Source organism: Psychrobacter sp. GW64-MNA-CIBAN-0177, assembly GCF_040309585.1.
GTDB lineage: Bacteria > Pseudomonadota > Gammaproteobacteria > Pseudomonadales > Moraxellaceae > Psychrobacter > Psychrobacter okhotskensis.
The window spans coordinates 1-57,671 of the sequence record NZ_JBEOOY010000018.1 but is presented as its reverse complement, the minus strand read 5'-3'; the positions used below and the strand labels follow the sequence as shown (position 1 = coordinate 57,671).

General features: G+C 43.6%; 52 protein-coding genes (1 of these 52 running past the window's edge). 26 read left to right on the top strand and 26 right to left on the bottom strand.

Annotated features, from left to right (window positions below; genetic code table 11):
• Positions 1 to 598: the 3' end of a sodium:alanine symporter family protein gene (locus tag AAEY79_RS11050; RefSeq protein WP_025651604.1), read on the top strand. The gene continues 899 nt to the left of window position 1, outside the view; only the last 598 of its 1,497 coding nucleotides appear in the window; its start codon lies off the left edge, out of view; the stop codon is at positions 596 to 598.
• 104 nt (positions 599 to 702) lie between these two features.
• Here AAEY79_RS11050 and AAEY79_RS11045 read toward each other — a convergent pair whose 3' ends face one another.
• Positions 703 to 2,340 (bottom strand): electron transfer flavoprotein-ubiquinone oxidoreductase, encoded by a 1,638-nt coding sequence (locus tag AAEY79_RS11045; protein WP_037026260.1) that lies wholly within the window; start codon positions 2,338 to 2,340, stop codon positions 703 to 705.
• A gap of 740 nt (positions 2,341 to 3,080) precedes the next feature.
• Between AAEY79_RS11045 and AAEY79_RS11040 the strand changes: the two genes are divergently transcribed.
• From AAEY79_RS11040 to AAEY79_RS11025, 4 genes are all read left to right on the top strand, one after another.
• Positions 3,081 to 3,764, top strand: coding sequence for a DUF1285 domain-containing protein (locus AAEY79_RS11040; protein ID WP_352288364.1), 684 nt, complete (start codon positions 3,081 to 3,083; stop codon positions 3,762 to 3,764).
• 210 nt (positions 3,765 to 3,974) lie between these two features.
• A complete protein-coding gene (murI, locus tag AAEY79_RS11035; RefSeq protein WP_173239825.1) occupies positions 3,975 to 4,964 on the top strand; it encodes a glutamate racemase in 990 nt (329 codons plus the stop codon).
• A 144-nt stretch (positions 4,965 to 5,108) separates the two neighbouring features.
• Positions 5,109 to 6,173, top strand: coding sequence for a DUF4062 domain-containing protein (locus tag AAEY79_RS11030; RefSeq protein ID WP_025651600.1), 1,065 nt, complete (start codon positions 5,109 to 5,111; stop codon positions 6,171 to 6,173).
• Positions 6,174 to 6,479: 306 nt separating this feature from the next.
• A complete protein-coding gene (locus AAEY79_RS11025) occupies positions 6,480 to 6,779 on the top strand; it encodes a hypothetical protein (RefSeq protein ID WP_025651599.1) in 300 nt (99 codons plus the stop codon).
• Positions 6,780 to 6,929: 150 nt separating this feature from the next.
• Here the strand turns inward: AAEY79_RS11025 and AAEY79_RS11020 are convergent, their stop codons facing one another.
• The 4 genes from AAEY79_RS11020 to msrA form a co-directional block, all read right to left on the bottom strand.
• Positions 6,930 to 8,411: a lytic murein transglycosylase gene (locus tag AAEY79_RS11020; protein ID WP_352288361.1), complete on the bottom strand. Its 1,482-nt coding sequence runs from the start codon at positions 8,409 to 8,411 to the stop codon at positions 6,930 to 6,932.
• A 224-nt stretch (positions 8,412 to 8,635) separates the two neighbouring features.
• Positions 8,636 to 9,349: a DUF1499 domain-containing protein gene (locus AAEY79_RS11015; protein WP_025650889.1), complete on the bottom strand. Its 714-nt coding sequence runs from the start codon at positions 9,347 to 9,349 to the stop codon at positions 8,636 to 8,638.
• A gap of 69 nt (positions 9,350 to 9,418) precedes the next feature.
• Entirely contained in the window at positions 9,419 to 10,087 is a 669-nt protein-coding gene (gene tmpT, locus AAEY79_RS11010) for a thiopurine S-methyltransferase (RefSeq protein ID WP_101211113.1), read from the bottom strand.
• 174 nt (positions 10,088 to 10,261) lie between these two features.
• The gene (msrA, locus tag AAEY79_RS11005) at positions 10,262 to 10,783 is read right to left on the bottom strand and encodes a peptide-methionine (S)-S-oxide reductase MsrA (RefSeq protein WP_025650891.1); all 522 of its coding nucleotides are present in this window, start codon (positions 10,781 to 10,783) and stop codon (positions 10,262 to 10,264) included.
• Between the two features lie 343 nt (positions 10,784 to 11,126).
• On the opposite strand from msrA, the gene cmoA reads away from it, so the two are divergent.
• The 4 genes from cmoA (at position 11,127) to AAEY79_RS10985 (ending at position 15,002) form a co-directional block, all read left to right on the top strand.
• Positions 11,127 to 11,900 (top strand): carboxy-S-adenosyl-L-methionine synthase CmoA, encoded by a 774-nt coding sequence (gene cmoA / locus AAEY79_RS11000; protein WP_352288358.1) that lies wholly within the window; start codon positions 11,127 to 11,129, stop codon positions 11,898 to 11,900.
• 31 nt (positions 11,901 to 11,931) lie between these two features.
• Positions 11,932 to 12,492, top strand: coding sequence for a hypothetical protein (locus AAEY79_RS10995; protein ID WP_201577241.1), 561 nt, complete (start codon positions 11,932 to 11,934; stop codon positions 12,490 to 12,492).
• A 276-nt stretch (positions 12,493 to 12,768) separates the two neighbouring features.
• Positions 12,769 to 13,845: a tRNA 5-methoxyuridine(34)/uridine 5-oxyacetic acid(34) synthase CmoB gene (gene cmoB, locus AAEY79_RS10990; protein ID WP_201582886.1), complete on the top strand. Its 1,077-nt coding sequence runs from the start codon at positions 12,769 to 12,771 to the stop codon at positions 13,843 to 13,845.
• Positions 13,846 to 13,877: 32 nt separating this feature from the next.
• Positions 13,878 to 15,002 (top strand): DUF1176 domain-containing protein, encoded by a 1,125-nt coding sequence (locus tag AAEY79_RS10985; protein ID WP_025650896.1) that lies wholly within the window; start codon positions 13,878 to 13,880, stop codon positions 15,000 to 15,002.
• Positions 15,003 to 15,162: 160 nt separating this feature from the next.
• Here AAEY79_RS10985 and AAEY79_RS10980 read toward each other — a convergent pair whose 3' ends face one another.
• Positions 15,163 to 15,381, bottom strand: a complete 219-nt coding sequence (locus AAEY79_RS10980) for a DUF2788 domain-containing protein (protein WP_025668532.1) — start codon at positions 15,379 to 15,381, stop codon at positions 15,163 to 15,165.
• A gap of 611 nt (positions 15,382 to 15,992) precedes the next feature.
• On the opposite strand from AAEY79_RS10980, the gene argS reads away from it, so the two are divergent.
• From argS to AAEY79_RS10965, 3 genes are all read left to right on the top strand, one after another.
• The gene (gene argS / locus AAEY79_RS10975; protein ID WP_352288354.1) at positions 15,993 to 17,822 is read left to right on the top strand and encodes an arginine--tRNA ligase; all 1,830 of its coding nucleotides are present in this window, start codon (positions 15,993 to 15,995) and stop codon (positions 17,820 to 17,822) included.
• An 80-nt stretch (positions 17,823 to 17,902) separates the two neighbouring features.
• Positions 17,903 to 18,727 (top strand): SPOR domain-containing protein, encoded by an 825-nt coding sequence (locus AAEY79_RS10970; RefSeq protein WP_173239817.1) that lies wholly within the window; start codon positions 17,903 to 17,905, stop codon positions 18,725 to 18,727.
• A gap of 145 nt (positions 18,728 to 18,872) precedes the next feature.
• Entirely contained in the window at positions 18,873 to 19,967 is a 1,095-nt protein-coding gene (locus tag AAEY79_RS10965) for a PTS transporter subunit IIC (RefSeq protein WP_244952006.1), read from the top strand.
• Positions 19,968 to 20,097: 130 nt separating this feature from the next.
• Here the strand turns inward: AAEY79_RS10965 and AAEY79_RS10960 are convergent, their stop codons facing one another.
• The 5 genes from AAEY79_RS10960 to rdgB all read right to left on the bottom strand — a co-directional run bounded on the left by AAEY79_RS10960 (position 20,098) and on the right by rdgB (position 26,458).
• On the bottom strand, positions 20,098 to 21,114 hold the full coding sequence (locus AAEY79_RS10960; protein ID WP_084212319.1) for an SDR family oxidoreductase: 1,017 nt from the start codon (positions 21,112 to 21,114) through the stop codon (positions 20,098 to 20,100).
• 357 nt (positions 21,115 to 21,471) lie between these two features.
• Positions 21,472 to 22,749, bottom strand: a complete 1,278-nt coding sequence (gene clpX / locus AAEY79_RS10955) for an ATP-dependent protease ATP-binding subunit ClpX (RefSeq protein ID WP_025652534.1) — start codon at positions 22,747 to 22,749, stop codon at positions 21,472 to 21,474.
• A 215-nt stretch (positions 22,750 to 22,964) separates the two neighbouring features.
• Positions 22,965 to 23,642, bottom strand: coding sequence for an ATP-dependent Clp endopeptidase proteolytic subunit ClpP (gene clpP, locus AAEY79_RS10950; RefSeq protein WP_025652533.1), 678 nt, complete (start codon positions 23,640 to 23,642; stop codon positions 22,965 to 22,967).
• Between the two features lie 351 nt (positions 23,643 to 23,993).
• Positions 23,994 to 25,337, bottom strand: a complete 1,344-nt coding sequence (gene tig, locus AAEY79_RS10945) for a trigger factor (RefSeq protein WP_025652532.1) — start codon at positions 25,335 to 25,337, stop codon at positions 23,994 to 23,996.
• Between the two features lie 470 nt (positions 25,338 to 25,807).
• Positions 25,808 to 26,458, bottom strand: coding sequence for an RdgB/HAM1 family non-canonical purine NTP pyrophosphatase (gene rdgB, locus AAEY79_RS10940; RefSeq protein ID WP_352288350.1), 651 nt, complete (start codon positions 26,456 to 26,458; stop codon positions 25,808 to 25,810).
• 75 nt (positions 26,459 to 26,533) lie between these two features.
• Here rdgB and AAEY79_RS10935 point away from each other — a divergent pair, with 75 nt between their 5' ends.
• Positions 26,534 to 26,857 (top strand): hypothetical protein, encoded by a 324-nt coding sequence (locus tag AAEY79_RS10935; RefSeq protein ID WP_352288347.1) that lies wholly within the window; start codon positions 26,534 to 26,536, stop codon positions 26,855 to 26,857.
• A 388-nt stretch (positions 26,858 to 27,245) separates the two neighbouring features.
• Complete coding sequence (locus AAEY79_RS10930; RefSeq protein WP_025652529.1) at positions 27,246 to 27,875, top strand: superoxide dismutase; 630 nt, start codon at positions 27,246 to 27,248, stop codon at positions 27,873 to 27,875.
• Between the two features lie 109 nt (positions 27,876 to 27,984).
• Here AAEY79_RS10930 and AAEY79_RS10925 read toward each other — a convergent pair whose 3' ends face one another.
• The 3 genes from AAEY79_RS10925 to AAEY79_RS10915 form a co-directional block, all read right to left on the bottom strand.
• Positions 27,985 to 28,881: a hypothetical protein gene (locus AAEY79_RS10925; protein ID WP_352288344.1), complete on the bottom strand. Its 897-nt coding sequence runs from the start codon at positions 28,879 to 28,881 to the stop codon at positions 27,985 to 27,987.
• Positions 28,882 to 28,922: 41 nt separating this feature from the next.
• Positions 28,923 to 29,741: a DUF72 domain-containing protein gene (locus tag AAEY79_RS10920; protein ID WP_352288341.1), complete on the bottom strand. Its 819-nt coding sequence runs from the start codon at positions 29,739 to 29,741 to the stop codon at positions 28,923 to 28,925.
• Between the two features lie 83 nt (positions 29,742 to 29,824).
• Entirely contained in the window at positions 29,825 to 30,934 is a 1,110-nt protein-coding gene (locus tag AAEY79_RS10915) for a polyprenyl synthetase family protein (protein ID WP_352288338.1), read from the bottom strand.
• Positions 30,935 to 31,713: 779 nt separating this feature from the next.
• Between AAEY79_RS10915 and fadB the strand changes: the two genes are divergently transcribed.
• The 3 genes from fadB to AAEY79_RS10900 all read left to right on the top strand — a co-directional run bounded on the left by fadB (position 31,714) and on the right by AAEY79_RS10900 (position 36,092).
• Positions 31,714 to 33,873, top strand: coding sequence for a fatty acid oxidation complex subunit alpha FadB (fadB, locus tag AAEY79_RS10910; RefSeq protein WP_352288335.1), 2,160 nt, complete (start codon positions 31,714 to 31,716; stop codon positions 33,871 to 33,873).
• Between the two features lie 150 nt (positions 33,874 to 34,023).
• Positions 34,024 to 35,196, top strand: coding sequence for an acetyl-CoA C-acyltransferase FadA (gene fadA / locus AAEY79_RS10905; protein ID WP_101211126.1), 1,173 nt, complete (start codon positions 34,024 to 34,026; stop codon positions 35,194 to 35,196).
• Between the two features lie 320 nt (positions 35,197 to 35,516).
• Positions 35,517 to 36,092 carry an isochorismatase family protein gene (locus AAEY79_RS10900; RefSeq protein WP_201617091.1) on the top strand — a complete coding sequence of 192 codons (576 nt, stop codon included), beginning with the start codon at positions 35,517 to 35,519 and terminating at the stop codon, positions 36,090 to 36,092.
• Between the two features lie 143 nt (positions 36,093 to 36,235).
• Here the strand turns inward: AAEY79_RS10900 and AAEY79_RS10895 are convergent, their stop codons facing one another.
• On the bottom strand, positions 36,236 to 36,607 hold the full coding sequence (locus tag AAEY79_RS10895) for a hypothetical protein (protein ID WP_173239807.1): 372 nt from the start codon (positions 36,605 to 36,607) through the stop codon (positions 36,236 to 36,238).
• The gene (locus AAEY79_RS10890; protein ID WP_350588428.1) at positions 36,585 to 37,505 is read right to left on the bottom strand and encodes an MFS transporter; all 921 of its coding nucleotides are present in this window, start codon (positions 37,503 to 37,505) and stop codon (positions 36,585 to 36,587) included. Before AAEY79_RS10890 ends, AAEY79_RS10895 begins: the two co-directional genes overlap by 23 nt.
• 238 nt (positions 37,506 to 37,743) lie before the next feature.
• On the opposite strand from AAEY79_RS10890, the gene AAEY79_RS10885 reads away from it, so the two are divergent.
• On the top strand, positions 37,744 to 38,388 hold the full coding sequence (locus AAEY79_RS10885) for an HD family hydrolase (RefSeq protein ID WP_051395104.1): 645 nt from the start codon (positions 37,744 to 37,746) through the stop codon (positions 38,386 to 38,388).
• Positions 38,389 to 38,575: 187 nt separating this feature from the next.
• Complete coding sequence (locus AAEY79_RS10880; RefSeq protein WP_025652520.1) at positions 38,576 to 39,181, top strand: DUF1287 domain-containing protein; 606 nt, start codon at positions 38,576 to 38,578, stop codon at positions 39,179 to 39,181.
• A 147-nt stretch (positions 39,182 to 39,328) separates the two neighbouring features.
• Here the strand turns inward: AAEY79_RS10880 and asd are convergent, their stop codons facing one another.
• Positions 39,329 to 40,171, bottom strand: coding sequence for an archaetidylserine decarboxylase (gene asd, locus AAEY79_RS10875; RefSeq protein ID WP_201582914.1), 843 nt, complete (start codon positions 40,169 to 40,171; stop codon positions 39,329 to 39,331).
• Between the two features lie 128 nt (positions 40,172 to 40,299).
• On the opposite strand from asd, the gene dtd reads away from it, so the two are divergent.
• The 3 genes from dtd (at position 40,300) to phoR (ending at position 42,794) form a co-directional block, all read left to right on the top strand.
• Positions 40,300 to 40,752, top strand: a complete 453-nt coding sequence (gene dtd, locus AAEY79_RS10870) for a D-aminoacyl-tRNA deacylase (RefSeq protein WP_201565617.1) — start codon at positions 40,300 to 40,302, stop codon at positions 40,750 to 40,752.
• A 164-nt stretch (positions 40,753 to 40,916) separates the two neighbouring features.
• Positions 40,917 to 41,621, top strand: a complete 705-nt coding sequence (gene phoB, locus AAEY79_RS10865) for a phosphate regulon transcriptional regulator PhoB (protein ID WP_173239802.1) — start codon at positions 40,917 to 40,919, stop codon at positions 41,619 to 41,621.
• 63 nt (positions 41,622 to 41,684) lie between these two features.
• The gene (gene phoR, locus AAEY79_RS10860) at positions 41,685 to 42,794 is read left to right on the top strand and encodes a phosphate regulon sensor histidine kinase PhoR (protein WP_227692951.1); all 1,110 of its coding nucleotides are present in this window, start codon (positions 41,685 to 41,687) and stop codon (positions 42,792 to 42,794) included.
• Here phoR and AAEY79_RS10855 read toward each other — a convergent pair.
• Positions 42,791 to 43,381: a M23 family metallopeptidase gene (locus AAEY79_RS10855; RefSeq protein WP_173239801.1), complete on the bottom strand. Its 591-nt coding sequence runs from the start codon at positions 43,379 to 43,381 to the stop codon at positions 42,791 to 42,793. The genes phoR and AAEY79_RS10855 overlap by 4 nt on opposite strands.
• A 220-nt stretch (positions 43,382 to 43,601) precedes the next feature.
• Here AAEY79_RS10855 and AAEY79_RS10850 point away from each other — a divergent pair, with 220 nt between their 5' ends.
• Positions 43,602 to 44,324, top strand: a complete 723-nt coding sequence (locus AAEY79_RS10850; protein WP_025652513.1) for a putative quorum-sensing-regulated virulence factor — start codon at positions 43,602 to 43,604, stop codon at positions 44,322 to 44,324.
• 70 nt (positions 44,325 to 44,394) lie between these two features.
• Here AAEY79_RS10850 and AAEY79_RS10845 read toward each other — a convergent pair whose 3' ends face one another.
• Positions 44,395 to 45,348 (bottom strand): alpha/beta fold hydrolase, encoded by a 954-nt coding sequence (locus AAEY79_RS10845; RefSeq protein WP_265088511.1) that lies wholly within the window; start codon positions 45,346 to 45,348, stop codon positions 44,395 to 44,397.
• A gap of 501 nt (positions 45,349 to 45,849) precedes the next feature.
• Here AAEY79_RS10845 and AAEY79_RS10840 point away from each other — a divergent pair.
• Positions 45,850 to 46,527 (top strand): TIGR00730 family Rossman fold protein, encoded by a 678-nt coding sequence (locus AAEY79_RS10840; protein ID WP_025652510.1) that lies wholly within the window; start codon positions 45,850 to 45,852, stop codon positions 46,525 to 46,527.
• 231 nt (positions 46,528 to 46,758) lie between these two features.
• Here the strand turns inward: AAEY79_RS10840 and AAEY79_RS10835 are convergent, their stop codons facing one another.
• Positions 46,759 to 48,399: an FAD-dependent oxidoreductase gene (locus AAEY79_RS10835; protein ID WP_227687607.1), complete on the bottom strand. Its 1,641-nt coding sequence runs from the start codon at positions 48,397 to 48,399 to the stop codon at positions 46,759 to 46,761.
• 709 nt (positions 48,400 to 49,108) lie between these two features.
• On the opposite strand from AAEY79_RS10835, the gene AAEY79_RS10830 reads away from it, so the two are divergent.
• Positions 49,109 to 49,543 carry a hypothetical protein gene (locus tag AAEY79_RS10830; protein WP_201565613.1) on the top strand — a complete coding sequence of 145 codons (435 nt, stop codon included), beginning with the start codon at positions 49,109 to 49,111 and terminating at the stop codon, positions 49,541 to 49,543.
• Between the two features lie 235 nt (positions 49,544 to 49,778).
• Here the strand turns inward: AAEY79_RS10830 and AAEY79_RS10825 are convergent, their stop codons facing one another.
• Positions 49,779 to 50,930, bottom strand: a complete 1,152-nt coding sequence (locus tag AAEY79_RS10825; protein WP_201577098.1) for a GNAT family N-acetyltransferase — start codon at positions 50,928 to 50,930, stop codon at positions 49,779 to 49,781.
• A gap of 212 nt (positions 50,931 to 51,142) precedes the next feature.
• Positions 51,143 to 51,748 (bottom strand): YceI family protein, encoded by a 606-nt coding sequence (locus AAEY79_RS10820; protein WP_201565604.1) that lies wholly within the window; start codon positions 51,746 to 51,748, stop codon positions 51,143 to 51,145.
• Positions 51,749 to 52,234: 486 nt separating this feature from the next.
• Here AAEY79_RS10820 and AAEY79_RS10815 point away from each other — a divergent pair, with 486 nt between their 5' ends.
• Positions 52,235 to 52,525 carry a type B 50S ribosomal protein L31 gene (locus tag AAEY79_RS10815; RefSeq protein WP_201577101.1) on the top strand — a complete coding sequence of 97 codons (291 nt, stop codon included), beginning with the start codon at positions 52,235 to 52,237 and terminating at the stop codon, positions 52,523 to 52,525.
• A gap of 260 nt (positions 52,526 to 52,785) precedes the next feature.
• On the opposite strand, the gene AAEY79_RS10810 is transcribed toward AAEY79_RS10815, so the two are convergent.
• The 4 genes from AAEY79_RS10810 to AAEY79_RS10795 form a co-directional block, all read right to left on the bottom strand.
• Positions 52,786 to 53,646, bottom strand: coding sequence for an SGNH/GDSL hydrolase family protein (locus tag AAEY79_RS10810; RefSeq protein WP_201617097.1), 861 nt, complete (start codon positions 53,644 to 53,646; stop codon positions 52,786 to 52,788).
• On the bottom strand, positions 53,640 to 55,037 hold the full coding sequence (locus AAEY79_RS10805; RefSeq protein WP_101211139.1) for a nicotinate phosphoribosyltransferase: 1,398 nt from the start codon (positions 55,035 to 55,037) through the stop codon (positions 53,640 to 53,642). The genes AAEY79_RS10810 and AAEY79_RS10805 overlap by 7 nt, the downstream gene beginning before the upstream one ends.
• A gap of 298 nt (positions 55,038 to 55,335) precedes the next feature.
• Positions 55,336 to 56,403, bottom strand: coding sequence for a bifunctional nicotinamide-nucleotide adenylyltransferase/Nudix hydroxylase (locus AAEY79_RS10800; protein WP_352288325.1), 1,068 nt, complete (start codon positions 56,401 to 56,403; stop codon positions 55,336 to 55,338).
• A gap of 112 nt (positions 56,404 to 56,515) precedes the next feature.
• The gene (locus AAEY79_RS10795) at positions 56,516 to 57,538 is read right to left on the bottom strand and encodes an alpha/beta fold hydrolase (protein ID WP_352288322.1); all 1,023 of its coding nucleotides are present in this window, start codon (positions 57,536 to 57,538) and stop codon (positions 56,516 to 56,518) included.
• Between the last annotated feature and the right edge of the window lie 133 nt (positions 57,539 to 57,671).

Genomic DNA, 57,671 nt, shown 5'->3' with positions numbered 1-57,671 from the left:
CAATGCGGCGGCAACGGCCAAAAGTCATCCCGATCATCCAGCAGTGCAAGGATTTATGCAGATGCTCGGGGTCTTTATGGATACCTTGGTTATTTGTACCGCTACTGCCTCTATTATTATCTTGTCTGGAGTGGTTGACCCCAACGTCGAACAAGAAGGTATCCAGCTTACTCAGTTGGCACTATCGCAATATGTTGGCGATATGGGGGTAATATTCGTCGCGATTGCTATTTTCTTTTTCTCATTTACGTCTATCATTGCTAACTATAGTTATGGCGAGTCTAATCTTGAATTTATCTCTGGTGCCAAAAATGCCAAAGTGATGATTATGATTTTCCGCTTTATGGTTTTAGGTATGGTGTTCGTCGGCGCGATTGCTAGTTTGCCAGCAATATGGAACTTTGCTGATTTGTCGATGGGTCTTATGGCCTTGACCAACTTAGTCGCTATTTTAATCCTATCGCCAGTGGCCTTAAGAATATTGCGTGACTATGAGCGACAAGTAAAAGAGGGCAAAACTGGCGATCAAATTAAATTTAATCCTGATGACTTTGTGAAGCTAAAAGACGAAGCCAATCGTGATGCCTGGACGGATTAAGCTGACAGATTGGTTGTGATTATTAAATAAAGTGTATAAGTACAAAAAAACCGCCCTTATGATTAAGAGCGGTTTTTTATTGATTTCTTTATCTCAAATATGATTTACATATTTGGATAGTTAGGACCGCCGCCACCTTCTGGCGTCACCCAAGTAATGTTCTGCGAAGGATCTTTGATATCACAGGTCTTACAATGCACACAGTTTTGCGCATTGATAACGAACTTAGCGCCTTCTGCATCTTTGACCACTTCGTAAACACCCGCTGGGCAGTACAAACGTGCTGGCTCAGCATATAAAGGTAAGTTAATTGAAATAGGCACCGTTTGATCGGTAAGTTTTAAGTGCGTTGGTTGATCTTCAGCATGGTTGGTATTAGAGATAAATACCGACGATAACTTATCAAAGATCAGTTTACCATCAGGCTTGAGGTAAGTAGGCTGATAAGCGTGGTTGGCACGCTCTAGCTGATCGTAATCTGGCAGGTTATCGTGTAAGGTAAATGGCATTTTACCTTTCAATAAGTTGTGCTCGATAAAGGTGAAAGTACCACCCATGAATAGACCCATACGGTGTATTGCAGGCGAGAAGTTGCGCGACTCGTAATTATCTTGGTACAACCACGACTCTTTATACATAGTCGTATAAGCAATCACTTCGTCATGCTGACGATCAGCTTGTACCGCTTCGAAAATCGCTTCGGCGGCGAGCATGCCTGACTTCATTGACGTGTGCGTACCTTTGATTTTAGCTGGGTTTAAGAATCCAGCGTCATCACCGACCAATACACCTCCAGGGAAGGTGAATTTTGGTAAGGAGTTGAGACCGCCCTTAGTCAAAGCACGAGCGCCGTAAGAGATACGCTTGCCGCCTTCGAGTACATTCTTAATGACAGGGTGCGTCTTTAGGCGCTGCATCTCGTCAAATGGCGACATGTACGGGTTATGATAGGACAAATCAGCGACAAGACCAAAGCTTACTTGGTTGTTTTCATCGAAGTATAACCACCAACCACCAGTAGAGCCCGTTTCGGTCAATGGCCAGCCAAGTCCGTGCATGACCACGCCTTGCTCGTGCTTCTCTGGCACAACTTCCCACAATTCTTTTAGACCAATACCATAATGCTGAGGATCTGAGTCTTTATCAAGATCAAAACGGCTGATTAAGCGTTTGCCTAGATGACCACGGCTGCCTTCGGCAAAAATAGTATATTTGGCAAGCAGCTCATAACCCGGCTCAAAGCTTGGCTTGGCTTCGCCATTGGCCGCCACACCCATATCACCAGTCAGGATACCGCGTACCGAACCATCGTCATTATATAAGATGTCATCAGCTGGGAAGCCTGGGAACATCATGACTTCTAACTCTTCGGCTTGTACGGCCAACCAACGAACCACATTTCCCAATGAGACAATATAGTTGCCGTCATTGTGCATCGGTGCTGGGATTAAAGGATCTGGTACTTTGGTAGAGCGTGTGGCTGAATTTAAGTAGTAGAAGCGATCTTCGGTCGCTGGCACGTTTAGCGGTGCGCCTTTTTCTTTCCAGTCTGGTATCAGCTCATTTAAAGCACGCGGCTCGATAACAGCGCCAGATAAAGTATGAGCACCGAATTCAGAGCCTTTTTCAACCACACAAACCATAAATTCATCATTGCCAGCTTTGATAGCGAGCTGACGCAGACGAATCGCAGCAGATAGACCCGCAGGTCCGCCGCCGACGATGATGACGTCGAATTCCATTGATTCGCGCTCAATCTCAGGCTCTGCCGCGACAGGTTCTACTACTGGTTCAGGCGTTTTTTCGACCGCTACTTTCTCAGCAGGCTCTTTATCCACGGCGACAGGTTCGACTGCTGCTTCTGTCGCAGTTTCAATGGTCTCAGTTTCAATGGTCTCAGCTTTTTTGAGGTCTGCGGTTTCGACAGCAATCTCTTCAGCTGGCGCTTCTTTGGTCAGCGTCGTTGACTCTGGCTTTGTGGTGTCTAGCTTGGCCGTATCTGTCGCGACTGGTGCATCAGTGTGAACGCTATCACCGTCGACGACTGGCTTTTGATTGTCTTGCTCTTGCATACCTACTCCTAAACTTTTAGTGGCTTATCTCAGGGCATCATTAGCTTAACAATTGCATAATAAGGCTTGCGGCGCTAATTTCACTCAGACATATGGCTGCTCGACAGAAACTGTCTTTGCGGCATCAATTGACAACGTTGCTGTTAAACCTAGTGAATAAAAAGCGATCAACATATCCGCTAATAAAATGTGTCACTAAGACAACGCGCACTTGACTGTTTCAATAAAAAATCGTTACTCATTATAAAAGAAAAGTCCTACAAACACGATACGCATTTATGAGTATCGGTGTTAAGGTAAGATTTGGGTAGTAAAGGTATAATGACGATATGGTCCCATCATACCCGAAACTAAAATTTATAGTAATAGTAGATTTTCCAAACTTTAATTACTAGGTAAAGGATTAGATGATGAGCGATAATAATATTAAGACGGATAATAATTCGCAAAACAGTGCTAACAGACCGCAGGACGTGGCATCCAACCCAAATGCTATAGAAGCACTGAATCAATATTTAAAGTCTGCTGCAGGGACACGTGAAGGTCGGTCGATACCGCCACTGGAAAAGTGGCATCCTGAACAAGTCGCCGATATGGATTTGGTCATCAAAGCCAACGGTGAGTGGTGGCATGAGGGCGGGCAAATGACCAGAGAGTCATTGGTGAGCTTATTTGCCACTATCTTATGGAAAGAAGAAAATAATGGGGTAGTAGAGTACTTTTTAAAGACGCCTGTACAAAAACTTCGCATCCAAGTGGAAGATGCACCGTTACTTATCAATGATGTTGGTATCGTTAAAGAAGCTAATCATAGCTGGCTAGAGTTTACCACGACGACTGGCGATGTGGTACGTTTAGACGATGAGCATCCGATTACTTTGCAGACTTATACAGCTGATGACTCTGCTGATAATCAAGCTGACACGCAAGTAAAACCTTATATGCCAGTCAGAAATGGCTTGACTGCGTTGATCGCTCGTAATGCCTTTTATCATCTAACTGAAATCGGCGAATTAACAGAGCGAGCAGGTGAGATAATACTGACCTTGCAAAGTGGTGGCCAGTCTTATGAGCTGTCGATGCCAGCTGGCTAATTAGCATCAAGCCTCAATAAAAACTGTCTATCCATACGATAGACTGTTTTTTATTTATCATAAAAATACCGTTTTAAACGCGCTATTGAGAAGCTAAGTTTCAAGGGTTGCGTCTAAAAGATTGCGTCTAAAGAATTATGTTTAAAAATTAACATTTGAAAACTGCTATTGAAATGAAGGTATCGATATGAAAACAGCGGTAGCGTACCGATGAATATTGCTGCAGCCAACCTGTTAAACGTAGTTGAGACACCGTCGACTGCCGTTGAAAAGCAGGATTTTAAACAAGCGGTTATTCATAGCGCTGAAAATACCACTTCGGTTAGCCAAACTATGGCTAATAAAGAGCGCAATGCGCCGATTGGCTTATTTGATTCTGGGGTTGGTGGTCTGTCTGTGTATCTGCATTTAGCCCAGCAACTCCCTGCCGAGCGTTATGTTTATTATGCAGATACCTTGCATGTACCGTATGGCAATCGTGATAGCAAAGACATCGAAGCATTGACCTTGACAGCCGTAGAGTGGCTGTATCAGCAGGGCTGCAAGCTCATTGTGATTGCTTGCAACAGTGCATCTGCTTATGCTTTAGAGACAGCTAGACGTTGTTATCCGCAGTTGCCTATTGTCGGCTTGGTACCAGCGCTCAAGCCCGCCGTGTTAGCAAGTAAAAGCAATCATGTCGCGGTATTGGCCACCAAAGCAACTTTGAACGGTACGCTACTTAATGAAGTCATCACGGCTATTGCTAGTCCTAACCGTACCCTAGTGACCAAGTATTTTGATCCAGAGCTGGTGCCTTGGGTCGAGGCAGGCATGCCAGAAGAGTGTGAGACCGCACAACGGCTACGCCAGCAGCTACAGATATTTGCACAAAACGGAGTCGATCAATTGGTGCTGGGCTGTACTCATTATCCATTTTTTAAAGCATTCTTATTGGATGAGATTGCACAGCAACAGCTATCGATACAAGTGGTGGACTCAGGACAGGCAATTGCTGAACGGGTCAAGCAACTATTAGTGGCAAACCAAATTTCTGCTTTGCTTAATGATGGTGCTCAGGATGATCATAAAGAGAGTAGGGATGTGGGCATAATTAACCGACCACCGTTGACTTTTTATGCAACCAAATATGATGAAAAATTGGCTATACTGATACAGCGTTTGCTTGGCAAAGAGACACACCTACAGTACTATGCTTAGTAAGCTCCATCATTGATAGGTAATGGCAAGCCCTTTTATATCCACAATTTTGCATTTATATCAGTTACTATCCCTCTAATGAGAAAATAAACTGAGCGTATCTGCCTAGGATTATGCTAGGCTAGTCTGTGCAAGACAAGATATTTGTGCTTTTATTCCACCCATACTTATTTGTGTCATTATCCAAGCGCAGAGGTTATTTTGCCAAACCGTCGTTATCATATTCATGTCATTTGCGCTGACAACGATCAGTTGTTGGTTTTGAACAGTGTGGCGATTTTTTTTCAGGCGCGGGCATTTTTAACCTACGATGTCTCTAGTAAGTTACCGAAAGCTTCATTATACGGTCGCCAATGTATCGATGCCTGTGATTATGCGCTAATGATCATTGGCGATAGCTATGGCACCATGCAAAACACTGGTGTCAGTCAAATGCATCTGAGCTATCTGAATGCCAAAGCCAAGCTCAAGCCTTTACTCATCTTGGTCAAAAACCATCCTCAGGGTGCAGATGTCAGTCGGCAGTTGCAAGAGTTTATTAATACGGTTACTCAGCAAGCTAAGCATTTGCATCATTATGATGAGGATACGGATATTGAGAAACTGCTCATTCAAGCCTACCCTAACATGGTGATTCAACATAGCGTAAAAGACGTGTGGGTAAGGGTTAGTGAAGAATCAGTCCGGCTAAGCAAACAAGCCGCCTTGTCTGAATCCATAATCTCCCCATCCCCTACGAGCACGCTGCTAAAACAAAATAACCGTGTCGTCCACCAAGGTACTGCCACGGATAGTGTCAGTAAACCTATCGTCTTAACAGACACTTTCGTGATTCAATATAGTGCGCAAGCCTATGCTGGCGGCAACTTGACAGATGTCACCAGATCGATGACCTTAACGTGGCAAGAGATATTGAGCACCTTGATGAAAATACCGGCGACATTCTCAAGCTACGGTTTACAAAGTGCCATTAATCGTCTCATTGCCTCCAAGGCTGAGCACGATATTAAGCAAGAGATGCCCAACGTCCACGCCGTAGCACGCTGCCAAATTGCCCAAAATGACTTAAACCATTTGCAACGCCAGCTGGTCGCAGCGAACTGGATACAGTTAACGACTTATGGTACGCGAGTCTCACAAGAATTGTGGAAATTGACTTTCTATGCCCAAAACCTACTAAAAAATAAACAATCAACCGTTCAGACTTAGTAATGGTAATCAGAAACCCTAATCAATGGCACGGTAAGGATTGTCAACGGATTTCCTGTGCTTGCTACTACGTTTTGTAATACAAAGCATACGCGGCAACGGTTGTGAATTTAGCCAAGACTCGTGATAATAAAGGTCAATAGCGTAAAATGGTTTTACGATATTGGTTAGTAGAATAATAGTTATTAAAATAATAATTGAGATAAAAACGATTCAAATGGTGTACTAGCCTATATAAACTTATCTACCGTAAAAACGACAAACATAAAAGCGTATAATAATATTGACTGATTAAGGAGCACTATCATGAGTAATGATAAACATGACGAGTTAAGAAAAGAGATTGATGGCCTAGAGAAAACCATGCATGATGCCGAACAATATCACACGCTAGAAGAGCAAGTGGCGGATATGAAGCGCCGTGGCATCGACCCTAGTAAAGCCTATAAAGATTGGGACAAAAAACAGGAAGACGAAGATTGGGGCGACGACACCTGGAAAGAAAATGGTAAATGGGAGCCGAAGACGCCTGCGGATTTGGATGATAAAGCCCGTGAAAATTGGGATGGTAATAATGGCAAACCCAATCCACCACCGATCGTATAAATGATCTCAATAGGTAATCGATTGATCAAAAAAAGCCACGCTAATCATATTAGCGTGGCTTTTTTTAATCTAAAACAATTAGGTTTATCACAAACTTAGCGCATGCCCTCATTTTAAAAATAGTAATAAAAATGAGGACATGCTGTAGTGCTATGAACCTTCGTCAACACGCACGAGCTTCACGCTACCATCGGCACTTGTCACGCGGCGATAACGCGTATTGCCAGAACTTGATGGTTGGACTGACGACTGAGGGGAGTAAGTGATGGGACTGCTCGTTTGTTGTTGAATCAACTGTCCCATGCGATCAGCAGAGGCAGGCTGTAAAGGCTGACTGTTCGCTGGTTGCCCATATTGGTTGCCATATTGTGTGCTGCTTGGAGCTATGTTTCCTGCATTTCCAATGACTGCGCGGTAGAACTTCTGTCCTGCGCGTCCATCAGCGGGGAAGATGCCCTTACTGGTTTGGTACTGCTGAATCGCAGTGCGAGTATTGTCTCCAATAATGCCGTCGACTTCACCAATATCATAACCAGCGTTCAACAGCGCTTGTTGAATGTCTTTGGCTTGCTGGCGACTGATACCCGGATCATCGGTAGGCCAAGCAGTGACGAAGTCAGTTTTGCTGCTGTCTTCTTTGGTAATTAGGTCTGACAAATGCGCGATGGCTAAGGCGTAGTTCTCTGACGCGTTGTACGAATAAAACGTATCGAAGTTTTTACCCACTAAGAAAGCAGGGCCTTCAGCGCCTGCAGGTAATAGTAATCCTGCACTATTCAAGTCGTAAGGCAGTGGACTGCCATTAGCGAGCGTTAGCCCTTGATCGCGCCAGTGGCTGATAGACTTTTTGTTCTTTCGGTCAGAGGCGGCCCAATAACCACTGGGCAACTTGACTTCGTAACCCCACGGCTCGCCAGTACGATAACCACGATTGTCCAAGAAGTTAGCGGTAGAGGCTAGCGCATCAGGGACGCTATTGACCAAGTCGCGACGACCATCGCCATCAAAATCAACGGCCAATTCTAAAAAGGTGCTCGGCATAAACTGCGTTTGCCCAAAAGCACCTGCCCATGAGCCAGTCATATCACTTGGCGCAATATCGCCATTTTGAACGATTTTTAGCGCATTGGCATATTCACCTTGAAAGTAGCTCTGACGACGGTCAAAACAAGACAGCGTCGCTAGGGATTCAAACAACGGCTTTTTGCCCAATGTCTGACCGAAGTTTGACTCAACACCCCAGACGCCTAGTACGTGCTCGGCTTTGACCCCATAGCGTGATTCGATTTTACGTAGCGTATCACTCCATTGACGCTTGGCGCGGATACCATCTTCGACACGCTCTTTATCGACTAGCGATGAGAGATAATCCCAAACGTCTTTTTGAAACTCTGGTTGATAGTTCAACGATTGAATGACGCTAGGATCAGGCTGGCTTGGGCGATAGTTGTTAAAGGTATAACCATCAACTCCGCTAAATTTGCTAGAGTTTTTTAATCCATCTAAACATTGTTGCAGCTCGGCATTAGATAAGTCTGGGGCTGGAGGTTTGGCCGCTTGGGCAGTGCTAGCAAAACTCAAACCAACAGCAAGGCTAAGTAGCGATAAAGTAGAAACTGGAGTCAAACGCATGAAAATGTCCTATAAACGTCAAAGTGGTCATTAAAAGAGGATGCAGAACTGGTTAAGGCAGTATGGACTTAGAGTAACCAATCTAAATAGTAAAGAAAAGGTATCGAAGCACTCAGTTACTATAAATGGACGCTGGCGTGAGGTTAGGAGAGGGTTTTGGATGGAAAAGTCTAGTGTCAAAATGCCTAGCATCTTAGTAGATCCTTATTTTCACTAAAACCCAACTACTTCTCCAAAACCTTATCCAACTCATTAATAAAGTTATGAATGCGCTCTGCATTTTTGCCCAAATCGCTACCGCCAACCCGTGACTTACTGCGAATATCGAGCAGACGCTCACTGCCGTTATCCGTCACACGTACGACAACGTCGTCTTTAAAGCCGAACCACATCGTACTATCTGTCGCTTCGACAATGCCTTTATCCACATCACTATTTACCAAATCCCAGCCTAAATTATTGATGGCTTGTTCGGTCGCCTTGACCAATTCAGACTTTGATTGCGTATAGGTTAAGGTTTGCAGATCCGGATAGGCGTCACGTTGTTGTTTTGCAGCTTCCGCACCTGCGTACTCAACGGGATTTGGCGCGTCAGCGCGTAGTGGGGCAATGGCCACAAACTTAGGTGGATTAATCAAGTCGGTCGATATATCGTGAATAGGCGGTACACTTTTGCCTTTATTCATCATACTTAGCGGCATAGCTATGGCAATAGCAGACAGTAGCAGCGCTATTACCGTGCTACCAAGTGTCACTGTTTTGCGTTTAAATATCATTTGTAAAACGAGTAAGATAAGGGCAGCGATGCCAGCAAACACGCCGAATTTAAATCCCGTAAAGGCGGTACCCAAATCGACGATGCCATATTTATAAAGCGGACCGGGTAACGCCACCAGCAAAAAGGCGATTAAGCTGACGAGACTAACTAGAGCTTTCATTAGGTTTCTCCGTTATGATTTAATCGTCGCTTAATCACTATTGAATCATTGCGATAATTAAGCTTATATTTAATTCAACAGCCAAACATGCTCAGTGACTTTTAGCTCAGGTGCGGAGCCAATAGTAGCAGGTTCATTTATCAGCTCGTTAATTTGATAGTGCTCGCCATAGTATTGCTGTATCTGTTCGCTACTAATCGAGAAGGGTGGTCCATTCTTTTTACTTTGGTCATAATTCAATGTGAGTAACAGTTGCGGCGCTATTTTATTACTCACATTAACACCAAGTTTGTGTACGTGCTCGCTATATTTCATACGCATATTGGCTGGCAGGGCAATCAATGCCGCTTTATCATATACTGCATCGACAAAGCCAATATCCTCAGCTGTTAGCGCAAAAATATCAGCGACCCATAACGTTATTGTTCGTCCTGTTAGCTGACCTTGATAATATTTGATCGCTGGATTACGCACATGCTGATGTACAGTAGGTATGATATTTTGTTCAGCAAAGAATTCTTGTACGGCTGTCTCAACCAGTTCAACGCCAACCACGTCATAGCCTTGCGCTGCTAGCCATGCCATATCTATTGACTTACCACATAAAGGCACAAATACTCGACCACCAGTGGGCACGTTTAAATGGCTAAAGTATTTCGTTAATAACGGATTAACTTCAGACTGATTAAAACCAATGCGTTTCTCTTGCCAGCGCGCTTGCCAAAATTCAGGGTTCATAAGTTCGCCTTTATTCATTGAAGTTTATATTATTAGTTATTTTTATAATAGCTTTTTGGTTAATAATACTAAGGGTATTAAAAAGCCAAACGCCTATGGAATAAGCGTTTGGGTATGATTAAAAGTCGCTCTAAGAACTATGCTTTTTCAGCAGTTTCTTATTTAACGTTTTGTTTAGCTCACCATGTACTTACTGAACTCTTTACGCAATTTGGCAAGCTTTGGCGGTATGGCGAAGTTGCAATAAGCCTGTCCCGGATTTCTATTGAAGAAGTCTTGATGGGTCTCTTCTGCTTGATAAAATTCAACGGCAGGGTGTACTTCTGTGACGACGTTGAGACCCATGTCGCGTAGTTTGTTGATTGTGCGATCGACGGTTGGTTTTTGATCTTCGTCTGTGTAAAACACCACGCTGCGATATTGGCTACCAACATCATTGCCTTGACGATCCATCGTGGTGGGATCGTGAGTGGCAAAGAAAACATCGAGTATGACTTCTAACGGGACGATAGACTCATCAAACTTAACCTTGATGACTTCAACGTGTCCGGTGTCGCCGCCGCAGACGGCTTCATAGTTAGCAGAGACAGCATCGCCGCCCATATAGCCTGAAACTACAGACTGTACGCCTTTGACGGATAAAAATACAGATTCGGTGCACCAGAAACAGCCACCGCCTAATATAATGGTTTGCATAATTTTTCCTATTATTATAGATGTTGTTATAGAGATAGGCTAAGGTCTTTATTTGGATGCAATGATGTCATTTTTCAATGACTTGTTACTTTGAAGAGTTTATTACCCTTAGCGCGACCTAATCAGCTTAGCAGGGCAGTTGGCTGCGATAAGTAACAAACAGTAATGTTATAATGGGCTTTTGCTACGTTAGTCCGCTCTGGGCTAACGCTATCAGTTGAATAGCATCGATTAAATAGTATCGATCAGAACCACTGAGCATTTCCCAATCAAAGTTTCAATGTCGAAAACCAAAAACCAAAAACCAAAAACCAAAAACCAAAAACCAAAAACGAGTCGCACCATGAACCAAGCCAAGCCTGCTATCAAACATGACACCTTATTCACAACGCCACTCGATAAAGCGGCGCGCTTTTCCTTTGATGAGCAAGTGGTGGCTTGTTTCCCTGATATGATTCGTCGCAGTGTGCCTGGTTATGGTCAGGTATTAGCCATGCTACCCATATTTGCCCGTCGTCATTGTAAATATCGCCAGCAGGATGATAATGGTCAGCGTGTCAGTCGCATTTATGATTTGGGCTGCTCACTTGGTGCCGCAAGTATGGCACTCGCTGGCGAGTTTGAGCCACAAGACCTACAAATTAAAGCGATTGATATCTCACCGGCGATGACGACTGAAGCGACCACCTTACTGAGTGATAATTATCCTGAGCACGATATAGAAGTCATCACTGCTGACATTCGCGACGTCAAGCTTGAGCCATGCGATATGGTAATTCTGAATTTAACGCTACAGTTTTTACCAGCCGCCGATAGAGTAGCAGTGCTAGAGAAGATTTATGCCGCATTAAGTGAAGGTGGCATACTAGTACTAACTGAGAAAACCCATGCGTTTGATGAGCAGTATGATGCATGGTTGGTTGAGCGTTATTACGACTTTAAGCGCGCCAATGGCTATACGGAGATGGAAATCAGCGGCAAACGCAATGCACTAGAAAATGTGCTTATTACCGATACCTTAGATGAGCATCATGCACGGTTGAGTGATGTTGGTTTTAAGCGTCATCTGACATGGTTTCAGTTTTTGAATTTCGTTTCTGTGGTGGCGTTTAAATAGAATTTATTTTGGGGGCAAACAAGGCACTAATATGATTCCATCTATAGCTGAACAACATATTCATCAAGTGTTAACAAAAAAAATGAGCATACAATCGTTTGAACAATGGTTGTATGAAGACAACGTATTAGAGTCTAGCAACCCTGATTTGTATCTTGAGCTGATTTCCTTTGATTATAGTTCTGAAGATAGTTTTAAGGATTACTATGATAGTTTTGCAAGATACGTCCATTTTTACAAGTTTGAAGCAGACCGAATAACAGAATATCTAAACTCAATTATCAATAGAGATGAAGGTTGTGGTGATGCGATTCATGAAATGTATCATTTGTATCACGATAATTACAAGTTTCTTGAAAGGCTAGGGATGGCATACGGAGTTCGCTTAACAGATTACGATACTTCGATACCAAATGATGAATTAAACGATATTTTAGATGACTTTTATCCCGATATTATTAGCAACGCTAAAAATGTATTAGGTTGGCTAGAAGAAGGCAAAATTGTTTTTAAAGGTCAGGGTGACAGTTACGACGCTTTTGAGTACGACGACCTTCGTAGTGAAGCGGAGATTCTACAAGGAAATGCGTAGCGTATACTTAATTTAATGGCACAAGTAAATACTCGCGTTATGAGCTATTAGAAAATTCTATTTAAAGAAATTTCAGGTGCGCTGGGCACACCCTACGAAGTATATGCTTTTGCCGAGGGACGAGGCGCGAATAAAGTTTTAAAGAGCGACGACCTATGCCTCGCATATTTGCCCACTTTTAAAGCACTCCAATCTCGAGGCTTATCTTTTTTTCTTTACTTTGACTTTTTTCATTATTATCCATTTAAATAACAATCAATACGGTAATCTGCTTTTATGCTTAACGACACTATCATCCACGCCGAACGCGAACTGTATTTAACCTTATTAGAGCTGGCACAGCAGCAGCCGAGCGCCTATGAGTGGCTGTCAAAATTACCCACGTGGTTAAATGATATCAAGGATAAAGCCAACTATGCGCATGCGCCGGCTTATCAAGCGTCGGTAGCACGTTTGCCAACATTAGCCGTTGATAATGTGGATTTGGACAGTGACATATTGACGCTGAATGCGCCGTTGAGTGACTCTGAGCGCAAACAAACCATGGCGCTACTAAAGCAATTGATGCCATGGCGCAAAGGGCCTTTTCAGATTGGTGGTCAAGTCGATAGTGGTCAGAATGAAGATCAACAAGCCGCGCCAATTTTTATAGATACCGAGTGGCACAGTGATTGGAAGTGGCAGCGGGTCGCACCGCATTTAGGAAATTTAAAAGGTCGGCGTGTTTTAGATGTCGGTGGCGGCTCCGGTTATCACGGTTGGCGTATGGCAGGGGCTGGCGCGGATACAGTAATTATCATTGATCCGTCTTGCCTGTTTTATCATCAGTTTATGGCGATTCGTCATTTTGTGGGTAACGCTGATGCTCATACTCATGTTCATGGTACAGGTCGTTATCGTACCCATTATATTCCCGTACCATTAGAAGCATTGCCAGAGCACAGTCAGCTGTTTGATACCGTGTTTAGTATGGGCGTGCTGTATCATCGTCAGTCACCCTTTGAGCACCTGCAACAACTCAAAGGACAGTTGGTAAAAGGTGGTGAGTTGGTGCTTGAGACTTTGGTCATTGAAGGCGATGCCAATACGGTACTGGTGCCGCATGATCGCTATGCGCAAATGAATAACGTGTATTTTTTGCCGTCAGTCGCCGCATTAATTGGCTGGCTAGAAAAGGCTGGATTCTCAGACGTGCGCTGCGTAGATGTAGCCGTAACCTCGATTGAGGAACAACGTAAAACGGAATGGATGACCTATCATTCGTTAGCCGATTTTTTAGACCCCAATGATTCTAGCAAAACCCTCGAAGGCTATCCTGCACCGATGCGCGCGACCTTGATTGCCAAAAAGTAGCGCGTACTTACCTACCATAAGGAAAATGGGCAGTGAAAAAATTAACGATTTTACTCAGTGCTATGATGGGTTTGCTGCCATTGACGTCCATATCTGCTCATGCTGCCTATGGTACGCCATTTGAAGGGTGGGGCTTTGTACAGGATGATTGGCAACTGGTCTGTGATAATACCTTGACTTGCCGAGCAGCGGGTTATGCGGATGAGAGTATGTTGGATACGCCTGCCTCGATTTTGTTGACAGCCTTACCGCAAAAGTCGATACCAGATGTACAGGTGGCTTTTGAATACCAAGAAGACAAGGTGGATAGTAGCGACAATGAATTGAGGGCAACAGAGCTTTGGCTAAACAATAAAAATTATGGTGCCATTGAGAAGGGTGAGCTTAATACTAAGCAAACTCAGCAGCTTCTAAGTCATTCGCGTCAAAATACTAAGATAGAGATAAGAGCGGGTGATGATCGTTGGATAATCAGCGATAAAGGCATGAGTGCCGTGCTGCTCAAGCTTGACGAGGTGCAAGGGCGAGTGGGCACATCGATAGCACTAGTGAGCAAAAACAATCCCAATCGGCAAACGCCTAAAGCAGCCAAAGCAAAACCTGTGATTAAAAAAGCATATTCATATTCGGATGATGATAAACAGCAGCTCGACCCTGCAAAGCTAGTGTATTTTCAAAAAAATATAAATAAGTGGATTGATATTGATGCTAAGGAGCTTATCGGCTCTGAAGACGATATGGGAGACTGTGAGCTGGTCAATCCAAAGACCGAAGCGTACCAACGAATGCAAGAATATGGCGCTGATAGGCTAGACTGGGAATTTACACCCGTAGATGCTACCCATACATTAGCCAGTCATATTTGTTGGCAGGGCGCATACAACGAAGGCTATGGTTATTGGCTGATTGACAAGGCAAAACCCCGTCGTTCGCAGCTAATTACTACCATGGGCAATGATTATTCTAATGGCGAGATTTGGGCAACACACAAAGACCGCGGGGTTGGCGATTGCTGGAATCGGGCGATATGGGTTTGGGATGGAAAAGACTTTGTTCAAGCAGAAGATTCCAGCACAGGAATGTGCCGGGGTTTCGCCGGTGGCGCGTGGGATCTGCCGACTTACGTGAGTGACGTTATCCCGCAGTCAGATAAGTGAATGATTTGCTTTAATACACTCACATAAACAACATGAATAATGACTTTGGCAGCGACGGCTCTTTATTGGTGACTTTGTCTATTAGCGACAGGGTCAGTCATATTATCATTGACGAATAGCGCTATCCGTTTTTCTTATGGTTTATAAATAAGAGATCTGTTTAAATGAACCATTTGTTAAACGCCACTTCTATTAGCACCTTGAGTATAAATCCTATAAAGCCCGCACCAAGCGCTAAAAACATCCAAAAAGTACCGGCGCGACCGGCTTCAGAGCGTTTTGATAAGTCCCAAATGATAAAGAATAAAAACGCAATAAATATGGGTAATAGTACGTACAGCCCCCAACTGGTGACGGTACTGGCAGCAATAGCAAACATGGCTTAATCCTATAGAGTAGTAACATGCCATCTATTTAACGCTATTATCTTATAGTCAATTCACTATAAATTGGATAGGGTGTTAGCCTTGCTTGGTCTACTATTGGTAGTACTTTCGCTCAGCTTCCTTATATCCAAATTATAGTGAACCAACTTTATCGCTTTTTAAAAATCACCCTAAAAAAGCGCATCACTCCTCAAATAATGAGCAGCAATAAAATAATAAATGAAAATTAAATAGAGGGGCAAAATACAAAGCGTCATTATAACGCGGAAGTAAGCAGGTATAAACTGCTGCTATCAGTGAGACAACAGTAACGCTACAATTGCATTTTTTATTAAGGCGTGTTCTCAATCTGAACCAGAAATGCTAAATAACTGCCAATTAATCTCAAATATGAGTACCAACCTTCATAACCGTAAGATTTTGGTGCTAATTTTGGCGCAAATAGTGCAATGAAGCGCAAAGATTGTTATATTTACAGGTTACTTATCTTTTTATATTAATTTGTCACCTGCCATGTCAGTCGCTATTATAATAAGCCGTTACCGACTGCGCGCATTCGCCCCATTTTTTGTACCATTTTTTATTTATCTGAGTTTATAGTCCTATGTCACAAGCCCAAATTGATACGCTAGCATCCTTATTTAATGATGCGGTTCAAACCTTACAAGCCGATGGCGCGTTGCCAGCTGATTGGCAAAATAACAGTCAAATCACCCGTACAAAAGATTTAAGCCACGGTGATTTTGCCAGTAATATCGCGCTGACGGCTGCCAAAGCGGCTAAGAGCAATCCACGCCAGCTTGCCGAAAAAATCGTCAATGCGCTGCCTGACAACCAAGACATTCGCCAAATAGAAATCGCGGGTCCAGGCTTTATCAATGTCTTTTTAAATGCCGACGCTAAGTTTTCGGTGTTAGACGATATTTTTAAACAACAGGATCGCTTTGGTTTGAGCGACCAGTTCGAAGGGCAAAAGGTACAGGTTGAGTTCGTATCCGCCAATCCAACCTCTAGTTTACATGTCGGTCATGGACGCGGTGCTGCGTTTGGCATGAGCGTGGCAAACTTGCTCGAAGCCATTGGTTATGACGTCACTCGTGAGTATTATGTCAACGATGCCGGTCGGCAGATGGACATCTTAGCGACCAGTACGTATCTGCGTTATCTAGAAGCCAACGGTGAACAAATAACTTTTCCCGTGAATGGCTATCAAGGCGACTATGTCAGTGATATTGCCCAAACACTAAAAGCACAACATGGCACTAGCTACGTGCACAGCTTTATAGACGTTGCTAAAAATGCGCCAGAAGATGCCCAGTTTGAAATCAATGATGATGGTGAAAAAACACTGCTATCAGGCGACAAAGAAGCGCATATTGATGGTCTAATTGCTAATAGCAAAGCATTGCTTGGTGATGGCTATGAGCTGTTTTTAAATGCAGCATTGAGCAGTATTTTGGCTGATATCAAAGATGACTTAAATGACTTTGGTGTGCGTTATGAATGCTGGTTTAGCGAAAGATCCATTGATAGTGAGATTGCGCCGGTTTTACAGATTTTAGAGGATAAAGGCTATCTGTACGAAAAAGACGGCAATATTTGGTTTAAATCGACTGATTTTGGTGATGAAAAAGATCGTGTGGTACGCCGTGCCAATGGACAATCGACTTACTTTGCCTCTGATATCGCTTATCATAAAAATAAGTTCGATCGTGGCTTTGATAAAGTCGTCAACGTTTGGGGCGCGGATCACCATGGTTATGTGCCACGGGTAAAAGCGGCGTTGTTGGCTTTGGGGATTGATGCAGAACGCCTTGATGTGGTGCTGGTTCAATTCGTAGCATTATGGCGCGGCAGTGAAAAAGTGCAAATGTCGTCGCGTTCAGGCAAGTTTGTCACCTTGCGCGAGCTGCGTCATGAAGTCGGTAACGATGCAGCGCGCTTCTATTATGTCGCGCGTAAGCCTGAAGTGCACGTCGACTTCGATTTAGAGCTGGCCAAATCACAAAGCAAAGACAACTTGGTCTATTACATTCAATACGCGCATGCACGGGTTTGCCGCGTATTAGAAAAGCTAGAATCCAGTGGTCTGATTGTAGACGATTTGATTGGTGCCCAGCACCAAAACTTGCTGACAGCGCCTAGTGAAGATGAGCTAATCAAACTCTTAGCGGCCTATCCAGCGACACTGTTACGAGCTGCTACAGGCTATGAGCCGCATGTACTGACCAACTATCTAAAAGATTTGGCAGCACTCTTCCACGGCTGGTACGATAGCAATCGTATTCTGCCAGTGAGCTTGACCTCAGGTGAGACGCCAAGCCAAGAAGAGCTCGATATGATGCAAGCCCGTCTGCGCTTGTCAAAAGCGGTACGTCAAGTAGTGTCCAATGGGCTTAGTTTATTAGGGTTATCTGCACCGTCTAGCATGTAGAACATATACAGACGAGCGATAGCAATAATTCGACGATAATTCGATAACGACAGATAGATTCAGTAGGGAGAAAGAGATCCATGCTAGCCAAAAAACCTAAAGGTGCGACCGAAAAGCGCAAATCAAGTAGCGTATCAGGTTTATTATGGATGTTTGTCGGGGCAGTATTGACCCTAATGATCGGGGTGTTTTTGTACCTCTCACCATTATTTGATTTTAGTCCCGCTGATAGCACTGCCGGTAATGATCCTGATCGGCAGGTAGAGCCCCGCGTCGATACCGATACCGATAATAGCGATTACGAATTCTACGATATCTTGCCTAATCAAGAGATGGCGACCATCCCTGATGAAAATATCGGTGAAACAGGTAATGATGGCTTGGGCAGTATCGGTGCTTTTGAGCCGGACGTCGTCGTTACTCAACCGGAGAGCAATTCAGCCAGTCGCAATGATGATACGGGTAACTTTGGTATTTCTGAAAGCACCGTGATCGAGCCAAGCCGTGGTAACAATGCTGGTACGGCCAATAATAGCGATGATATCGTTGTCGTTGAAGAAGACGCTACCTATGATGGCGCGCCGGCGACTAGTAATAGTGGCAATACGGCAAACCGAGCCAATAATTCAGGGACGAATGCGGCTAGCGTCCAACCTGCCAAACCTGCGGCGACCTATATCTTACAGATTAACAGCTTTGGTGATGCCGATGAAGCTGACCGTCGCCGTGCGCAAGTGCTCATGGCTGGCGTGGATGCCAGAGTGGTCAAAAACACCACGGGTAATGGTTTGCCAATTTATCAGGTCATCTCGCGTCCGATGAATAACCGTCAAGCGGTTGCTAGTGCGCAGCAGCGTCTACAAAACAACGGCATTGACTCCATCATCGTTGAGCAGCGCCGTTAGATTGAATACTTTGTGCTCGTTTTAATCATGTGTTAATAATAAGAAAGCGTCGCAATGACGCTTTTTTTATCTCTGATTTTTAACAAGAGTGTTTTATGTTTTTGGTTTATTCTATCTTATTAAAACCTTCACAAAGAGTATGGCTATGACAATATCTGACTCAGCAACACCGCCTACTGGTTTGGTAAAAGCCTTTTTTCAAAAATATTTTATCGATGCTTTTACGGGTATGGCTTTAGGGCTATTTGTCACATTGATTGCTGGTTTGATTATCTCACAAATCGGTGGTTGGTTAGACTTGCCCGCACTTATCGCAGTCGGCAAGCTGGCCTCTGTATTAATGGGTGCTGGTATCGGTGTGGGCATTGCTTACTACCTCAAAGCGCCGACCTTGGTTATGCTCAGCTGCTTGGTAGCAGGGATGCTTGGTGCGCACTCTGAAGCGTTGATGGCAGGCACGCTTTTTACCCCGCAAGTGGGCGGACCTGCGACGTTCGTGGCTTTACCCGGTAATCCCATTGGTGCGTACCTGACCTCGGTATTTGCTTATCGCGCTGGTACTTGGGTCGCTGGCAAGACCAAGCTTGATATTCTGCTAGTACCATTATTGGTATGCGCGGTAGCATTAGCAGTTTGCGCACTATTGAATCCACCTATCGTCGCTGCTGTCGCTGCTATTGGTCAAGGTATTCAAGCGGCTACTGAGTTACAGCCATTATTGATGGGTATTGTCATTGCAGTGGTGGTGGGTATTTTATTGACCTTACCAACCTCTAGCGCTGCTATTTGTATCGCTATTGGGCTTGGCGGTGTAGCAGGTGGTGCAGCAGTTGTTGGTTGTGCGGCACACATGATTGGCTTTGCCGTTGCCAGTTTTAAAGACAATGGGATCAGCGGTGTCGTCTCTCAGGGTTTAGGCACGAGCATGCTACAAATTCCAAACGTGCTAAAAAAACCTGTGGTCTTATTGCCCGCTGTTGTCGCTAGCGCCATCGTTGGCCCTATCGCCACGGTCGGCTTTGGCTTGGCGTGTACGGCGACCGGCGCGGGTATGGGCACTGCTGGACTGGTAGGAGTATTTGGCGTTATTGAAGCGTCACAAGAGATTATGAGTAGCGCTCAACTATGGACAGCGATTATTTTATTGATGTTCGTATTGCCTGCGCTGATTGCTGGCGTCGTCGCTTATATGATGCGCCGTCTGGGCTGGTTAGTCGATGGCGATATGAAACTGCCTTAACATTAAGCTTTATATTTACTTTTATATTTAAAGTTACTTAAGATTTTTAGACTGTGAACAACCAAAAAAGCCCTGCTAGTGTAGCGGGGCTTTTTTGACCGTCTTTATCTTTATCTAAATCTTATAGCGACTAGGCCGATTTACGAACACCCGTTCTAGCAGGTTTCTTGCCTTTCAATTTGCGTGACAGCTTATTGACGTCATTCAGTATTTTGCTATAGCTTGCTGGAAACACGCGCTGTACGGCGTCGATCATTTTGGCATCGTTACCAATCAAGCAGCGCGGCTGGTTGCTTGCGGCCGCTTGCAGAATAATCCAAGCGGCATCGCTGGCATCGAACTTTAAGAATTTATTAAAACTGCTGATCGCTTTGCTGCCACCACGCATGCCAAGGTCACTGATGCTGTCATTACCACGCGCACTATTGGCAATATTGGTTTTGATGCCACCTGGGTGAATGCAAGTCGCTGAGACGCCGCAGCGCTGAATGTCGAGCTCTTGACGTAGGCTCTCGGTAAAGCCACGTACCGCAAACTTACTGGAATTATAGGCAGACTGCGAAGGCTGAGCGGTCAAACCAAACAGACTTGAGATATTAATGATATGACCATGTTCGTCAAATTGGCGTGCTTTGCTGTCTTTACCACTTTTAGTCGATTCGCTTTCTTTGACGCTATTTTTGATCAAAGGTAAAAAGGCTTTGGTGCCATAGACCACACCCCAAAAATTGATATCCATGACCCATTCAAGCTCATCGATACTGCTGCCTTCTACGGTCGAATATAGCGCCACGCCTGCATTGTTAAAGATGAAGTTCACTTTGCCGTGATCGCTCATGACGTCGTCTGCCCACGCTTGCACCGCTTTATTGTCTGAGACGTCGAGTACGGTCATAGTGACTTTGACATCATAACCGACGAGCAGTGCTTTGGTTTGGGCTAACTGCTCAGGATTGATATCGGATAGCGCGACATGACAGCCCATTTTTGCTAAATGAATGGCAAGCTCGCGACCCATACCAGAGCCGGCACCAGTGATAGCAGCGACATGATTGCGGTAATAGGGGGTAATGTCATGGTTTTCATTAGCAGAAAAAGGGAGGTGCTGACGTAGGGAGGTTGCTATAGAAGTAACATTGTTAAACATGATGAACAATCCTTTGTATCATTGATTCGGGAGGTTTGGTCGTAACTTTGGTCATCACTTTAGTCATGATTAAGGAGACCGCATAAGAAGTCGCTTTACCTTAGCATGATTTATGAATTTACCTGCCCACGATTGATAAACGCAGCTGTCATTTTTTGAGCCACCTATAGTCAGTGAAAAGTAATATCGAACCATCACGCACTGCTGATATCCATTTTTCTTGCTTGCTGCGTCTGTGCAGACAGACCCTATATCATTAAAAATGACCAGACATAAAAAAAGCGTCTTAGCATAATGCCAGACGCTTTTTTTGATGACAGTCAATTAAATAATTAGTTGTTATCATTGAACTATATATTAAGCGATTTCAGGGGTCTTGCCGTCGTTGATCACTTGCTCATCGACGAGCACAGTCTTTGCATCTTTCATAGACGGCAGCTCATACATAGTATCAAGCAACGCATTTTCTACGATAGAGCGTAAACCGCGAGCACCGGTTTTGCGTGCCATTGCTTTTTTGGCAATCGCATCAAGCGCTTCTTTGGTAAAGCTAATATCAGCGCCTTCCATATCGAACAAGTACTTATATTGCTTAACCAAAGCGTTCTTTGGTTCCGTCAATATTTGTACTAGCGCTTCTTCATCAAGCTCTTGCAGCGCGGCCAACACGGGCAGACGACCAATCAGCTCAGGAATCAGACCGAACTTGATTAAATCTTCTGGCTCGACTTGCTGGAGCAAATCTGAGCTACGTTTACTGTCATCTTTTGAGCTGACATCAGCATTGAAACCAATACCAGTTTTTTCTGTACGCTGCTGGATGACTTTATCAAGACCGGCAAACGCGCCACCAACGATGATAAGGATGTTGCTGGTATCGACTTGGATCAGCTCTTGCTGTGGATGCTTACGCCCACCGTGTGGCGGGATAGCAGCAACCGTGCCTTCGATAAGCTTTAGCAAGGCTTGCTGTACACCTTCGCCCGACACGTCACGCGTGATAGAAGGGTTGTCGCCTTTCTTACTGATTTTATCAATCTCATCGATATAGATGATGCCCTGCTCAGCTTTGCTCACATCGTAATCCGAGGCTTGCAAGAGCTTTTGCACAATGTTCTCAACGTCTTCACCAACATAACCCGCTTCGGTCAAGGTGGTGGCATCGGCCATTGCAAACGGCACATCAAGCAGACGTGCTAAAGTTTGCGCTAGTAAGGTCTTACCAGAGCCTGTCGGACCAATCAGCAAGATATTGCTTTTTGACAATTCAACCATTGCTTCATCAGCGCCAATCTTAGCTTTTTTGCTATCATTCGCCAAAGTTTGACTGACTTTTAGACGCTTATAATGGTTATAAACAGCGACCGCCAAGGCCTTTTTAGCAGCGTCTTGCCCGATGACATACTCATCGAGTTTGGCACGCAGCTCTTTTGGCGTCGGCAGTTTTTTATTGACCCAAGAGGTATCAATATCGCCATCAGCATCGTCATTGTCGGTATCAACATCCGCAATCAGGTCGGTACATAACTCAATACACTCATTACAGATATTGGCATCGTCAGCGGCAATCAGCTGTTTTACTTCGCTTTTTTCTTTGCCACAAAAAGAGCAATGCGGTGTTTTATCTTCTGCCATATAAAGGCACTCCTAAAATTTAAAACGTACAGTCATTCCACTATAAAAGTATTACTGCGTTAACCTCGCTTGAAGTATTACTTATACATCTACACTCGGTTGCCTTGTACTACTTTTAAATTGAATCGACTATATCAGTATTCCGATTGTTTGCATAAATGCCAAAGCACATAGGGCAAAGGCATTTAATGCTTATCAAAGCTGCTATATCATCATTATAATGAGTTAGGGCGACGTTCTAATACTTCGTCGACCAAACCATACTCTTTGGCCTCTTTGGCATCCAACCAATAGTCACGTTCGACATCTTTTTCGATTTTCTCAACTGGTTGACCGGTACGCTCAGCCAAAATCTCATTTAAGCGAGCACGAGTTTTTAGAATTTCACGCGCATTAATTTCGATATCAGTTGCTTGACCTTGCGCGCCGCCTGATGGTTGGTGAATCATCACGCGCGAGTTGGCTAGGGCATAACGTTTGCCTTTTTCGCCTGCTGCCAATAAGAACGAACCCATGCTATAAGCGCCGCCCATACAAATGGTCGATACTTCAGGTTTGATAAAGTTCATGGTATCAAAAATAGCCAAACCAGCGCTCACGGAGCCGCCCGGTGAGTTGATATATAAATGGATGTCTTTATCAGGGTTTTCAGCTTCTAAAAATAGCAGCTGAGCGACGATCAAGTTGGCCATATGGTCTTCAACTTGACCGGTCAAAAAGATAACACGCTCACGTAATAGGCGTGAGAAAATATCAAACGAGCGTTCACCGCGCGCTGACTGCTCAACCACCATAGGAACCAATGCTGCTTGAGTCGTACTTTGTACGTTGTCATGCGCACTCATCAGCATATCAAAATGCGGGTTAGCAGTAATACGATCATAATCTGTCATAAAGATGTCCTGTTTATAAGTACATAAAATAAAGAGAATAAAGAAATAGGGATTAGCAAACAGCCAAGCTTTTATTGATGCTTATCATTGTAAATGTTGTCGTCTTTTAATCATACTAACGGGCTAAAATAATAAGCGCCAGATGTCGCTAAAAATAATTGAACCAATGGTAACTTTTTTATGGGGGCAATAATAACGTTTTAATGTGACAAACGATAAATGACTCCCTATTAATAAGGCGTCTATAGACATTTATCAAGGGCACAAGCCATAAAGCACCAATAAAAATGCCCTAACAGAGCGTTAGGGCATTTTTAATACATTCTAAAGCAGTAGCGCTAAAATGCTAAATTACATTGCTTGCTGCTGTTGTTGCTGAGCAGCTAGCAAATCTTGGTAGCTCACTTCTTTATCCGTGACTTTACCTTGCTCGATTAGATAATCAACCACTTGGTCTTCTAGAACGACAGACTCAATGTTCGCGCGCTGTTGCTTATCAGTGGTGTAGTACTCGATCACTTCTGCTGGATCTTCATAGTTTTCAGCGGCTTCTTTAATGAAAGTCTCAACGCGGTCTTGGTCCACTTCGATACCTTTGGTGTCGATAACACGAGCAACGATGATGCCAAGACGGGCAGCACGTAGCGCTTGCTCTTCGAACAATTCATTTGGCAGCATGTCTTTATCGAAGCTATCAGCATTGGCACCGAATTGCTGAGAAAAACGTTGCATCATCATGTTGCGTTGACGCTCGATTTCTTGCTCTAGCATGGCGTTTGGCACGTCAAACTCGTTCTTTTCTAGTAGCGCATCAAAAGTCGCTTGTTTTACTTGGCTACGCGCTGCGTTCTTGATTTCGCGTTCCATGTTTTTGCGTACGTCTTCTTTTAATTTCTCAACGCCGCCTTCTTTAACACCGAATAGCTCTAGGAACTCTTCGTTGATTTCAGGTAATTTTGATTTTTCAACCAATTTTACGTTGATTTTGAATTGCGCTTCTTTACCCGCTAGGTTCTCAGCTTGGTAATCTTCTGGGAACGTGACGTCGATCACTTTTTCTTCGCCAGCTTTCATGCCTTTGATACCATCTTCAAAGCCTGGAATCATCTGGTTGCTACCGATGACCAATTTGAAGTCTTCAGATGAGCCGCCTTCGAATTTTTCGCCGTCGATTGAGCCTTCAAAGTCAAAGGTTACTTGGTTATCTTTGGCCGCTTTACCTTTTTTCTCAACGAACTCTTCACGTTGTTTTTGTAGGTTTTCGATCATTGTGTCGACGTCTTCTTCGCTAACTTTAGCCGTGTGACGCTCAACTTCGATTTCATCGATACCTTGGACGTCAACTTCTGGGAAGATCTCGACAGTGGCTTGATAAACCAAGAAATCGTCTTCTAGTTTTACATCGTCGATGTTAGGCATGCCAACTGCGCGGATGTCTTCAGATTTGATCGCTTCAAAAACGGTATCACGGATCACATCGTTGATGACTTCTTGTTGAATGCCAGCACCGTACTGTGAACGGATATGTGACATAGGGACATTACCTTTACGGAAACCGTCAATCTTGGCAGTTTTCGCTACTTGGCGAATACGGCCTTCAACTTTGTTTTGAATTTTTTCAACGGGTACTTTAACCGTTAGCTGAGTTTCTTTATTAGATAGCTTGTTGGTTGTGACTTGTAAATCTGTAGCCATGTTAGTTACACCTTTAGGATTAAATAGTAATAGACAACCAAGCTGCAAAATACGCGTGAGCTACTGGTTGCCGTTGGAATAAATAGGGGATATTGATAGCGCGCAATTTCGCAGCCCATGCCTGTAGCAATCGCTACTGACACAAAAATGTGAAACGCTTTATTTTAACAAACGCTACCAAATATCAATAATAAGCCGCTAATGTACCGCATAATAACGCTTTTTGCTCAATTATACAGACAAATAACGGCTTTCAATAAAATTTTAAAAGTAGAACAGTATAATCTATCTGCTTATTAAAGTAAAAGTTATCTGTTTATCATCCGTTTACTTTGCGTCCACTATAGTACCAATCGCGCTTAGAGAGTGCTTTGAGCATTTCATTTGACTGCTTGATAGTAACGTTAGCATGACTATCAAATGCAAAATAAGCTATAACCGTCTTTAGCGCTAGCGCTTATCAATGGTGCTTATAAAGGCAGTTGTGCCAATAGTTGCTGAATCGCCTGACCGCGATGGCTAATGCGGTTTTTATCCTCAGCGCTTAGGCTCGCCGCACTGGCTTGCAACTCTGGCAACCAAAATAGTGGATCATAGCCAAAGCCGCCATCGCCATGTGGCGCCGCCAAAATCTCACCGTGCCATAAACCTTGGGCGATAATCGGTAATGGGTCATCAGCATGACGCACCATTGCCAATACACAAACAAACATGCCTTTAATAGAAGCATCTGGCTTCGCTGCGCGAATAGGCTGCAAGTCAGCGATGAGCTTAGCATTATTTTTACTGTCATTGCCGTGCTCGCCCGCATAACGTGCCGAATAGATGCCGGGTGCGTTGCCCAATACTGGCACACAGAGTCCCGAGTCGTCAGCGATAGCAGGTAATCCGCTGGCTCGGCTGGCATGTCGCGCTTTGATAATGGCGTTCTCAACGAAGCTTAAGCCATCCTCAATCGCATCGTCGATATCGAGCTGACCTTGCGGAATAATAGTCACATTCAAATTCGCGTCGCGAAACAGTTTTTTGAACTCAGCTAGCTTGCCCTTATTATTGCTGGCGAGTACCCATTGTTGTTGGTGGCTATTCGATTGAGTATGTAAGTCTGTACTGTAGCTCATATTGCGTTATATCCTATTAATTGCTTTTATAAAATTTAGGCCTTAAGGTTGTAAAGTTTAAATAAAGGAAACTATATGGCTTATTGGAAAATTGGTGGATTGATTGTTATGGTAGGAATTAATGCCTACTTATTTATAGCAACTAGCGCAGTTTGTGATAGCCAAAATATAGCGATGTACGTGATGGCTGTCTCATTGCAACTAGCAACGATGCTTATAATTTTTAAACCTAAAATCTATACTCAGATTATTACTTTATTAAGGATAAGAAAAGCCCTGTTCATTTTACCTATTTTGATGGTTTTTGCTTCATTTTATTTTACTTGGGAAGCAAAGCGAGGGACGTATATAGTAGGTGGTCAGCAATATTGTATAGAGCATTTAGCAGAAGGTAGCTAGCATTTAGATGTAGGGAATAGGCGCAAATACAACCCATAATAGATAGGCCATAACATTTGGTAACTGATATTTGCCATCACTGTTGCTATAATAGGGACAAGTTACAGTGAATTATATCTTATAGCTTGTAAAGTTAATAATACTATCAAACCCCAATAATGGCTTTTAAGTCAATAACTTGGTGTTTAATGGTGTAATAACGATTAAGTATCACTTGCTTGAGATAGCTTTTAAATTTAGAATTTTTTAGGTTTACCGCAATATGTACAGCATATTGAGTAATAAATCTCACTAACAATAAACTAAGCCAATTTAGTCCAATAATTTATAGCGTTCATTTGAAGCTATACCTAATACTAATGGCTAAACCAGCAAGGATAAAATAACTATGTCAAACATTACTTTACCAGACCTACCATATGCAAAAGATGCTTTAGAGCCGCACATCAGTGCTGAAACTTTAGAGTTCCATCATGATAAGCATCATAATGCATACGTGACTAAGCTTAACGAGTTGCTACCGGGTTCTGGTCTAGAAGACAAAACATTGCCAGAAATAATCGTAGCCACGGCTAAAGATGACAGCAAACAAGGTATGTTCAACCAAGCAGCCCAAGTATGGAACCACACGTTCTATTGGAATTGCATGACGCCAACCAATGGCGGCGGCGAACCTACTGGCGACTTGAAAGCTAAAATTGAAGAAGATTTCGGTAGCTATGATAAGTTCCGTGAAGAGTTTAAAAACGCTGCACTCACTCAGTTCGGTTCAGGTTGGGCGTGGCTAGTCGCTGATAAAGTCGGTGGCAAACTGTCAATTGCTAAAACAGCAAATGCTGATACACCACTTGCACATGACCAAGTAGCGGTATTGACTTGTGACGTGTGGGAACATGCATACTATATCGATTATCGTAACCGTCGTCCTGACTATGTTGACACGTTCCTAGACAAGCTAGTGAACTGGGACTACGCGAACGCAAAATACAAAGGTCAAGATGCTGGCGTTGAAGAGTAATCTTTAACCACTAAGTATTTGATTAATAAAAAAGGACGCTGAGAGGCGTCCTTTTTTTGGTTTGAAGGCTTAATATTATTCACACATATGGATATTTTAATTCTTTAAGTTAATCACAATTTATTATTAATAATGAAGGTGGTTCTGACATTAATTCGCCATCATAGCTTGATTCTAACTGACTAATTAAATCTCTTGCTAATAGTGATTCGTTATTCGTGATTTCTAAATGACTATACAGTACTGACTTTAACCATCCTCTAAACATATTCCTGTAGCTCTTATCTTCTTCACTTACAATGCGCTGTGGTTCAATAGGTGTTCCTATTTCTAAGTTATATAAAGATATAGCGAAAGACATTAAACAACTTGCGTATGTACATTCAAAATACCCTTTCGTATTTCTAGAACTATTCATTGGTTTGGTTTTTAATTTTGCATGCTTATATTTAGGGAAGCTTAGAGGGGTAGCTACATCTGCTGACATATAAAAAAAATCATACTTTTTACTGGAAATTTTATGAAATACTCCCAATGAGCCAATTGAGGGTAATATGGCTCCACTTAGAATATCAGGTCTGCAATCAAAAGGCTTATGTGGAAGAACATTGGGTCTTCGAGATAATAAATCCCATTGTTCAAGATTGGCTTTGAAGTTGATAGAAGGAATTAGATTAGAAGAAGTGCTACATAGGTTTGAGTGTTTATCATTTGATTTTTTTGCCTGTAGTAGTGTCGCTCGTGCTTGGAAAGTAGGATGTTTCCTATATGAGATAATTAATAAGTCTGAAATTTCACACCTTGCAGGTGCACGTCCCCAGCTGCCTTCACCGTTAAAAATAACCTGATGTTTCATACCATGAAATTCTTCAACTTTGAAATTGTTTTTTAAAGAACTAAAGCTTCTCATTAAAGCTCTAAACTGTTGAATTTCAGAAAAATTAGATTTGCTAGATTCAACACTCCATACTTTTGATAGTTGATGTGCAAATAATATAGAATTCATTTTTTTCCTAAAATAAAATATATAAAAAGCAATATATAAAACTATCGCACCTCAAACCCAAACCTACCCAACGCCTCTCTGAGCATCGCAATATTATAATACGCATGCGCATTGACGGTATTCTGAAAGAATATATAGAGCGTATCAAAATGCTGACGTTGATTGGCAATCGCTTGCGCCCAATCCTGCATTTCCGCCTCGCTATAGCGATAATCATGGCGGTCAGCGGCACTCATCGCATCCCACCAATTTAGATTATTACCATGCATACGCAGATAGCCAGTACGCTGAGTGAATATCAGCCGTGACGGTGGCAGTCCGCTGACTTTGGGGTAATCGACGCTACACCAAATCAAGCCTTGCTTGATAAAGCTATCGACCACTTGCGGGGTGTGCCAGCCATTATGACGAAACTCAACCGCTAACGGATAGTCTTTAAACCAGCTAACGAGATTGGCGAGATAAAGCCGATGCTCATGGGTACGATCAAAACCATGTGGGAATTGCAGCAGTAATGGCGCGAGAGCGTTGGCTTCGATAAGTGGCGTGAGAGCAGTAATAAATGCTTGGGCGTGATCGCTTGTGCCCTTGCGCGCATGAGTAAAGTCTTGATGCAGTTTGACCGCGAACTTCAACTCACTGTCTGCTTGCACGTAGGCTTTATCGACCATGCCAGCAAAGGCTTTTTGCCCGATGGGCGCGTAGAAGGTGCTATTAATCTCTACCGCGCCGTATTGTTTGGCGTATTCGCGTAAAAAGTCCGTTTTTTTGGTGCCAATAGGGTACAGCGTACCAAGCAAGTCGGTATCGCTATAGCCGCCAGTGCCAAGATAAATACGCGGAGTAGGGGTGCTGTCCATGTTGATCACGCTTTGCTATTTTTAATGAGTAAAATTTTAGCCTATTATTTATAAATTTACTTTTATTTTGCTATGTTACAAAGCTATTTTTTACGCGACCATAGCCATTCAATGAGTGCCATCAGCGCATCATTCTCTTCATTACCGTTAAGTTCACGAGAAATGGCTGCGCGTCCATCATCAAATAGCGATTGTGCATAGCTAGTTGCATCATCAACGCCCATCAATTTTACATAAGTAGACTTGTCTAGTTTTTCATCGCTGCCAGCAGGTTTGCCAAGCGTATCGGTGCTGGTGGTCACGTCTAAAATATCGTCCTGAACCTGAAAGGCGAGTCCAATATGCTGTGCGCAATCTTGTAGGGCAATACGCTGTGGAGCGGTCGCGCCAGCACAGATACCACCCATCAGCATAGCCGCTTCAATCAATGCGCCCGTTTTATCACGGTGGATGGCTTCTAACTCGCTTTGCGTGATATCAATGCTGGCTTCAGCATTCAGATCAAGCATTTGCCCTGAAACCATGCGTCTGGCACGCGGCGCAAATATCGCGATTAATTGGCTGGCGATAGCGGAGTCAAAGGGTGCAAAAGTGGGCAGCTCTGCGGTCAATACCTCAAAGGCTAGCGTCTGTAGCACGTCACCAGCGAGTAGGGCGGTTGATTCTGCAAAGACAATATGCGCGGTCGGCTGACCACGGCGCAAGTCGTCATCGTCCATACACGGCAAATCATCATGCACCAATGAATAGGTATGCAACAGCTCTACTGCCAACGCTGCACGGCGCGCCATATCATAGTCGGAATCGTTTTCTAGTAGTGATTCTAAATCGCTATTTTGAAGGGCTTTGTTATCAATGCTTTTATCCACACTTTCATCGTCATTACTAACATTATTATTAGCGCTTCCATTAACATTGTCATTATTATTAAAGGCATCATTAGCATTGCTACGATTTATGCTGTCAAAGGCACTGGCAACCAATAATGGGCGTACCAATTTACCTTGACCAGTCATCACGTAGCGGCAGGCATCAAGCAGTGGGCTTGGCAGCTCGGCATAAGCAAACAGCACGTCGATATCTTGTGACAATTGCGCGCGCACGGTGCTGTGAAATTGCTCAGTGTTGTTGTCAAAGCTAGCAAAGGATACAAGTCTTGAAGGCATAAAGCTTGGCATAGAAGAAACAGTCATAACCCAACCATCTATCAGGTGAATAATAAAAACGGTATTAGTGTAGCATGATAGGTTGTATTGCTTATGCGACACATGGTATCAATAGAGGGTTTTTTTGCAATTTAAAGCAGTCGTATGATGGTAAGGTATCCGTGCTTGAGCGCAATATGGCAACAAGGCACCGTTACGTATTGCTGATTTAACTTAGCGGTTGAATATGTTTTGATAAGGGAGCGCGTCGGGCATTTTATGCCGATTATCTACCCTGTTTAGCGTGTTAATAATTCAGTATACAGATACTCACTAAAGCACGTTCGCCGCTAGGTAAAGGGCTAGTATCGACTTAAGAGTGACTTGCGAGTATGGTATTAGCTTGTGACAGTCAGGGGCATAATCCCCTACACTAATTGACGTAAAAATGGTCTGATGACAATGTTGACGACGCTATTGTGCTTTTAACCACCCCATCTGATTGATAAAGCTCAGTATTGGCTCAAATCCCAGTCAGCATCTATAACATCAGTACCTGTAGCAATAGCATATAAATGAAGCGCCTTATGCATCGGTGCAATAAAGTTAGCATCGATGTATAGCAATGAGCGCTGGATAATAAAGATATCTTCACTGCTTAATCTGTCATGTATTTATGGTTATGATACAGCAAATTGGCGGTGCTATTACCCGTTTTACTAACAATAACCGGCTATTTTTTATATTCTAAAACATCGCTTTTATGATGTAATTTTTATCACTTAGCTTTTACTACATAGCCTTTATTACATAGCAAGGAGTTCCACATGGTATACCAAGGAAATCGCATCACGGTGACAATGCTAGAAGATGGCATCGCCAACATGCAGTACAACGCCGAAAATGAGAGCGTGAACAAGTTTGATGCTGAGACCAACAAGCAATTTGGTGAAGCGGTTACTGCATTAGAAAAAGCCGATAACGTCAAAGGTTTGATCGTAACCTCAAGCAAAGGCGTGTTTATCGCTGGTGCTGATATCACAGAATTTGTCGGCTCTTTTAAAAATCCAGAAAGCGAGATCAAAGACTGGGTCATTAGTATCAATCATGACTTTAATCGTTTTGAAGATTTGCCGTTTCCAAAAGTAGCGGCCATCAATGGCGCAGCGCTTGGCGGTGGTTGTGAGATGACCTTGGTTTGTGAATACCGTGTCATGAGCGACAAAGCTATCATTGGTCTACCAGAAACCCAACTGGGTATCTTCCCAGGTTTTGGTGGTACGGTTCGTAGTACGCGTGTGATTGGTATCGATAATGCGCTTGAATTAATCGCGACTGGTACACCGAAAAAACCACTGGACGCACTAAAACTTGGTCTCGTTGATGCAACCGTTGCTGCAGATGACTTGCAAGATGCTGCGATTGACCTAGTCAAAAAATGTATCTCAGGTGAGCTTGATTGGCAAGCGAAGCGTGAAGAGAAGCTTGCGCCTGTTAAGCTAAATCAGCTTGAGCAAGCGATGGCATTTAACAGTGCTAAAGGTATGATCTTTGCCAAAGCCAATCCTAAGCAGTATCCTGCGCCTGCGCTTGCTATTGAAGCAATCGAAAAGCATGTCAATCTGCCTCGTGACAAAGCAATCGAAGTCGAAGCGACTTACTTTGCAAAAGCGGCGAAAACCCCACAAGCAGAAAGCTTGGTTGGTCTATTTTTAAACGATCAGTTGGTTAAGAAACTTGCTAAGCAGCATAGTAAGCAAGCACATGAAATCAATGAAGCGGCCGTACTTGGCGCGGGTATCATGGGCGGCGGTATCGCTTATCAAGCAGCCAGTAAAGGCTTGCCAATCATCATGAAAGACATCAAGTCTGAGCAATTAGACCTTGGTATGGGCGAAGCCAGCAAGCTACTTGGCAAAATGGTCGAACGTAAGAAAATGACCCCAGCTAAAATGGGTGAAACGTTAAGCCGTATCCGTCCGACTTTGAACTATGGTGACTTTGCTGAAACTGATATCGTTATCGAAGCGGTGGTAGAAAATCCAAACGTTAAGCGTGCAGTACTAAAAGAAGTAGAAGGTCTAGTAAAAGACGATTGTATCCTAGCGTCAAACACCTCAACGATTTCTATTACTTTCTTAGCGGAAGCACTTGAGCGTCCAGAAAACTTCGTCGGTATGCATTTCTTTAACCCGGTAAGCCGTATGCCATTGGTTGAAGTCATCCGTGGTGAGAAGTCCTCTGAAGAAGCCATTTCTACTACGGTCGCCTTGGCTACTAAAATGGGTAAAGTGCCTGTCGTGGTTAACGATTGCCCAGGTTTCTTAGTCAACCGTGTGTTATTCCCATACTTTGGTGCCTTTGATTTGCTGCTTAAGCAAGGTGCGGATTTTGCTCATGTCGATAAAGTCATGGAAAAATTCGGCTGGCCAATGGGTCCTGCTTATCTAATCGACGTGGTTGGTCTAGATACCGGCGTACACGGCGCAGAAGTGATGGCAGAAGGTTTCCCTGATCGCATGAAGCCTGATTATAAAGGCGCGATTGAGCTTTTATATGAAAACAAACGCTTAGGTCAGAAAAACGGTGTTGGTTTCTATAAATATGAGATGGACAAACGCGGCAAGCCAAAGAAAGTTGCTGATGAAGCGACTTATGAGCTATTAAAAGCCACGACAGATAGCGACAAGCAGACCTTTGATGATCAAGCGATTATCGACCGCACCATGCTGGCTTTCTGTAATGAGACTGTTCGTTGCCTAGAAGACAATATCGTCAGCACGCCATCTGAAGCCGACATGGCGATGATTATGGGCGTTGGTTTCCCACCATTCCGCGGTGGTCCTTGCCGTTATATCGACCAAATGGGTCTAGATAACTACTTGGCACTGTGTGAAAAATACGCATACCTTGGCAAAGCCTATGAAGCCCCGCAAAAGATTCGCGATATGGCAGCAGCAGGCGAGACCTTTTACGCCACGGCGTAATGGGCAGTCATTACTAGGATAAAGTGCAGTACATCATGCTCGATAAGATTATTGGTAATTAATTTATTATTAGTAACCTTAACATTCTAAATTAGATAGGCGAGCATTGCGGTACTGCCACTGACAATAAAAATTGAAAAGGAAAATAGTATGACAACTTTAAGTCCAAAAGACGTGGTCATCGTAGATGGCGTACGCTCAGCAATGGGTAAAACTAAAAACGGCATGTTCCGCCATGTTCGCGCCGATAGCATGTCTGCTGAATTGGTCCGTGCCTTGGTTGAGCGTAACGACTTTGACCCACGTGACGTCGAAGACATCATCTGGGGCTGTGTCAATCAGACGCTAGAGCAAGGTTTGAACATCGGTCGTAACATTGGTCTGCTAGCTGGTATTCCAAAGACTGCTGGTGGTCAAACGGTTAACCGTCTATGTGGTTCATCTATGCAGGCGCTTCACACTGCTGCTGCTCAAATCATGACCAACCAAGGTGACGTTTTCATCATCGGTGGTGTTGAGCATATGGGTCACGTCGGCATGATGCATGGCGTTGATCTCAACCCTGAAGCGTCAAAGCATTATGCAAAAGCTTCAAACATGATGGGCTTGACTGCTGAAATGCTGGGCCGTATGAATAACATCACCCGCGAAGAGCAAGATGCCTTTGGTCTTGAGTCGCATCGCCGTGCATGGGCTGCGACGGTAGAGGGTCGTTTTGACAATGAAATCATCGGTATCGAAGGTCATGATGCCGCAGGTCGCTTGCAACTATGTACCGTTGATGAAGTGATTCGTCCTGATGCAACGATGGAGCAAATGCAAAAGTTACGTCCAGCCTTTGATCCTAAAGGCGGTACGGTCACTGCTGCGACCTCATCTGCATTATCTGACGGTGCGTCAGCAATGTTAGTCATGAGCGCACAAAAAGCCAAAGACTTAGGTCTTAAGCCTCGTGCTCGTATTCGTAGCATGGCTGTTGCTGGTTGTGATGCCGCTATCATGGGTTACGGTCCTGTACCGGCTACGCAAAAAGCACTTAAGCGCGCTGGAATGAGCATCGATGACATGCAAACCATCGAGCTAAACGAAGCGTTTGCCGCGCAAGGCTTGTCAGTACTTAAAGCCTTGAACTTGACGGACAAGCAAGACATCGTCAATATCAACGGTGGTGCGATTGCCCTAGGCCATCCACTAGGATGTTCAGGCGCTCGTATCACGGTTACTTTGCTAAATGCGATGGAGCAGTCAGATACTGAAATCGGTCTAGCGACGATGTGTATCGGTCTTGGTCAAGGTATCGCGACGATTATTGAGCGTGTGTAATTTTAGTCTGACTTATACGGTATGCCATCGTATCAGCATCAGTCTTTGATGGTGGCATCATATGAATAAGATTATACGAATTAGATAGTAACGACGTGCCAATAAATAAAACCTCTAGTCATTATGGCTGGAGGTTTTTTTATGGGCTAAACTAATGAATTTCGATGTTGTAAAACAGATTGTGTATTGTGATTAAAAATTATCTCCATTGACGCATTCAGCAAACTATGACTAAATGAGCATAAGGCTAATAAAGACAATATCAATGATAAAACTAACATAGCCTTTAACAATAAAGTCAGCCGTACAAGGAGTGTGCCATGTCTACTATGATTACCGATCGTACCTATCGAATCGCTCGCGAAAATACCCAAGCGATGATAATCGATGTTCAAGAACGCTTAACGCCGCATATTTATGACCATGAAAATATCGTCAAAAAGACAGTCACTTTGATCAAAGGTCTACAAGCCCTCAACATCCCAATTATGCTCAACGAGCAGTACAAAAAAGGTTTGGGCGATACCCTGCCTGAGATACGTGATGTGCTAGAAGGTGATAATGCCAAAAGCTTTGAAAAAGTCACTTTTAGCGCTTGTGATAATGACGATTCGTGGCATTATCTAGCCCAACAAAATCGTAGTATTGTTCTATTATTTGGGGTGGAAGCGCATGTCTGCGTCATGCAAACGGCGCTTGATTTGCTCGATAATGGTATGCAGCCAGTGATTATTGGTGATGCGGTTGGCTCGCGCTTTCCTTATGATAAGAAGCAAGCGATTCGCCGTATCCGCCGCGCTGGTGGCGTGATTAGTACGGTAGAATCCATTCTTTTTGAATTGTGCCGCAGTAGTAAAGACCCTGCTTTTAAGACCATTAGTAATTTGATTAAGTGACTTAATTAGCTTAATTAGCTGGATTGATTGGTTATAAGACAATTTTTAATCATTAATAAAAAAGATAGCGCTTAAGGCTTAGGCGCTATCTTTTTTAAATGCTAACTTTTTTCGCCTTTAAGTAACGATTTGAAATAAGGCTCTTAAACAACTTTTGAAGTTGGTTTAACAGTAGGTTTAATTACTGGTTTGTCCTTTATTTTTAAGACTAAAAAAGTGGCTAAAGCGACGGCAATAATCAGTACCCAGCCAGTCGGCATCCAACTGCCTGTCAATCCTTTCACGCTCTGCATCAGCAACACCATCATAACGCCACCGAGATTGCCCATCATCATCAGCATGGCAACTGCTTTGGCGGCTTGTGACGCATGTACGGTGTCTTCAGCAGCGGCAATCAGTAATGGATAACCTGCCAACAAGAAAAACCCTAATATAAAGCTCAGCAATAATGTTGTGGTTCCTGTCGTTAAATATAACAAGGGATAGGTGGCGCTAGCACCAATTAGCGTTGCCAATATTAAAAAAAATGCGCCGTTTTTGTAGATAGTCAGATAATAGCGGAATCAGTAGCGCGCCTAAAATACCGCCGACGATCAGCATGGCAGTAATGATGCCCGCCGTCGCTTCATCAATGCCGCGGGGCGCAAGAATAGGTGCAATCCAGTTACTCAGCCCATTAAAATAACCCATCGCAATAAACACCGCTAATGAGATAAACCATAGGCGCTTATTTTTTAATAGCGATTCGATTTCGTGCAGTGAGATAGCGCTATCTTGTTGTTTGGGTTTTTCAACGACCACTAATAAAAAGCCTACTACTGCCACCGCCGTAATAATAACATTGATAAGTAGCATGCCAGAGAAGCCAAACGCCTCGATTAATGGGGCAGGGGCAAAAGCACCAAGGGCAGTCGCCAAAAACATCCCGCCCATAATCACGCCCGTTACGGTGGCGATTTGCGATTTATCAAACCAATCCGAGGTCACCTGATTAATGGCATTGGTAATATACGGCTGAGCGATGGCGATAAGCAATTGCCCTGCAAATACTAGCCAATAATGATCAGCGCCCAACCAGCGTATGATTGAGCCTATCAGCATAAGCAGCGCGGCTATGCTTACGATTTTTTTATAGCCAATGTTATCGAGCACCTTGCCTGAATGGATGGCAAGCAACACAAAAACGATAGGGAACATCAAAGTTAATAAATTGGCGAAAAACTCATTAACGCCGAAATGTGCCTCGGTGCTAATTACGATGGTCGCAAAGGTCAGCCATAAAAACTGATTGACCCCAAGTAAAAGAGAGAATCCTGCGATAATAAGCCATTTATTAGGCGGTTTTTTCTTAAAAGGTGGTGCCGTAGCAAGTGGTAAAGTGGCACGCGTTGCAGCGTCAGTGGTGGGTGGCATCGACATATCCTTGTCTGGTGCAGGTTCTTATAAATTGTTTTACAATCTGCCTGCTGACTTATTATGAGCATTAGTTGAATCTTAAACAATAAAAAATTAAGACACTTGCTATTATTACCCCTGCAAAAATTTAGATGGTTAGCAGTACGCGCAAAATGTCGACTACAATAATTACTTTTGCGTAAAGATTAGATTCGGATACAGCGTTAACCATTCACCGTTTAAATGAGAGAAAGCCATGTCAGAAAACGCCATATTATCAACCAAGCAGACCCCAGTACCCAACCCGAAGATTCCCTCCAACATCGGTATTGATGACGTGACCCATTTTTTATTAGAGCTTGATGCGCTTAAACGTGTTAATCGGCGCAGCTATGTGACGGGTACGACCCGTTTAGAAAACTCTGCCGAGCATTCTTGGCATTTGGCGATGGCGTGTTGGTCAATCGCTGATTTGTTTGAGCTGGATGTCAATCATGAGAAATTGCTCAAGATGGCACTAATACATGATTTAGGCGAGATTGATGCCGGCGATACTTTTTTATACGCCGATACGCGAGTTGATGCGCATGTTGAAGAACGTGCGGGAATTGTTAGATTGCAAAATGAGCGTGGAAATGGGATTGCTGATTTAAGTGAGATTTGGGAAGAGCAGGAAACAGGTGATAGTAAAGAAACCCAACTGCTAAGAGTAGTTGATCGCTTGTTACCATTTTTGCTTAATATAAATACCAATGGAAAAACTTGGATTGATGCTAACGTTACACGCTCGCAAGTTGCTGGCGCGCATGGCTTTATTAAAGACAGCTTTCCGAGTATCCATGATTGGATAGCAAAACAGATTGAATATGCGACTAAGCAAGGATGGCTGATTGATAAGTAAATTGATAGCAGATTTGACAGCTAGCCTTTTTATTTAATAGCCTTTTTATTTAATAGTGTGGTCATTTAATAGCTTTGTCATTCAATAGTATTGTCATTTAACAGCGTCACCTTTTTACTGACTCACCATGGTTGACGCTGTCTAAAACCTTTATATTGAATAGTATCAATAATAACAGAGAGGCTACATGCGCTTATTTAAAAACTATAAAACATTGTGTAAATCTCTAGCCTTTGTCAGCATGCTGGGACTAGCGCAAATGGCGCAAGCGCTTGCTCCTATCAGTGATGGTGATAAATTGGCGCACGATGCCAAAAAACAGATCGGTGTTACGGTGAGTTATGATCCTACTTATCGTAAATTGGAGTTTCCGCGTGGCGATGTAGCAATAGAGACCGGTGTCTGTACCGATGTGATTGTCCGTGCTTATCGTTTGCAAAATGTGGATTTGCAGCAGTTGGTCAATCATGATATGAAAGGAAATTGGTCCGCCTATCCAAAGACTTGGGGCTTGAAGTCAACGGACAAAAATATCGATCATCGACGTGTGCCCAATCTTGAAACGTTTTTTGCGCGTCATGGAAAAACGTTATCTACGACTGATAAAGACAGCTTTAAAGCCGGAGATATTGTAACGTGGCGCTTGCCAAACGGCGGTTTGCCGCATATAGGTATCGTCTCAGACAAAGCAGCTGCTGATGGTGCGCCGCTGATTATTCATAATATTGGCCGTGGTACGCAAGAAGAAAACATCCTTTATGCTTATCCTATACACAAACACTTTCGATATTGATAAAGGCCTTTGCACAGGGTAGCCCAAAGTAGTAAAAATAGGCAATACAAAATAGAAGTAGTACAAACTAACAGCCATTAAAAAGCCCAGTTAAACGTCATCATCTACGTTTAACTGGGCTTTTTAGTACTATGATTTTCTTAAAAACTAAGCTTGCTGAGTTTTTGCCTCACCCAATAGCTGTCCCATTTTTACCACGCTATTGGCTTTCATGCTGTCCTGCCAATCCGCTTTTGCGGCTTTTGGTAAGACGACAATCGCCGTTGAACCTAAATAAAAGCGTCCAAGCTCATCGCCTTTCTCAAAGCTCATGTCGTGATCTGCTTCTTGGATGTCCTCAGTGCGGCTGATTTTTCCGGTAGCGACGGTTTCGATACCAGCGACAATCATAGCGCCAACCATTACCACGGCCGCTTTGCCATATTTTGTATCAAATAAACAGACCAAGCGCTCATTACGGGCAAACAAATCAGGCACGTTAGCGGCTGTGGTATTATTGACCGAAAACAGCGTACCCGGTACATAGCGGGTCTTGGTCAAGGTACCATCAAAAGGCATATGAACGCGGTGATAATTGCTGGGCGCTAGATACACGGTCGCAAAGCTACCATCAGCGAAATAGCTGCCATCTTCGCTATTGGCCAGTAATTGACCAACGTCATAATGACGACCTTTGGCTTGCAGCAATTTATGGTCTTCAATCTGTCCTAGCTGCGAGATGATACCATCGGCAGGACTGACAATACCGTTTACGCTGCTATCGATGATACGGGCGTTTTTTTTGAGCTCACGGGTAAAGAAGTCATTAAAACTCTCATAAGCATTAAAGCTCTGACGCTCATACTCACCTAAGCTGACGCCGTAAGCCTTGGCAAAACTACGAATAAAGGCACGTTTGACATACGGATGACGGCTGGCGGCTAGACGCCCAGCGACTTTACTCAGCTGCTGCTGCGGGACAAATTGTTGAAGGGTAGTAAATAAATTCATAATCGGGCTACCAAGATAGGGTTTGATGTAATAATTAATAAGCAAATCAATGGCGGTATTTTATCATGGACAGCAGAGTATTGTATGACCATAATCTGTCAGACATTTATAAATAAAAAAGGCTCTAAATGAAAGCGCTTATACAACGGGTTCACTGTGCCAGTGTCAGCGTCGATGCACAAAATATCGGTGCCATCGAGCATGGGGTGTTGGCGTATATTGGCTTGGGGCATGATGATAGCCTGCAAACTGCCCAGCGCATGATTGATAAAATTCTGACCTATCGCATATTTGAAAATCATGACGATCCTGCCAAGGTCGGTAAACTGGATAAAAATGTGCAACAGGTCGGTGGCGGGCTATTATTGGTGTCGCAATTTACCTTGATGGCAAAAACAGACAAGGGTCGTCGCCCTGATTTTGGTGGCGCGATGGCACCTAATGCTGCTCAAATGTTGTTTGAGCAAATGATTACTTATGCTAAAACTCAGCATCACAATGTTGCCACTGGTCAATTTGGTGCTGATATGCAAGTGGCAAGCGTCAATGATGGGCCACTAAACTTTTTATTAGAAGTCTAGAAAGCCGTTGTCATGAAGCTGTCATAATTAACCCGTTTAATAAGTAGAAACTGGTGACTGTGTATTGCCTTTTTTGTATCTTAATTTCTTTATGTTAATTTTCCTAATTTGAGTTTTGGTGCGCTAAATTTTTGAATCTTAAAATCTAATAACAAGGCTGCCGTATGTATAATGAGCAAATTTTGATCGTTGAGGATGAGCCTGCGATTCGTGAAATGATTGCGATGACCTTAGAGATGGCTGGCTTTGATAGCCTGCACGCTGCGGACGTAGCAGAGGCGCATCAGCAAGTGGTTGATCACCGTCCGGCGCTGATACTATTAGATTGGATGCTGAACGGTGAAAAAAGCGGCATTGATTTTTGCCGGATGCTCAAAAACGACGATTCGCTCGCCGAGATACCGGTCATTATGCTGACTGCCAAAAGTGAAGAAGACAGTAAGGTTCATGGGCTCGATGCTGGGGCTGATGACTATATGACCAAGCCTTTTTCAACACGTGAGCTAATCTCAAGAATCAAGGCGGTGCTACGTCGTAGTAGTGCACTCAGCGCTGATAAGCCTATCGAAATCGGCAAGCTTAGCTTAGATCCTAAAAGCCAGCGCGTGACGGCAGCGGGTCAGCTCATCGATATCGGTCCGACAGAGTATCGATTGTTGGCATTTTTTATGAGTCATCCAGAGCGTGCTTATACGCGGACACAGCTGCTAGATCAGGTTTGGGGCGGCAATGTCTATATTGAAGACCGGACGATTGATGTACATATTCGGCGCTTACGTAAATTACTGCAGCCTTATGATTGTGCTACGCTGATACAAACGGTACGCGGTACTGGGTATCGGTTTTCTAGCTTGATTGAATCCATTTAATCAGCCGCAGAAAATGTCTTGGTAAGCGTAAAGAAACACAGTATCTAGTGGTAGGGATGATAAATGACGATGACAACACCGATAATGCCTATGATGCCGATAGAAAATGAGCAACAGGGTGAGCAAGCGCAAGTTGCCCAGCACAATACAACGGATCAACTTAAAAAAATCCGCAGCGCCTTACGAGCGTTACGGGATGCGGTTATTTTGCTCAATGATGAAGATGGTTTGGAATGGTGGAATCAGGCAGCGGAAGACTTGTTGTTATTGCAGGCAACTGATAAAGGTCAGAGTATTTTTGACTTTATCACCATACCAGAATTTCGCCAGTACTATCAGGCTATCACCCCACCGAGCGATGGTGTGCACATGGTGTCATGGCGAGACCCTAAACGTTATCTAAAGTGTGAGCTTACGCCTTTCGATGATGAAAAATTACTGATCATTTATGATGTGACCCGCTTGCAGCATTTGGAGGAAATGCGTCGTGATTTTGTCGCCAATGTCTCGCATGAGCTGCGCACGCCATTGACTGTGTTGATGGGATATTTAGAAAATTTTTCCGAGCAGGAAGATATGCCACCGCAGTGGCGACGTGGCTTTGAGCTAATGACTCAGCAGACTGCCCGTATGAATCGGATTGTAAATGACTTACTGCTGTTGTCTCGTATCGAAATCGAAGAGACGCACGAGCTTAATGACATTGATATGACCAAGTTACTGACGCATATCTATGATGATGCGCAAGCGTATAACCAAGAATATAATCATACTATTCATTTGCAGATAGACACTTACGATGGGTTATACGGATCACAGATGTACTTAACGAGTGCCTTATCCAATTTGGTCATTAATGCCATCAAATACACGCCAAAGGGTGGCAATATAGCTATCAGCTGGACAAAAACAGCGGAAGGCTGCCGCTTTGCTGTTGAAGATGATGGTCTCGGTATTGCGCCCCAACATATCGAGCGCTTGACGGAACGCTTTTATCGCATCGATAGTGGACGTAGCCGTGCTAGCGGTGGTACGGGCTTAGGCTTGGCTATTGTGAAGCACGTTTTATATCAACATGAGGCGCAATTAACGATAGAGTCGGTAGAAGGCAAAGGCTCGACCTTTAGTGCAGTATTTCCAGCCGCGTATGTGCGTTCTGCCCATACCTCCTAATTTTTTTGTAGAAGTGGGTAGGGGTTAACCGCGCTGCCATTGATATAAATACCATAATGCACGTGGGTCGGCGTGCCTTTGGCATTACCGCTGTCGCCAACATAGCCAACGATATCGCCAGCATTGACCCAGTCATTGGGCGCGATGTCGGCATAATCTTCTAGATGAGCGTAATAATGTCCTGCGCCGCCCGGTCCAACCACCACCACCACGCGTCCCCCCAACGCATTGTCGCCGACTTTGCGGACGATGCCCTGCGTGGTCGATTGTATTGGTGTGCCCCGAGGTGCAAAAATATCAATGCCTTCATGAGAGCGCCCTTGGCTACGCGCAGCGCCCCAAGTATCGGTTAGATGCTGCTCTGGTAGTGGACTGGGTAGGCTGTTTTCTATGGGTAACGCTTGTTGTAATAAACTCAGTTGCTGCCATTTTGCTACGACAAAAGACTGAGTCTGTTGGCTAATGCTGGGTAATAATTTATCGAATACAAATAACAGCGCTAGCAAGACACTTGCTTTAATCAGTACGCTTAATACACGACTGAAAAAAGAGGGGTTGGGCTTTTGGTTGCTTCCATTTGCTTGCATCGATATCTCTTAGTTTTTTACATCAATTCTCGTCAATATTATAAAGGCTCAATTCTCATCTCTTTGTATAGCATTGTTATATCTAGTTGTTATCTTTAGCTTTTAGCCCCATAAATGATAAGGTAATAGATAAAATCTCATCCAATAAAATTTTTTATAATGTTTTCTAAATGATAAAAACTGGCTGCTATTTTTAGCCAACGTCTATGGTTAAGTTTTTATGACTGACGCTTTTAATTCTGCGGACATTTCTACCACGGCTGATACAGCGCTGGTTATCGATACCGAAACCGATCAAGGCCGTGATCCACGACCGATTCAAGTGGCGACGATTAATGTGGCTAGCGGATTTGAGTGGATGAAATATTTCAACAGTGGTCGCTCGATATCCCCAATCGTCATCAGGGTGCATGGTATTACGGATGACGACGTGGCTGGGCTTGAGCGTTTTGATTTGGCGCAATTTGAATTGCCCAAGTACTTAATTGGTCATAACGTACGTTTTGATTGGCGGGTGATTGGTAGTCCCTCTGCCAAGCTAATTTGTACCGTGAGGCTGGCGCGCGTAGCTTTCCCAGAATGGAGCGGCTACAGTCAATCTAAGTGTATCGAGCAATTATTGGGCAAGTCTGAAGCGAGAAAAATGACGATTGCCGCTCATGATGCGCTAGGTGATGCCCGTATGTGCTATCTGCTTTATCAAGCTTGCTGTGAGCGTTTGGAGATTGCGCCGACTGATTTTGCGGCGGCCCATGCTATCGCTAACAAGGCCAATCCAGTGAGCAAAATGCCCTTTGGTAAGCATAAAGGTAAGCTGATTAAAGACGTGCCCATCAACTATGTTAAATGGATGCTCGGTAACATCCATAACATGCAGCCGTCGCTTTATTCAGCATTGACGAAACGTATTAAGGCAGCAGACGTAGGAAATGCACAAGAGTAAAGCGCGTTATCAGCCGTTCTATTTTTATTCATGCTTGAAGCCGTCGTTTTCAAAGCTATGATTTCTGGAGCTATTGCTGCTGATTTAACCAATCTACTGCCATTTGCCATAACTCAGGTGCCTTGGCATTGGTTCGACTACTAAAATAGCGCATATGACCAATGCTGCTCAGACCAAAGTCTTTTGGCTTAAAAAAGCGTTTTTCGACCGGCATCTTTGTATAGACGCGAATCATGTCGTCGATGTTTTTGCTATTGGCAATTTCGTCATCGCTAAAGCCTAGCCACAGTGCTGGCATGCGAATGTCATCATAAAAATGCGTATGAATGCTTTTGCCAAAGGCGGTTTTGATATAACCTGAGCCATTGCACCATTCGCGCCACTGACGAGACACGCCGCGCGGTAGCGGTTCGCCCATGCCGATTTTATCTGATGGGGTATAGCCCAGCGCAAAGTTCGTAACAGGAATAAATGCATCCATAAAACCCATCGCCTTGAGTTTATAAGGCATGTCCATGTTTTTGATACAACCTGACGAGCAAGCGACATTGAACACCGAGGCGATAGCATCATAATTGCGCATCAGACCAATCAGCTGACCGCCTGCACTATGACCGACGAGATGGTAAGAAGCATCGGGAAATTCATCTTGTAAGGCATCGAGGACGGCTGGCATGTCATGACGACCCCAACTTATCAGTGAGGCATCACATTTGGCCAAATCGGTTGCTAGTGACTCGCCGATACCTTCGTTGTCAAAGGTCAGGACACCGAAGCCCTGCGCTGCTAAATGGCTTGCAAAGTTGTGATAAAACTGACGCTTGATACCGGTAGCGGGCGCTATCATGACAGCGGCTTTGACCGTCTCTGTAGGGCGATAAACCGTTGCGGCCAACGCCTGATTGCGCTCAGTCATAATACTTAATGAATAGCTGCCATTATCAGCGTTGCTTTCATGGTCATTAGTCGCGTCGATCGTGTCGCCTTGTAGTGCTACAGAAGATGGCGCATGGTTATTATGCATAAAAATACCTTGATGAGTTTCGTCGTTTTTATTAAAGAATAATGAATGTGGATCTGCAACGTTTTATAGCAAGTCAGTGCTAAAAAATGTAGTCATTGCGTAGTGATAAATCGTTGCTACCATGTGATAGCATGGCTTATGTTAAGATAAACGCTAACAAATAGCAGCATAATGAGCGTTGTTTTATCTTTCTCATGAATCACCGGATTTATAATACTTCTACTGGCTGTTTATAAAAAACCAAATATAAACAATAGTTATGAATTCCACTGATGTTCATTATGCGTAATTAATAGACTGCTGACAACACCTTAGACCTTATCAGAACGCCTCATCACAAGCTTTTATCAGCAAAGCATGAAAAAAGTAAAAGATGACAGCACCGCAGAATACAGCGAGTTAACGTTAGTGATAAGCGTCATATTGTGTCATTCTAACAAGCAATAAAACCTTTTACCGAACCATTTAATACAATAATCCAAGCAAACTTAGGAGCGTTATATGCAAATGAAAATTAATAATGATACTTATGAAGTGATTACCAGCCAAGACATTACGAATATCGAAAAAGCGGTGGATAAATCAACCCTAGCGATGCCATTGGTGGCTGTTTATTGTGGATCACGGTTGGGTAATAGTGAGGTTTATGAGCAGGCAGCGCGTGAGCTTGGTCGTGCTCTAGCCGATAATGGCATGGGCTTGGTTTATGGCGGTGCCAGCATTGGTCTGATGGGCGCGGTCGCCGATGAAGTGATTAAAGGCGGCGCACAAGCCGTTGGGGTGATTCCTACCTTTATGCTTAAGCACGAAATCGCCCATGAGGGTCTTACGCGTCTGCATCTGACCGATACCATGCATACGCGTAAGACAGTCATGGCGGAGTACGCCGATGCGTTTATTACCTTACCCGGTGGCCTTGGTACGCTCGAAGAGATTATGGAAATCGCCACATGGCGTCAGTTGTATCAACATGAAAAGCCCATGATTATTCTGAATATCAATGGTTTTTATGATCGGATGATTGAGCACCTAAAATATACTACAGAACAAGGCTTTATGAAGCAGCAAGATCTAGAGCGTTTGGTGGTTTGTAATACCATCGGTGAAGCGATTGAGTTGCTGCAGACAGTTGTAACGATAGATGATGCAGTTGATACTGAAAAAATGGCAGGTAATTAAAGACCGGCGCTGTATATTTCTTTAACATGGCTAATTAATACCTATAAAGGTGTTGATCAAATATACCTCTGTTAGAATATGAAACGTTAAATTGTGTCATTGTATATAAGAAAAAAGGAGGGCGTTGCTAGTAATTAGCAACGCCCTCCCTTTTTCTTAATAATTTTTAACGTTGTTTTTGCCAAATTTAACACCTCGTTAAAACAGCTAGTCAACTGCAAATACAAATATCTAAGGCTGAACTGGCGTCAAACTCTCTAACGCAATCTCACGAATGCTATGATTAACATCTGCCATCGCCGCTGGGAAGCCACGGTCTTCAGCCAAGCCGCGTGCTACTTTATCAATCGTTAAGCTGTCATTGTGGGCTAGATAGGTCCAGTCATGTGTATAGCGGCTACGATTGGCCACTGTGTCGTTATCTATTAAACCGAGATCGGTCAGCTCATCGACGATTTGATCAGCAGCAATCAAGGTGGACGATGCTTTGACATTTTCCGCGCGGGCGTAGCGTATATTTGAGTATAAGCTCACATCTGCCACCCGTAGTGTATCGTCCTGACCCGGAATTTGCTGCCCACCATATAAGGCATTACCGATGGTGCGCGCGCTATTAAAGGTCGGCACAAACTCTGCTACGTATTCAATTGCTTGCTGACTACGCGCTTGCAGTGGTGCTTTGTCCCAGCCATCTTCGATATAATGTACATATTGCTGCGGCAACTTAGGCTGCGCGCTGCCTTTATTAGAGGCCACCAATCCATCATTGAACAAGGTAATGGCTTTACTCATGCCATGGATTTGGAAGTAACCACCTGGATAAGGTGTTAGCTGTGCCATACCTTCTGGCGTACCGCGACTGCCGTACACGATGATTTCGGGTATCTGTCCGCCAGCGTCACCCCAGTGTGTGATATAAGAAGATTTGAACTCAACCATACGCTCGACTTTGACGCCCACCATATCGTCGATGACACCGGTGCGAAAGCCGCAAGCATTGACTAGGTAATCGACTTCGATAGACTCAGGTTGAGACTCACCAGCTTGCTGATAATCGACGCGCCATTTTGTGACATGGTGATCAGCGTTGGTACAGTTCTCACAGTCGACAGGCATGACTTGCTTGATTTGCGTATTGGTAAAGACGTGCGCGTGCTCATAGCCTTCTAATGCAAGGTGCGCAGAAGCGGCTAAACGAAAAATATTCCAGCCATATTCTTGTACGACAATGAGCGGAAACTTTACTTTATTCAAGTCCAAATACTTAGCAACCGGTATCATCCATTCGTCAACCGTGCTCGGTATCGCAACTTGCTCACGTTCAGACAGCGCAATCAGTTGCTCATGACTATAGAGCTGATAATAGTTTTCCGGTTCGCCCAATACTTTGTTATTGCTGTCTTGTGCGATGAGCTCACGATATGCGTCCGTCAAAATATCGAGACGCGGTAGCAAATCTTCAGGCAAGCCTTCATCACGCGTCGGTACCGCGAACACCGTTGGACGTACGTCGATGGTATAAGGATAAAGGCGCAAGATATCGATACACTGCTTAAGCAGGGCAACGCAATCCTCGTCAGGAATTTCACGATATAGATTACCACCCGCGTGCAAATGGCACATGGGTGGACCATCGATCAGTGATTTTTTCTTCTCAAATACGTAGGTCTCAAGCCCTAGAGCTGCTAGGCGAATGGCAATCGTTGCCCCTGCAGTACCGCCACCCAAGATGCCGACACGTTTGGTAGATGGGTGGTTCTTTATTGCCACCGCTGTTGTATCAAGTTTAGTGGCTGGAGACTTAATATCTTTGAGATCAGTCTCTTGAGCACCAGTATCTTTAGAGGGATTTTTACTTAAATTATTGGTCATTGTCGTGGTTATATCCTTAATAGCATCAGCATCGGGACATGCTCCGCTTATTCATATAATTGTCTGGGCATATAAATTTCTGATCATGTCAGTGTCTTGGATCGTGCTATAGCTATTTATATGCGTGCGAAGGTAGCCAAGTTCAACATTCATATGGAACCGCCATAGTCATAATTTTAATGGCTTGGTTCTTGTTATCGACTATTTATTATAGATAACGTTATTTTACGAAAACCTATTAGGGATATGACGGCAAATACGTAAGTAGTTACATTAGTTTTGTCAACGACCTGCCATGCACTGTCTTAGCTATAAAAGATAAAGGTAGGGATGAAACGCATAGCATCATTTAAGTACAGTCAATCCTTACTTAAGTATCATTAATTCTTTAAACGTCCGCGAACAAGTACTGCCTTCGCTCATAAACTTGACCCTGTAGTTTACTAATTTGTAATATTCGCAAGTTTTTGTAAGTTTATATGCCGACAAAAACGACCGTTTTAGGGCATATGCTATAGTGAAATTACTTGAAATCAGCTGTGAGAGTAAAGTGTATGAAAATAAAGCAGTTGGCTGAGCGTATGACTGAACTATCGCACAAATCAGCAGATTGCAATATTGATAATTAATAAACACCATGTTCAATAAAAATTCAATTCGGTAAAAATCCAAATTAATGAGATGTTTTTTTTAATACAAGGAAGTGATTATGAAACGTATTCTAATGTTATCTGCCCTAGCTAGTGTATTGACCGTAACGGGTTGTTCGACGCTAAACAATGTGTTTGGCAACGACGATTCAGGCATGCATGATGTACAAGCTAGCATGAGCAATAAAGCACCAGTTGCCAGCATGAATGGGATGCTAGTGGATGCCACCAACAAAATGACGCTATACACCTTTGACAAAGATTCCATGAACAAATCGGAGTGTGGCTCGGCATGTCTACTGGCTTGGCCGGCGTTTATGGCACCGAGTAATGCCCAAGCTTCTGGTCAGTTTGCCGCTTTCCAACGAGAAGACGGTAAGTATCAATGGGCTGTCAATGGCAAGCCTTTGTACTTTTATGCCAACGACACAAAAGTTGGCGATACTGACGGCGACAATAAGCTTGGCGTTTGGCATATCGTTAAAACTAAATAAATTGATAAAGTGTTAACCTTAAGCCAAAAAAAGCAGCCAATATAGTGGCTGCTTTTTTGTGTTCGGCTTGAGCTGATGCTAAAATCACCCCAAACGTTGTTGTAAACCTAGCTAAGGTCTCGACATTATCGTCGGTTTACGGCTAGTCTGGGGCGATTTTAGCGATCAGCAGTCCTAATATTTGAATGTTCAACAGACCCTAAGACAAGAAATCCTGTATGACTTTTTTATATGTTTAGGAGATATCTGCTAAAACTTCCGCCTGAACGATCTCCAAGGCAACTTCCTCTGTTGTTTCTTTTCTGTATAAAGGGAAGAAATCTGAGCTTAAGTCACTTTCTGAAAACCAACTATCAGCAACCAGCGCTGCATACTTTACGGGATTGACGATTAGTCTATAGGTTTTAAACAACAACTCTTGCGAGCTAAAGCCTTTTTTATATTCATATAAAGAATCTAGAGCCGCACCAACGCCACCGCCGAGGTGTAGCAATTCATAACGATTTTCTCTACCCCAGTCACGAGCAACATGAGTAATCAACTTTGAAGGCTGCAAGTTAGTATAAGCGTTGAGTGTTCCGCCGAGATGGAATTGCATGATACCTGATTCTTTACAGGTCGTATAAATAGAGGAGGCGATTGCTTTGTCTTCTTGATAAGCGGTGATTAATACGATTCTATTTTGAAGGTTCTCAAGCAAATTAAAAAAATAATCATCGTCAAAAAAGTAGTATTGACTGGCGTTGACCTGTGCCATGGTTTCTTTATAAATGCTGGAGAACACCATGGCATTTTCTCTGGTCAATTGCTCAATTTTGGTCACGACATTCATTTTTACCGCTTTTTTGATACCTCTACGGTGTCGATTTTGGGTTTCTCCCCAGTGCTCCTCGGCCGACTTGCTCAAGTCAGACATCAATGTCAGTCCGTGAGTTAGAGCTTTACCAACCGTTGGAATCCATTCTTTATTAATGATGGGATGCAGTCTCATGAATAAGGAGACACAGCCTTTGGCAAAGAGGACAGCTCTGATTGCTTCCATAATGATGTCTACCTCGGCATCAGTTAAGGACTTGTCCATCAAGGGGCCACCGTAGCCATAAGTAGAAGTGGCATCCCAATATTGAGCATCAGTATATTCGCAATTACTGTTCTCAGAATCAGTATATTCGCAATTGGTATTTTCACGATTAATGTCTCTAATGATAATTGGCAAAAACACTTTTTTATTTTTATAGTGAGCGATGATACCCTGCGGTTTACCTTTGTCTACGATAGCTGAGGCAGCTATCCAGCCAGATAAATGATAGATATCAAAATGATAGTCGGCGATGTTTTTGTCCCAGTTTTTATCTATAGCGACAAAGTCGATATTTACTGTATCCATCTTTCTGCTCCCTCAGTGTTATGTTTATATTCGTAAATTCATATATATGAATATAACAATAACTATAAGGGTTAACAAGCAAATAAATGGATTTATTCATTTATTTGCATATATTTGTTTAGCAAATAGTGCAGGGCTATAAAAAAGCAAAAAAAAACAGCCATCATAGTGGCTGCTTTTTTTAGTAAATACTTTTTAATAAGACTTCAGTATTATTTTGTGGTTTTCTGTACCAACTCACCATCGATTTGAATAGGCACATTGGTCGTGATGCCAGCTGCATAAGCCGTCATACCGTAAGCAGCGCGATCGATATTACCCGTTGCGCGAAAACCAATAACTGGCTCTTTAGTAAGAGGGCTATTAGCAATTTTGTTCAACGTCACATCTAATGTAAGTGGCTTAGTTTGACCAAGCATGGTGAAATCACCTGTTATTTTTGCTTGTTGTGGATTGATAAAACTGACCTTAGTAGACTTGAACGTCATCGTTGGATATTTGGCCACATTAAAAAACTCATCGGTTTTTAAATGCTTATCACGGGCATCCCAATTGGTATCGATACTATCGGTTGCGATCGTAAAGTTCATATTGGTCTTGTTAGGGGTTTTGATATCGTAATTAACCGTACCTTGCACATCATTAAAGCGGCCCATGGTCGTTGAAAACCCTAGGTGATTGACAGAGAAGCCAACACGAGTATGTGAGTCATCTAATTGCCATTGGCTAGGTAGTGCCGCGCTCGCCATGGTAGTGATTGCCAGTGCAGAGCTGATGAGTAGGGCTTTCGTGGTGTTTTTTAGAGCAGCGTTTATCATTGGCTATTATCCTTATTTAGTGAGGGTTGATTAAATAGTGATTCAGTTAATAGAGGACCTGTCATAAACCTCGATACTAAAAGATAAGTATTGTTTAAATAATCTACAATTATAATTGGTATTAAGTGGTTTGTCTAATCAACTATTATACTAGCATAAAACAGTTATCTCAAGACCATTGTCGGTTTGCTAACGTTTGATTACCTATGATTATCATAACTGCTGCTTGCATCAAACGGCAAAAACCGTTAAAATCGCGGTTTGATTTTCCCGCTGGGGAAGGCTAAGTGAGCAGAGGTATGGTATTGGGTGCTGGAATAAGCCAGTGATGCAGTTGCCAGCCTTGCAAATGTCCTTAGTGCCTCAGTTACGTATGCACAGTTTTATATATACTTTTTTATGAGAGCTTTTTTGTAAGAATTTCTTTATAAAAATTCGACACATCGTCGAGAAGACTGTAAATACATCGGACATAGAGAGTTTATTATGCGTAAAGATATCCATCCTGATTACCAAGAAGTTTTATTCCACGACACTAACGCTGACGTGTTCTTTTTGACTCGTTCAACCGCTAAAACCAAAGCCACTCGTGAATACGAAGGTAAAGAATATCCATACTACCCACTTGATATTTCAAGTGCGTCGCATCCATTCTATACTGGCGAGCAACGTAAAACTTCTACCGAAGGTCGTGTTGCTAGCTTTAACAAACGCTTTGGCGCGTTTGGTGGCCGTAACAAGAAAGCTGCTGAACAAGCTGCTGATTCAGCTGAATAAATTACGCTTATCGCGTCAATTTATTTTGCTAAGCCATAAAAAAACCGCTGATTATTCAGCGGTTTTTTTTGTTTAAATTTCAGGCTATCAGTTTTCGAGATTTAATTTAAGCTATAGTCAAAATATCCTAAAAACGCTATGGTATTGCTGATATCAAGTTTTTGTAGCCTCTGTCTGCGCAGGCACAGCAAGCAAAATGGATATCAGCAGTGCGTGGATGGTTCGATATAACTTTTCACTGACTATATCTATATCAGCTTTTAGACAGTAGGGCTGCTCAATTCGGCAGCTGATGAATTAAGCAATTTGACAATAAGCTCTGCCAGTTGCTGAGCCCAATAGCCATACATTAAACTACTAGGGTGAAAGCCATCACTAGCGAACATCACCTTGATATCAATTGGCGTACCATTAGAGTGCTCTTCTATCATCCGTGGAAAATCGGTAGCCATATAAGTGACGCCCTCATTACTCGCACACACTTGCTGTAATGTCTTATCAAGGATTGAGGCTTTGGCACCGACGAAGTGATTCAAAGGGGCCGGTATCGCAGGCATTTGTGCCATGGGCGGTAGACTCAAAAAAATCAATTGCCGTACGCCAAATTTACGCTGAGCGATAGTAATAATGTCTTCGATTTGCTGCTGCCATTTACTCACAGAGACGTTTGAGGTAGTGTCATTAACACCAACACTCAGTACCATCACATCGACAGCTTGACTAGGCGTAGGCAGGACATAAAGCCTGCGCAAGATATCGAAGCTGGTATGTCCAGTGGTCGCTTGCAACGACCAAATTAGGCTATCAAACTGGGTATTAATCTCGGATTGCTGCGCTAAGATAGGCATCAAATTACCAACCAGCGCTTCTTGTTGCGTCTGACTACCGACACCCGCTGCTGCTGAATCTCCAACGACCATGATATTTAGTGTTTGCTTGGTCTTATCTTTAGTATTAGCAGTGGCATCAGTCGGTTTGCCTAATTGGATATGTCCGTGTCGCTCTCCATTTGGCTCAGGCAAGCGCACCGTATCACGCTTGATTTTGCGACCTTGGTAAAGATAAATAGGGGCCAGTAGGACGTCTCTTGCGACCGAGGCTATTTTATTGCTATTTACCATCCTGCACGCTCCCGAATCGTAGTGAGGCTGTCTTCTACCAATAATTTGCCATCGATATAAACGTCACGTAATAGGTTGTCTGCACCAGCGGGTAAGTCATTCACTTTGATGGTTTTTGGCTTGCCATTAGTGCTTTGTATTAATGCCAAGCGACCTTTTTTTGAGCGTTTCGAGCGGCTGGTGACAGGATCTTTATAGATATCTTTCCATACGCCATCGATAGAGATGGCACTGGCTTTCATCGCCCAGCTCATGGTATCGCGATTGACTTGTTGTAGTAGACCACCGCCCATGCCAAAGGTAATATTGTCAGCACTAAAGCCTGCCTTTATGACCACGTCGATAATTTTGCTCAAGCTTTGCGGGCTAATGCCATCCCCTTGGATGACACGTACATAATCTGGCAAAACTTTGTAGCCTTTGCTATTAATAGTCGTGCCAAATTTCACTGCCAAGCGCTCCAGCGCCTCGCGAACTACTTTAGCAGGCTCACCACTATCAGGCCTGATGACTAAAGTACCGCCCATGTTTTTTACGTCGTCCTTCAAGCTGCCACCCCAAATATTGTCAATGGCATTCCATAAATCATAGCTATCAGAGACCACTGAAAAACTTTTGCCAGTCCCGCCAAACTGCTCAATCATATTGGCAAATGCCGCTGTCTCACCATCACGACCCCAAGCAGTCATGGTGCTGTGTTCAGCCGCAGGGATAGAAAACGCAGGCATGTCTTTATCCATTTGATACCAGCGACTGGCAGCCACCAAAGCCGTCATTGAGTCTGTGCCAGCAAAGTTCACCAAATGTGCCAAGCTGCCCAGTGCGACAGATTCTTGACTAGACGCACCGCGTGAGCCAAAGTCATGTAAGCGGAACGTCAGTGATTCGGTATTATCTGCTGATTTTTCTAGCGCTTGACGAATGATGCCTTTGCAATAGTGCGAGACACTGGCGACCGTCGACGGATACCAGATAGCACGGAGTAATGCCGTTTCGATATAACTTGGTAGCCAATAGAATTCTGGGTCAGTATTGATAATCTGACAGACCACATTGGAGACGGACACGATGCTGCCTTCAGGTATGGCTTCGATACGTAGTGGCAAATAGCCGCCATGCTTATCAACCAAACGCTCCCAACCTGCACGGTTAAAGGTTAAGCCATGCGCTTGAATCAGTATTTCGGCTTCATCAATGTCTTGGTGGGTAATAGGGGTACTCAGGTATTCTTTGATAAAGGCTTGCAGACCAAAGAACACTACGTCGTAATCGCCTTTACGCGCTTCGATATAGCTGGATAGATACTCACTACCGCTTGGATATTGCACCCAATGTGAGGTTTTATAGCTGTCGCTATTTAAGATTAAATTATTTAAATTGCTGGTATACATCACAGAACTCCTCTGCTTTGAGTGAAATGGACGACTTGCGTCACTGTTGAGTCTTAAACGGACTAGAAGTATTTATATAAATTAGCATTAATTTATTGCTCAACAGTCTAACGGTTCATCCATTGACAGCATCTAGTAAGGACACCTAAATGCTGCGTAATAACCCGTACCGTCTATCGGTTTGGGCGGTGAAAATATAAGTGGCACTGATAAAACCAAATTTATGAGGTAAATTATATAGAGTGTCGTTAATTGAAAGTAGGGCATTAATGCACTAAACAGTCAGCGACAGAACACCTTATAAGCCAACCATTTTGGTGATAATCGCATAATGATCTTCAAACATCATGGTGGCATCCAACTCGGCAAGTGGTAGCCAAAATGCTTTGGCCGCGTCGTCACCGCCTTTCACTTTGGGCAGACCTTTCGGGTCGTTTTTTAGCTGAAAGTAAAAGGCTTGAGTAATCGTGCGACCACGCGCTGAGCGGTAAGGGTCGTCAAAGGTATGCTGACTATGACAAGAGCCGCGTAATACTGGCTCTGGGACTTTAAGGCGTGTCTCTTCGCGTAGCTCACGGATACAGGCGTCAAATAGGGTCTCTTTTGGATTCAAAAAACCACCGGGCAGTGCCCACAGCCCGCGCCCTGGCATGCTGCGACGTTCTACCAACAGAATATGACCTGACTGGACGACCAAAGCGTCTGCCGTCATAAAGGTAGGCGGGTAAGGCGCAGACTCCCATTGTCTTTTATACTTATCGACGAAGTCAGCTTCTTCGTGCAACTGTTGATAATCCTCGGTTTTCTTGAAGTCATTTAGGACGTTGCGGGTCGACTCAGGGGTGCGCTCAGGCGTTGGCGTGGCACCCATCAGATAACTATCCCGAATAGGGGTAGCCGATAGATTGTGATAATTGGGCACAGAGACAGACGCCCAGTTGGGGAATAGCGATAAATAATATGATGAGCTGTCCTTTGAATGACCAATGAGACCGATATCGGTCTGCAAGTCGCCAGTGACTGACTTTACGCCTGCTTGCACGTATTGCAGCCAGCGCGTGTCATTGTAGAGCGCATCATCGAGTCCAACGCAGTGAATACGCGCGGCATCTGCTGTTGAATACGCGCCTTTAATCATCGCGGCGCGCTCAGCAACGCTAAAGGGATTGCGCAAGCTACGTGGTAAGTTGGCGGAGCCGATGAGCATGATGACATTGTCGGCACGCTTCAAGGCTTCATCCACAACCGCTTTGTGCCCGCAATGAAACGGCTGAAAGCGGCCAATAAACACCAAATAACGATAGTGTTTTTTTCCCTGCTTATCTGGGTTTTGTGTATCTAGATTTTGCTCTGATAATCCACTCATAGACGCCACTTTCCTACGACTTATTTTTTATTGGTTAAAAATTGATGACGCTAATACTGACACAGCCTATGACTTTCTGACAAGTATAAAGATGTGTAGGGGTGTGTCATCGTTACCTTGCATGCTTCTCTATCCATGCGGTTACCGTTGGCCAAATCTCTGTCGCAGCATTGCGGCTAATCATAATACGACTATGAGTATAATCGTCCAAATCGCCACGGCTGATTGCGTATTCACGAAAGACGTTATTAGGGTTAGCAAACTTGTCAAAAAATAACTGACAGCCACGGGTTGGTGAAATAAAACGGTCGCCTTTGGCACTGATCGCATAGATAGGTGTGGTGATCATTGACATGTGTTGTCGATAATCGAAGTGTCTGTTATGAGATACAGTATGAGATGGAGTATTTTCAGATGCGATATTAGAGGGAGTGTTTTGATCAATTGTCGTTGTGTCGAATTCACTTTGTTGTATAAAGCTGCTTTTAAAGTCTTTGTTCAGGTTCCATTCGTACCACTGGTTCATCGTATAGTAGCTTTCGTTAATAGGGCCAAGCTTGAGTCGGTTGGCAGGGAGGTAGCCAAGCATACGGTTGAGAGTTTTGACGGCAAGAATTTTGACGTGGTTTTTAGAGCTTACGATAGCGCCATAAACTTGACAGGCAAACATACTGATACTGTTTATGTGGTTAATGTACTGCGGATGTTGGATTAAAAACATCGTTAAGCAGGCACCGCCGCCACTGTGAGTAACGCAGTGCAAGTTGTCCAGCTTTAGGTCATCAAATAAATAACGAAAGGTGGCCTCAAAATCATAGGTTGCGACGGTTTCGAAGTTAAATTTGTCTTTTGGTATCGAGCTCGCACCATGACCGCGCCATTCCATAATGTAGCAATGATGACCAAGTTGCGCCAGATATTGGGCGATTCTTAAACAAGTCTGTTTGTCTGAAAATGTACCGTGGGTCAACAGCACGTTTTGTGGTTGAATGGTCGTGCGCTCGGCAGTGAGGTTCGTGATGGATAAGCTATCGTCATCAGGCACTACGTTATCTGTGGCTGTATCAACAATTTGCCAAATAGCAATTTGCTCACCGTCTTTGGTACTTACCAGCTTTAGGGTTTCTGTCATCATAAGATTGATTCAATTAAATATGAAATTGCTATTAGCTCAAATGTAATGTTTAACAAACCCCACTCTCAACTTGAAATAAGCAAATCAAACTGAAGAGGCGGATTACCAAGTTTTTTGTTGAGTACAAAGCACA

Excerpts from the sequence above, each read along its gene's own strand:
- msrA (WP_025650891.1), bottom strand. The coding sequence starts at position 10,783 with ATGCAAACCATTATATTAGGCGGTGGCTGTTTCTGGTGCACCGAATCT.
- AAEY79_RS10930 (WP_025652529.1), top strand. The coding sequence starts at position 27,246 with ATGTCAAACATTACTTTACCAGACCTACCATATGCAAAAGATGCTTTA.
- clpX (WP_025652534.1), bottom strand. The coding sequence starts at position 22,749 with ATGGCAGAAGATAAAACACCGCATTGCTCTTTTTGTGGCAAAGAAAAA.
- AAEY79_RS10995 (WP_201577241.1), top strand. The coding sequence starts at position 11,932 with ATGATTCCATCTATAGCTGAACAACATATTCATCAAGTGTTAACAAAA.
- AAEY79_RS10965 (WP_244952006.1), top strand. The coding sequence starts at position 18,873 with ATGACAATATCTGACTCAGCAACACCGCCTACTGGTTTGGTAAAAGCC.
- cmoA (WP_352288358.1), top strand. The coding sequence starts at position 11,127 with ATGAACCAAGCCAAGCCTGCTATCAAACATGACACCTTATTCACAACG.
- AAEY79_RS11045 (WP_037026260.1), bottom strand. The coding sequence starts at position 2,340 with ATGGAATTCGACGTCATCATCGTCGGCGGCGGACCTGCGGGTCTATCT.
- AAEY79_RS10915 (WP_352288338.1), bottom strand. The coding sequence starts at position 30,934 with ATGACTGTTTCTTCTATGCCAAGCTTTATGCCTTCAAGACTTGTATCC.
- AAEY79_RS10920 (WP_352288341.1), bottom strand. The coding sequence starts at position 29,741 with ATGGACAGCACCCCTACTCCGCGTATTTATCTTGGCACTGGCGGCTAT.
- AAEY79_RS10845 (WP_265088511.1), bottom strand. The coding sequence starts at position 45,348 with ATGCATAATAACCATGCGCCATCTTCTGTAGCACTACAAGGCGACACG.
- AAEY79_RS10825 (WP_201577098.1), bottom strand. The coding sequence starts at position 50,930 with ATGGATACAGTAAATATCGACTTTGTCGCTATAGATAAAAACTGGGAC.
- tmpT (WP_101211113.1), bottom strand. The coding sequence starts at position 10,087 with ATGAACCCTGAATTTTGGCAAGCGCGCTGGCAAGAGAAACGCATTGGT.
- AAEY79_RS11020 (WP_352288361.1), bottom strand. The coding sequence starts at position 8,411 with ATGCGTTTGACTCCAGTTTCTACTTTATCGCTACTTAGCCTTGCTGTT.
- phoB (WP_173239802.1), top strand. The coding sequence starts at position 40,917 with ATGTATAATGAGCAAATTTTGATCGTTGAGGATGAGCCTGCGATTCGT.
- AAEY79_RS10885 (WP_051395104.1), top strand. The coding sequence starts at position 37,744 with ATGTCAGAAAACGCCATATTATCAACCAAGCAGACCCCAGTACCCAAC.
- AAEY79_RS10900 (WP_201617091.1), top strand. The coding sequence starts at position 35,517 with ATGTCTACTATGATTACCGATCGTACCTATCGAATCGCTCGCGAAAAT.
- AAEY79_RS10810 (WP_201617097.1), bottom strand. The coding sequence starts at position 53,646 with ATGGTAAATAGCAATAAAATAGCCTCGGTCGCAAGAGACGTCCTACTG.
- clpP (WP_025652533.1), bottom strand. The coding sequence starts at position 23,642 with ATGACAGATTATGATCGTATTACTGCTAACCCGCATTTTGATATGCTG.
- AAEY79_RS10795 (WP_352288322.1), bottom strand. The coding sequence starts at position 57,538 with ATGATGACAGAAACCCTAAAGCTGGTAAGTACCAAAGACGGTGAGCAA.
- dtd (WP_201565617.1), top strand. The coding sequence starts at position 40,300 with ATGAAAGCGCTTATACAACGGGTTCACTGTGCCAGTGTCAGCGTCGAT.
- AAEY79_RS11040 (WP_352288364.1), top strand. The coding sequence starts at position 3,081 with ATGAGCGATAATAATATTAAGACGGATAATAATTCGCAAAACAGTGCT.
- AAEY79_RS10960 (WP_084212319.1), bottom strand. The coding sequence starts at position 21,114 with ATGTTTAACAATGTTACTTCTATAGCAACCTCCCTACGTCAGCACCTC.
- murI (WP_173239825.1), top strand. The coding sequence starts at position 3,975 with ATGAATATTGCTGCAGCCAACCTGTTAAACGTAGTTGAGACACCGTCG.
- argS (WP_352288354.1), top strand. The coding sequence starts at position 15,993 with ATGTCACAAGCCCAAATTGATACGCTAGCATCCTTATTTAATGATGCG.
- AAEY79_RS11025 (WP_025651599.1), top strand. The coding sequence starts at position 6,480 with ATGAGTAATGATAAACATGACGAGTTAAGAAAAGAGATTGATGGCCTA.
- fadB (WP_352288335.1), top strand. The coding sequence starts at position 31,714 with ATGGTATACCAAGGAAATCGCATCACGGTGACAATGCTAGAAGATGGC.
- AAEY79_RS10820 (WP_201565604.1), bottom strand. The coding sequence starts at position 51,748 with ATGATAAACGCTGCTCTAAAAAACACCACGAAAGCCCTACTCATCAGC.
- AAEY79_RS10840 (WP_025652510.1), top strand. The coding sequence starts at position 45,850 with ATGCAAATGAAAATTAATAATGATACTTATGAAGTGATTACCAGCCAA.
- AAEY79_RS11015 (WP_025650889.1), bottom strand. The coding sequence starts at position 9,349 with ATGAAAGCTCTAGTTAGTCTCGTCAGCTTAATCGCCTTTTTGCTGGTG.
- AAEY79_RS10880 (WP_025652520.1), top strand. The coding sequence starts at position 38,576 with ATGCGCTTATTTAAAAACTATAAAACATTGTGTAAATCTCTAGCCTTT.
- AAEY79_RS10935 (WP_352288347.1), top strand. The coding sequence starts at position 26,534 with ATGGCTTATTGGAAAATTGGTGGATTGATTGTTATGGTAGGAATTAAT.
- AAEY79_RS10815 (WP_201577101.1), top strand. The coding sequence starts at position 52,235 with ATGCGTAAAGATATCCATCCTGATTACCAAGAAGTTTTATTCCACGAC.
- AAEY79_RS10805 (WP_101211139.1), bottom strand. The coding sequence starts at position 55,037 with ATGTATACCAGCAATTTAAATAATTTAATCTTAAATAGCGACAGCTAT.
- AAEY79_RS10855 (WP_173239801.1), bottom strand. The coding sequence starts at position 43,381 with ATGCAAGCAAATGGAAGCAACCAAAAGCCCAACCCCTCTTTTTTCAGT.
- asd (WP_201582914.1), bottom strand. The coding sequence starts at position 40,171 with ATGAATTTATTTACTACCCTTCAACAATTTGTCCCGCAGCAGCAGCTG.
- AAEY79_RS10850 (WP_025652513.1), top strand. The coding sequence starts at position 43,602 with ATGACTGACGCTTTTAATTCTGCGGACATTTCTACCACGGCTGATACA.
- cmoB (WP_201582886.1), top strand. The coding sequence starts at position 12,769 with ATGCTTAACGACACTATCATCCACGCCGAACGCGAACTGTATTTAACC.
- AAEY79_RS10980 (WP_025668532.1), bottom strand. The coding sequence starts at position 15,381 with ATGTTTGCTATTGCTGCCAGTACCGTCACCAGTTGGGGGCTGTACGTA.
- AAEY79_RS10890 (WP_350588428.1), bottom strand. The coding sequence starts at position 37,505 with ATGCCACCCACCACTGACGCTGCAACGCGTGCCACTTTACCACTTGCT.
- fadA (WP_101211126.1), top strand. The coding sequence starts at position 34,024 with ATGACAACTTTAAGTCCAAAAGACGTGGTCATCGTAGATGGCGTACGC.
- AAEY79_RS10830 (WP_201565613.1), top strand. The coding sequence starts at position 49,109 with ATGAAACGTATTCTAATGTTATCTGCCCTAGCTAGTGTATTGACCGTA.
- tig (WP_025652532.1), bottom strand. The coding sequence starts at position 25,337 with ATGGCTACAGATTTACAAGTCACAACCAACAAGCTATCTAATAAAGAA.
- AAEY79_RS10925 (WP_352288344.1), bottom strand. The coding sequence starts at position 28,881 with ATGAATTCTATATTATTTGCACATCAACTATCAAAAGTATGGAGTGTT.
- rdgB (WP_352288350.1), bottom strand. The coding sequence starts at position 26,458 with ATGAGCTACAGTACAGACTTACATACTCAATCGAATAGCCACCAACAA.
- phoR (WP_227692951.1), top strand. The coding sequence starts at position 41,685 with ATGACGATGACAACACCGATAATGCCTATGATGCCGATAGAAAATGAG.
- AAEY79_RS10800 (WP_352288325.1), bottom strand. The coding sequence starts at position 56,403 with ATGAGTGGATTATCAGAGCAAAATCTAGATACACAAAACCCAGATAAG.
- AAEY79_RS10970 (WP_173239817.1), top strand. The coding sequence starts at position 17,903 with ATGCTAGCCAAAAAACCTAAAGGTGCGACCGAAAAGCGCAAATCAAGT.
- AAEY79_RS10835 (WP_227687607.1), bottom strand. The coding sequence starts at position 48,399 with ATGACCAATAATTTAAGTAAAAATCCCTCTAAAGATACTGGTGCTCAA.